Raw genomic sequence first — 57,671 nt, forward strand, 5'->3', positions numbered from 1 at the left:
CAGGGAGGTTTTCGGGGGTTATTGGTTGGGTGGGGGCGGGTTTTTGAGATTGTTTGTTGGTGACAGAATTAATGGCGAACCCGCCCCTACGAATTTGGGTTATTGCGACATTGCAAATTGACCGATAATTCATCTCCAAATCCATTACTATTTCCTTTGTTCTCTCCTCTGCACATCTTGCAACTGCTTCCCTATTTTTTCTACCATCTGCACATCTCCCAAAGTTTGATATCCCTCTTTTGCCAACTTCAAATACTGCATCGCTTCCAGATTCTCCCTCATAGATGAATAAACTTCTCCCAAACCGTAACGCGCCTCAGTTAGCTCTTCGATATCGTCCGGTTTTGCTCTACTAATCGCCTTTAAATAGTAGAATTTAGCCTGCGGCATTAGTTGCGATCGCCCTTGATACATTTCTCCCAACGTGCGGTAGATGGGCGGTGTCTCAACTCCCGCTGCTGGTAAGCTTTCTAGGATTTCTATTGCTTCGGCAATCAAGTTGGCGCTACGATATATCTGTGCGATCGCCAATTTCTGACTCGCTGCATTCGGTACTTGTTGCTCGATCGCCCGTACAGCCTCCTTAACCCCTTCAACCTCCTTCTCATCCAGCAATCGAAACTCCGTATCCCCCTCCCCGAGAGGATTTTCCGAAGAAACTCCCGTATTCGCCTCCACAATCAACCTGTACTTAACACCCGGTTTCAGCGCCGGTTCCCCCGGATACACCGCCTCTGTACCGTTAACCGTCTTTTCCCAATTTAACTTCGCTTTATTTTCGAGAATGCTCAACTTATAGCTAGTCGCACCCGCAACCGGATTCCAGCGCAAAATTGGCTTATTTCCCAACAATTTCGTCCGCCTTGGACTGATTATATAAGGAATTGGCGCATTGTTCCAAACAATTTGATCGTCACCGCGATCGGGACAATGAATTAAATTTTTATTGCAGTCATCCTTCGACTTTTCGCTAGCCAATAAACAGCTATTTAATTGATTTTCACCCGCTTTAATTGACTTAATTTCTGAATCTGCACATTGAATCGTAATTTGTCCGTTTTGTGCAGTTTGCAGTTTGTCGCCCGGATAAATTGGCGTACCCGCGCTGGGGCGAACATTTCTGCCATCTTGACGCTGTAGCTGCACTTCCCCGCTAATATTCAGGATTTGTCCGTTGGGTATTCTTGTCGTTGCTGCAATTGCTGGGGAAATTATCAGGTTGTTGGCGGATATTTTGGATAAATTGGCGCCAATACCGAAGTGGAGATGAGGCAAAATATCGATCGCAATCAACGTAAATGCGATCGCGCTTGCACCCATAACAACAGTCGTCTGTTTTTTCATTGACTTTTTCCTATTATTGGTAAACGTTCCTTTGCCATTTGGATACATTCATCTTGTTCTGGTATGCTGGGATTGGCAGATTTCAGTGTTTCTTGCCAATGTGTGAGTGCTTCTTGTGGTTTCCCTTTAGCTTCCAGTACCTTCGCTAAAAGACATTGAGCTTCTGGAGTCTTATTGCTGAGAGATATTGCTTTTCTTAAGTCGGTTTCCGCTGCGTCGTATCGCTTTTGATTCAATCGCACCCAGCCGCGATTCTTAAAACAAGCTGATTTTACTCCATCAAATTGAGTTTGTTCTAAACACATTCCGATTACTTTTAAAGCGGATTCAGGTTTGTTTTTGATAATTAGCGATCGAGATATTTGAGCATAAGCTTCTGGAAGTCCTCGCCAGACTGCTTGTTTCATTGCTTCTCGCGCACACTCGTCTTCATTTAATTGATCGCACAGCAAAGATAAGTTATAGGAAGACTCGCCGTTAGTAGGATTGATTGATGCAGCTAGATTGTATGAAGCTTTCGCGATTAAAAATTGATTGTTGCGGTGGTTTTTCATGCCAAATGTGTTGATCGCAGATGCCAGATGCGGGCCGATGAGTGGATAGCCGATCGCCAAACCAGCTAAACTGATGCTGGTACGCTGCATAAATTTAGTTGGAATCGTAAATTGCGGGTGGTTTGGGCGATTCCCTACGGGATAGCTTCGCTTCACCGGGGCTACATCATCTGTCGGTGCAGCGAAAGGGCGATCGCACTTTAATTCTAATAATTTTAATCCCTCAAAAGTTGGATGCTGGCAAAGCATTGGTATGCCACTCGCGCCAGGAAATTGATTTTCATAGCGCAGTAAATCATTCTTAGCTTTTCGTACTGCTAAAAATAAAGGTTCTTTGAGGGCTAAATATCTAAACAAAGACTTCACAAATTCCTGAGCAATAAAATCCGGTATAGGCGCCCGCATCACAATCACTGATGGCAAAGAAATACCTTCTGTGACTAAATCTGCTGCTATACCCATGCTCGAACAAGAATTAAAAATTAGTAATTCCAATCCTTTGACAATAGCTCGTTTGAGACCTTCTTTAAAGTCTTGTACGGTGACAGTATTGTCTGCAACTTCTTGATTTATATATAGCAATCCGTTGGCACCATTGATATCGCTATCGCTGTGCCCCGCATAAAATAAAACTTGCCAGCCTTTGTCATCAAATAACTGGTTGCGTAACTCTTGGGAATTTGGTTCTTGAAGAAATTGTAAGTCGCAGCTATCGCCCAGATATTTTGTGATTTCCGTTGCATCTTTGCTGACATCAATTCCCTGGCTGTTGCCTAAAACACATAAAATTCTGCCTCGCGAACCTAGAGGTATTCCCCCTATCATTGCCTCTTGGGGAGTTTTTTTGTATTCAGGGGAACTGCCGATAATTTCACAGTTATTGTAGTCTTCGCGAAACTGCCACACATCCCAAGGCAACTGCCAAATCTCAGAGTTATTGCATTCTAAAAATATTTCAACTAATTCGTCTCGGTTGCTAATTTCTGTTCTGAGTTTTACCTCTATTTTTCTGTAAAACTCATCAGCACTCAACCACTTGTTCATCTCTTTTTTCAAACCTTCATATATAATATTAGGCTTGTCTTCAGAGATATTTGTTTTGCCCGCAGGCTTGATTTTGATTCGAGAACTGCTTCTGTGATGTTGGGTGGCGCGACAACTAACTTTCCACCTTTTGTGCAACTCGTCAACCTCAGGTGCTGGCAGCAAGCTTCCTAAATATTGAGCGACAGTTTCTCCTTGTTTTTTAAACTCCGCTGTCACGCAAGAAAAACCTTTTTGAAAATCCCCCGATCCCAAAGCCAAGATGACTGTACTGCTCATAAATTGGATGTCATTGCAGTTAATCAAAATATCATACCACAAAATTTTCTGTTATGGTAAAATCATCTAAAGCTACTCGAATAGTAAAGCTTTCTTCTGGGTCTACGTAAAAATCGTTGAGCAAAATGCACTTATTCTGAACAGTTGATTTTACTTCATGTAAATTTTCTCCTACATCAGAGATTAAGGACAATTTAATATTGGTTGGCAAGTAACGATCGCCGATCGCCGGATGCAACTGAACGTGAACTCTGACAGCGCGATCGCTATCTTCGGCAATCCCCACCAACAACGCAACAGTTGTCCTACCCAAACGCATTCCCAAATCAATCAACTTTGCCCGCACGATATCAGCTTCGGGAAACATATCGATACTGCTTTGATGTCCGCGTGAAGTATCTTGCGATCTGGAATTTCCACCACCTCGGAATACAAAAGCTGGGTTTTCATCAGGAAAAATGAGCTCTTCTAAATTTTGTTTGCCTTCCTCAAATTTCTGCCAGTTGGTTTCTGCAACATTCTTTAACCAATTGCGTAAATTAGATTTGACCGGATTTTCAATCTCAGTCGGTTCAGTCTCGGGCTGCGGATCGAATATCGATTCAACAGATTCCCAATCCGATGTAAATATATTCTCCAACCACTGACGCAGATCGACTTTAGATTCATAGATTCTTTCAAGGTGAAGCAAGAAGTCATCCAGAGGATGTAAATCTCTCAATACTAATTCACCTGAATCCGCCGTCGGAGCAAATCCCAGCAATCTTGCTTCCTTGTCATCCTCATCAATTTCTACTACAATATAACCAATACGTTCCTCCCTAGCTTCGGTAGGAAAGCGGCAGATTTCAGGTAAATTTATAGCGGAATTTTGATTGCCATTTTCTCCTTGTTTGTGTTCAGCCCTAATTGGACGACACTCAATTTTGCCCAAGCCTTTAACATATAAATCTGCCACATTTTCAAACAGGCGAATTACTGGATTCCAGCTATCGCATTGAGTTAAATCAGTTTCAATATCTAATATTTTTAAATAATCGGCAACTACCAACACAGCCAAAGTGTTGAGATAAATCTGTTCAACTTTTTGCGGGTGTTGGTGTTCGCAAGCAAATTGCCATGCTAGATGAATTGCCTTTTGGGTAATTGGCATTGGCAATGATTGGGTTGTAGTAGTATTGTTCTTCATTTCCCGATTTTAACTCCTTGTATGATTAATAGCCACTGTCTTCTCGAAATTGTTGCAAATGAGGCCGACATTTCTTTCGGTAAAAGCTATATATTGTAGGATAAGCACAGCCAAACTCCGTTGCTATTGTGGTAAAATCTTTACCAGATGCTCTGCTTCTCAATATAACTTGACAAGTCAGATCTTTCCGCCCTCGAATATACTCGTTTAATATCCCATCAGGATTAGTTTCGATCCAGTTTTTGACGTGTTCAAACAATTGAATACATTCGACTGTATGACTGTCATCCTCAGCAGGTAAAGTCTCTATTCGATCGATCGATCGCAGTTCCGTCTTCTAAAACAAGTTTTCGATCGTCTCTCCTGCTATTTTCTCGATCTACCTTGACAGCCAAATTTTGCAGCCGTCGCCTCAAATAATAATTGAACCAAGTTATGACATTACTCCGATCGCGATCGTACTGAGTGCCGGTGCGGGATTCGCACAAATTGCTATAGAAAAACTCCCACTGTTCTTGCAAAGCATCTTCATAGTAAGGTACCTTGTCTTTCCAGATCAGACCCGAGTTTTTCATTTTAGTCACAAGCTGATTCAACAAACGTTTTAGCTTCCAAGAATTCGAGGCTTCCTCCCTAATTAGAGTGACAAGGCTGTCTAACTCTTGATAGAGAAGTTTGCGATCGCAATTTCGAGATTTTCCTGAGTCCCCAACAGGATCGGAGTCGTCGGATGAGTGGTCTTCCCCCTCGGAGGGGTGGGATTGATCGTTCATAGTGAAGTGCGGCCGCAACTTTGTTCCTACACTTATTTATCAGGGTGAGTTCGATCGTTTTATGCGAAATTGTGAAAGTTTTTTGGGGCGGATGGTTGAAAGTCTTGCGGTGCGGTAGGTTTTGCTGTGAAATTAAATGTGAATTTTTGTTGAAACTTATGAACTCTCACCAAATAAACCCGGTTTTTGGGGTTAGCGCGTCAGAATTGAGAAACCGGGTTTCTGCGTAAAATCCGGTGGGGAGGCGAAAAATATCAGAGAAACCCGGTTTCTGGGCCTGGGCGCGAGAGGATTTACGCACTTTAACCAAAGAAACCGGGTTTTTAGGGAATTTTTCGACTACGGCGAAGTTTCCGCAAAAAAACCCGGTTTCTGGGCCCATGCGTGAGTCCTCAATCGATCGCCCCTAAAACCCCGCAAACACCCATCCTTCCGTACTTTTACCCAGTGTTTGCCAAAGTTTACAAAAAAAACTTGAGATTTTTGCATAAAACCACCGAGCTCACCCTGATAAGTAAACAGGAACAACAAAAAGGCAACGAGGTCAAACCTCAAACCCCCAAAACACCCGTTGTTCCGTACTTTCACCCAGTTTTCGCAAAACTTTCAAAAAAAACTTGAGATTTTTGCATAAAACCACTGAGTTCACCCTGATAAATAAACAGAAGGGAAATTACGAACTGCGTAGGCGTAAGCCGGGGCGTAGCCATCGCACTTGTTGAGATTTATTCAAAAGTCGAATCGCCCGTAAATTCCCGATCGCAATCCGAACCAAATTCCCAAGCGATATGGGAAATGGGTTCATCCAATGTTGGCTTAGTCTATTTCCACGTTTGCATTTATTGTGATACGTATGTACGGCGTGTCGGCGGAGTTTATTTGTCAATTTTTAGCACACTTTGGATCTATTAGAAGACAACAATCATGGCTATTTCTCACATTGAATTAGATCCTATATTCCTAATAAAGCGAAAATTCAATTCCTCGAACAAAATGTCAACGCCAGTAAATATTTTATGGCGAGTGACTATTCTAATGACTCTGCAATTAGCTATTTTGTTTTTAGGTGAGCAAGCACAAGCTGGAGGTGGAGACCCAGTTGATTTAGACTCAGAGACTAGACCAAAAACAATCAATGCTACTGCCAACATTAAATGGGATAAATGGAGTCAGCCTTATTGGTTGAATACCCAAGTTTGTCGGGAAAAAAGTGGCGATCTTGCCTGTTTTAGCTCTGATACTGCTAGAAAAATGGGCTGGAATATTCCCGCCCGCAATTGATTAAATCACTCATCATTAAAGGAGTCAGATCATGAATTTCCAAAAAGTTCAAAAAATTACTGCGATCGCCATTGCTAGTGTTTCTATAGCTTTTACGGCACAAGCAGCTCAAGCAGCGGAAACTTTTCAGGTAAATGGCGGATATGCACTGAATACAAATAAGTCTTTTCGCTTGATTGACGGTAATCCTCGGATGTCTCTTTATCAACATAACATCAACGACCCTGACCAACAATTTGATCGTTTGTCGGGTAGCAGTAGCAATAGTATACTGTTGCGTCACGGTTCAACAGGCAAGTGCTTAAATGCTCATTATCTTTCCAATAATGCGGAAATTAATGTGTGGAATTGCAACGCTTCCGACCCCGATCAAAACTGGAATTTAGTGAATATTCCTAGTGGAGAGTTTTTAATCCGCCGCAATGGAACTAATCTATGTGTTGACTCTCCAACTCGTACTAATACTGGCAGGGTTCATCTAATTACGTGCGATTCTAATAATGCGAACCAGCGCTGGAAAAGTAGTGGTAGTAGTGTAAGTGGTAACATTGATTTACCTTTTGGTCGAGGTCAAAGTTGGTATGTTTGTCAAGGGTATCAAGGTAATCCTACACACACCAATTCCTATGCGTTAGATTTAACAGTCAGCAATCAAGATTTTGGTGCTACAGCTTGCTACCCTAGTGATGGAAGAAGTTTCAGTAAATCGGCTAACTATGATGTTCTTGCTCCAGCATCTGGCACTATTTCTTATGTAAATAGTGATTTAGTTTGTCTTTCAATTGACAATAGTCATAGTCTCTTAATTGGTCATTTCAATCGCACAGTTGCTAATGGTCAAAGAGTAAATGCAGGTCAAGTTTTAGGAAAAACTTCCATTGCTAATTCTAATAATGGTGGTTTTTCGCATATTCATTTAGAGGCTAGAAACACTGCTGGATGCCGGGTTGGAACATCAGTTCCTTTAACTTCTCAATATGGATTCCAATTACGAGGGGTAGGAGATTTACCTAATCTTCCTGGTGGTAACGATTATTTTAAACGTGGTTTAACCAGACCATAGTTTATTGGGAAAAAAGTGCGATCGCCCTTTATTTAAAATTAATTCGTAATCCCTCAATCCTAGGGACACTCCAAGAGCCCATTGGTGTCAACTTAATCAGTTGACACCCAAAATTGATTGAGAGCGATCGCGCCACCAATTTCTTAAGTTGACACCAATGAGCAGTGCTGTGTCCTTACAAGAGTGAAAAATCTTACGATCGCGAATAAAATCTCCTCTTTCATAAAATAAATATTCCAATGCTTGGTTCAGGATTTTGCTGACATCGTAGTCTTCGCTATCGCGAGCATTGCTGAGCAAGTTTTCTAAACGGTTCCAGCGGAATTCGCGGCGAAACAGGAAAAGACTTACTCTACGGTGGCGCTGGCGATGATTTTATCTACGGTGGCGCAGACAAACATATCATCTACGGCGAAGGCGAAAACGATACTCTCTACGGCTTCGGTGGCGATGACATCCTCGAAGGCAACTCAGGAACAGACCGACTTTTTGGCGAACTCGGCAACGATACTCTGAATGGCGGTACTGAAAATGACACCCTCGAAGGCGGCGACGGTAACGACATCCTGGATGGTGGTGATAATAACGACAGTCTGTTCGGACAAGTCGGTGATGATACGGTTATCGGCAATCGCGGCGATGACATTGTTGATGGCGGTTCCGGCAATGATTTGCTTCAGGGGAACGAAGGGCGCGATCGCATTTACGGTCAAGCAGGCCTCGATACCCTGTTCGGTGGCGACGATAGCGACACCCTGTGGGGAGGCGATGACGCTGACATCTTGCAGGGAGAATCGGGCACTGATACCCTGTTCGGCGGTAACGGCGACGACACCCTGGACGGCGGCGAAGATAACGACAGCCTGTTAGGAGAAGCCGGCCGCGATATTCTAGCTGGCAACAGCGGCGACGATTTCGTTGACGGCGGTACTGAAAACGATACTCTCTCCGGCAACGACGGCAGTGACAAATTATACGGCCGCCAAGGCAATGATTTGTTAGAAGGCAATGCCGATAATGACCAACTGTGGGGTGGCGATAACGACGATACGCTGCTAGGACAAACCGGAGATGACCAACTGTGGGGTGAATCGGGCAATGACAGCCTCGATGGTGGCGATGGGTCCGATCGACTTTTCGGTCAAATCGGCAAAGATACCCTCTCCGGTAACAATGGAGACGACTACTTAGAAGGTGGTGCAGACGACGATAGCATGACTGGAGGTGAAGGGCGCGATCGCATTTACGGAAATGACGGCAACGACTTCGCCGACGGCAACAGCGGCGACGACTACATCGACGGTGGCGCTAACAATGATACTTTGGCTGGTGGTGAAGGGGACGATCGCATTTTCGGTCAAGCCGGCAACGACAGCCTAGAAGGTAACGACGACAACGACTTCCTCGATGCAGGTACCGGAAATGACACCCTGTGGGGCAACGACGGCGACGACGAACTCTACGGCCGCGAAGACCGAGATTTGATCGACGGCGGCCGTGGCAACGACCAAATCTACGGCGGAGACGCAGCCGACACCCTCCTCGGACAAGTTGGAGACGACAACATCGACGGCGGTTCCGGCGCAGACTCAATTCTCGGCGGTGACGGCAGCGATAACATCTGGGCCCAAGCAGGCAATGACTCGGTTTACGGCGGCGCTGGCAACGACAACATTTGGGGCAACGAAGACGATGACCTGATTTTTGGAGAAGCAGGCCAAGACAAAATCGACGGCGGTTCCGGCTACGACACCATCGATGGCGGCGCTGGCAACGACGAACTGTTCGGCGGTACGGGCAACGACCAATTATTAGGAGGTGCCGGCAACGACAAAATTGACGGCAGCATCGACGACGACAAACTGTTCGGAGGTGCCGGCAACGACTTGATATTTGGCAGTCAAGGGCAAGACACGATATTAGGCGAAGTCGGAGAAGACACTCTCTACGGTGGCGACGAAACCGACATGATGGACGGCGGCGCCAGTAACGACATGGTTTTCGGCGACTCCGGCGACGACACGCTGACAGGCGACTCCGGCGACGACACCCTCACAGGTGGTGGTGGCAACGACATGATGGGCGGAGGCAACGGCGACGACTTGATGTTCGGTGAATGCGACAACGACACCATGCTGGGAGGTGCCGGAAAAGATACCCTCGACGGCGGTTGCGGCAACGACTTGCTAACCGGGGAAGCCGGCAGCGACAACCTCTTGGGTAACGAAGGCGACGACAGTCTCGATGGTGGCAGCAGCAATGACACCCTCGATGGCGGTAATGGCAACGACTTCTTAAACGGCAACAGCGGTAACGACAGCCTCAACGGTAACGATGGCGATGACAGTCTCTACGGCGGCGAAGGAAACAACGTGCTCAAGGGCGCAAATGGTCAAGATACGTTGATTGGAGGCAGTAGTTCCGACATATTTGTGCTAGCACCAAGTTCGGGACTAGATCATATATTCTACTTCCAGGGCGATCGCGATTACCTCGGACTCACACAAGACCTCACCTTTGAGCAATTGCAAATCGTTCAAGGCGGCGAGAATTACACTAACGATGCCTTGATCAGCATCGCAGGCACCGGCGAACATTTAGCTTGGTTGAAAGATACTCAAGCCAAAACAGTTGACAGTTCTCGCTTTGTCTCCATCACTCCCGGCGGCGCGCTTCCCGCAGCTTTCAATACTCCCTCACCTGTGGATATTTTGACAGGCGAAACACTGGATAGCGACAATGTTATGAGTGCGGTCAATACGAGTTCTAGCACTGGCTTATTAAGCACGACTGCTGCACCAATTAGTCAGCCAAAAAGCACGACTACTGCACCAATTACTCTGCCAACCGGTACAACTACCGCACCAATTACTCTGTCAACTGCCACGACTACTGCACCAGCAAGTCTGCAACCATTGACAACAGGTACTAATTCAGCTACTGCAACAGCAACGTCTGCGAAAACTACCACGAATGACATCTTGTTAAATGGCGGTTCAATCCCAACCATGAAGACCTTTAGCGAAACCGACGATGACATCCTCGTCTACGACACAAAGAGCTTGTTGACTTCTCTCACCAGCGCTCAAACTCAGCCAATTCTGCCTTTGACTGGCACGATTGCTAGTAGTTCGATTATTCCAACTGCGAATACTGCTGGTAAGGACAACAGCCTATTAATTACTCCGGCTGCAAGTCCAATCAATCTACTAGGGAATAGCAGTTTGACTGGCACTTCTACCGTGAAGTAATTGTAGGTTTAGTTGAGGGCGATCGAATAGAGAAAAACCCGGTTTCTTGAAGAAACCGGGTTTTTTGCATGCAGTCCGCTCCAAGCGATTTGTTAGGTAGCTGGCAACGTATCATCAGAGCTTTCTTCATTGCCTTGAATTGCTACCCAAGGAAGTTTTGAATACCGATCTTTGATCATTTCTAACTCATCTAGTGCGTGCAGGAAAAATCTTTTGATAGCTACCACATGGTCTTCTTCAGAAAGAAAGTCCTGTAAACTTTTGTCTCGAACTATTCCTGCCCAGTCTTTTGAGCTATCTAAGTTATAACCCTTCCAACCGTACTGTTCGCAAATATCTTTCATCGCTTCAATAATTTCTGCTCGACGCGGTGAATTAGGATTTACTTCAAGTACGAGACGTACTATTGGGTAATCAGTTAAATGTGATGTCTTTAGAATAAAGCCTAGACCACACCACCATCTTCCACTTGACATTTCGGCAGTCATTAAATATCGCCCATGCCTTTGCATCTGGGTAAGAGCTGTAGACCTTTGCCCAATTGCTCCCAGAACTTTCTTAAAGCGCTGACTGACTTCTTCCCACATTGTCTCTTCCATAAGTTTTAGTGATTTTGTGAAATTTGCTAACGCAATCACGTCAATAGAAGAGAACTGATTGTTATGTGCCATGCGATACTCACCCATAAATGTCATAATTTCTTGAACAAGCATCGTATCTGCCTGAGATTTCAAAAATCGATAGAACTGATGCCATCTCAATTGCCTGAACTGAACGGTAGATTGAGAAATATTCTTGAAAATATATTTTTGATCTTTTGGATCGAAATCACGAGTAATGTACAAAAGAAATTTGTGCTGGAACCCGGAAATTCCATGCAAAATCTCGGCATACCTTGAAAGCTGCTCGTAGCCTTCCTGAGAGCCAATCTTACTTTCGACAAAGATGATGCTACGACTTTTAGTATCTACTAGCTCAATTAAGATATCTGGGCGGCTAGCTAAACGATGACCATCAAGAGGCTCAAACTCCCTCTGTGTTGAAACATAGGCATCCAAATAAATGTTTGTATCTAATAAGTTTAAATTATTGAGCCAAGAATAGAGAATTTCCTTGTCTGTACTGAAGAGGTAAGCGACCAACTCAGTGAAGAAATCTTCTAGCGGAATACTACCTGTATTGAGACTTAGGAGCCGACTGAAAAGCGCCACTAACATTCACCTATTATGTTTTACTCTCAACAAGTGAGTTTACCGTACTGCTCTAGCCAGATGATCAAGCTACCTAACTTATAATTGTGTCGCAGATGCGGTACAAGACTATTCCTAGTTGGTTTATCTCGCATATCTGCGGTTTAAACTCCGAACATTCTCAACAGCTTGTTGTCTGCTTTAACTCAAAAAATAAACCACCCCGATCGCCCTGTCGGCAAGAAAAAGTGACACGATCTTGTAAACTCACGTAAATTACCTCGATCGATTTGAGATTTGAGGTTGACGATCCTTATGCTCGGAGTTAGGAATTTTTTTAGATATTTTTCTGCTAGAGCTGGTTTAAGAGTTCTGTGGGGGAGTAAATGGGGAGGTTGCTACCAATGAAGTCTTTCCGATCGCGCGTGACGATCGCATCAAGTCGATCGATCGTCGCGCAGGCAAGTTGGATACTATCTTCAAAGTCTTTCAAGCCAAGGCTGAGAGCGGTTTCGACGGTTTGGCGATCGACAGCACAAAATCGGAGTCCAGTTAGTAGTCGATGAATGGCAGCAAGGGCGACTTCACGACCTTCGGTTTTACCAGAAAACTGGGTCTAAAGCCCCGTCCTTTTAGGACGGTTTTAATTATCCAGATTTGTGCTTCGAGGTTTTCAGGAATCAGTTCTTGTTATGCTATATTAAAGTAATACTACAGGTAGCATAACCGCCGATACACATGAGACACGCCTGCTCAAACGACTGGTCGGAAAATAATAATGGTTAGTGGGTGGCGAAAACCACGAATAAACATAGCTAGGGTAACTAACGTAACCCAGACCAGAAAACTAAAATCTTAAATACTAAACGTACCGTGGGGCACACGGAAACAAGGAGAGAAATCTCCGAAAGCTTGGGGAGATGCGCCCTCTGGGGCTATTTAAGTTAGACTTGATGCTTGGTTCTATCGAACGGGTATTTGGTTTAAATATTGCCGAAAGGATAGGTAGTTTTAAGGTATGTCTGCGAACCAAGAATCCCCGTACTTTTAAGTCGGGGAGTGTCAAGGATGATGTAGAAAATATTGGTGATGGTGGTTCCGGCGATATAGCCTTCCAAGTTGCCCCGTTCAATTTGCTCGAAAAGGGCGATCGCACTCTCGACAAAGGATTCCCGTTCCAGGATTAGGTCTAGGACGATGTTGGTATCAATAAGAATTTTCACGGGATGGCTTACTGGTATTTTTGGGTGAGATAGTCGGTATATTCTGTTTGCAAGTCATCATCGTTTGGGGCTGCTCCAGACCGTTTGGCAATGCCCCGAAGTCCGGTGAGAGTGCCGGGGGGGATAGCTTGTTGAGGAGTGGTGAGTTGTTTTTGCTGGAGAAATTCAGCGAAGTGGAGGACTTCGTTGATTTGGCTTTCTGGGAAAGTTTGGATCAGTTGATAGAGTCTTTCGGTGGCTGTCATGGCTTTTAGGGGGTGGGTGGGCTTTATCGTCTCCTAACACAACTTTGAAATCTTACTTCGATCGCCCTGCCAGTGATAAAAAGTGACACGATCTTGTAAACTTACGCAATTTTAATAGCTTCGATCGCGCGTACTTGCAACCTTGAGAACAACTACAATTCATCGATCGTCACCAACCCACCTTCTGTAAACTGAATAACAAGTTCTTGCTCATCCAGCAAGGCAGTTCCAACCAATGGTCGCCTTCCTGTCGCAATGACAAGGACTTCTCGCTCTTCACCATCCCAAAGGACGATCGCTTCGTGAATTGGTAGCAAGACTTCACTATTATCTGCCAAATTTGCGGGAATGTCGTGTCTAAAGGTCAAGCCCATCAATAAAACAGCCTCTAGAGGAAGACATAATTCCCCAGTGAAGCCTGTATCTATCACAAACTCAATAGGGATGCTTGAGCCATTCGATAGCAAGAAAGTCAGCGTTACTGTTGCGTGTCTATTTGTCACAATCCCTGAAATCACTTGTATACACGCTCCATGACACCACCAAATGAGACAGCAACGTTATATCCAATACGAATACCAAATAGTCTAGCGTTTGGGTGCTTCTTGCTAAGGTTACGGGAGGCTTGCAATCCAGTTTTATCGACTTCATAATCACCTGTCTCAATGTCGATGATTACCATCTTGCCGATGTTCTTTTCCACTTCTACCTTTTCGCGGATGGTGCTTTCATACAATTGCTTGGCACGTTTCGCAACTTCTTCACGGCTTAAAAGGATTGCTTGCATAGGTTGACTCCCAGGCTTTTCTGTGAATCCTTCCATGATAGCGCACGCACAAGCAGGGCGATCGTTGCAGTTAATTCAATAAATTTGTTTATTTTCTGAAAAAAATAGTTCGGACAGTTTTTTAACGGCCCTGTAAGCCGATGGCGAGGAAGCCCTGCCATTTTTAACGCATTTTAAGCAACGAGTGCGATCGACTTAAACCTTAAAAAAATAGTCCACTACATAGCCAGTAATGGTTTCGGACACTATATCAAAACTAAAACTGTCCGAACTCTTGTATATAAGATAAGAGCGCTTAAGCGCAACTACGTACCTTTTTTATCTGATTGTTGCGCCTGGACTTTCATAGATAGAACAGATCTTAAGCGCAACTACGTACCTTTTTTATCTGATTGTTGCGCCTGGACTTTCATAGATAGAACAGCGCTTAAGCGCAACTACGTACCTTTTTTTATCTGATTGTTGCGCCTGGACTTTCTTTTTTTTACGATCGCACTATGAGCTGATATCGTTTCCGGTTGCATCGGTATTGTTTAAACCGTCAACAGTTAACAGTCTACAGTCTACAGTCAACATCACCTGACGGTGCAGCCGGAATTGATATCATTTCATCTGCGTTCATCCGTATTCATCCGCTAACATCTGCGGTTCCCAACTCCCGATCTAACTACTTCGCCGCCGGCAAAGACAATTGAGGCGAAGTATGAGGATAGCTGCCATTTTCAGGAATAGCTGCCGGTTTCTCGGAAAGTAAAAACTCGCGAATTAATCTAGCAACTGCTCTTTGAGCTAAACCGCCGACGACTTGCTGGCCCATATTCTGCACTTCTGGTTTCACTAATAATTGCGGCAGTAGTTGCAATACTTTCATGCCGTCAAAACCCGGAGTTGATTGCAAAATATCCCAAATCCGCTTGATGTGTTCGAGGTTTTTTTGTTCGGTTTGTGAAACTACAGGTTGATTTGCTTTGACTCCAAACCATTCGCCGACGACTGCTTTGGCGTTAGCAACAGCATTGCTCGAAAGTGTGTCGAGACTTTTCACCAATTCAGCAACAATCCGATCGCGAATATAATCTCCTCTTTGAGAAAATAAATACTCTAACGCTTGGTTGAGGATTTTGCTCACATCGTAATCGTCGCTTTCGCGGGCATTGTTCAGCAAGTTTTCTAAGCGATTCCAGCGGAATTCGCCTTGTTTGAACAATAAATCTTGCAGGGATGCTCTCAATTCCGGTGCAGGGTCGCTCAACAGCCGTTTTGCTACGTAAGGATAAGCTTTACTCAGCACTTTGAATTCTGGATCGACATTAATGGCAATCCCTTCTAGCGTAACGAGCGATCGAATAATCAAAGCATAGTAAGCGGGAACTCGGAAAGGATACTCGTACATCACCGCCGAAAGTTCGTCAGTAATGCTTTTGAAATTGAGTTCGGCAACGCTAGCACCCAAAGCATTGTTAAACACCCCAGCCAAAGCCGGAATAATTGGCGTCAAATCCGTGTCTGGCGTTAAAAACTCCAACTTCACGTAATCTCTGGCCAAACCTTCAAAGTCGCGGTTTACCAAATGCACCACAGCTTCCAACAAGCCGTACCGCTGATAAGGTTTGACTTCGCTCATCATCCCGAAATCGAGATAAGCTAATTGACCATCAGGAGTTGCCAAAAGATTGCCGGGATGCGGGTCAGCGTGAAAGAAACCGTGTTCGAGAAGCTGTCTGAGAGAACACTGCACCCCCACTTCAATTAAGTAAGGAGCGTCAATTCCTTGAGCCTTGACGGCTTCTAAATTAGTGAGTTTGATGCCGGTAATCCACTCCATGGTCAAGACGCGGCGGCGGGTATATTCCCAGTAGATTTTGGGAACGTAAATATCCTTCAGATTCCCGTAGAGTTCGGCGAAGCGTTCGGCATTGTGTCCTTCGTGGGTGTAGTCCATTTCTTCGTAAATGCGCTCGCCCAACTCGTCCATAATTCCGGCGAGGTCGCTGCGAATGATTTTGAAGTTGTTTTGCGCCCAAACTGCGACGCGCCGCAGGATGTAAATATCTAAGCCGATGTTTTCGGCTAAACCAGGTCGCTGCACTTTGATGGCGACGGTTTCGCCGGTTTTGAGTTTGCCTTTATAGACTTGTCCGAGGGATGCTGCTGCGATCGGATCTGCGGTGATTTCGGCGTAAATATCCTTGGGGTGTGCGCCCAATTCTTCTTGTATAAATTGATATGCTACTTCGTTGGGAAACGCTGGTAATTGGTCTTGCAGCGTGGTTAGTTCTTCTAAATATACCGGCGGTACTAAGTCGGGGCGAGTTGAAAGTGCTTGTCCGATTTTGATGAAAGCTGGGCCGAGTTGGGCGAGAATGTCTCTGAGTCGGGCGGCGCGACGTTTTTGGTTCTTGGCGACGCGGCCTGTTTTGCCGTCAAACCACAAACTGAAGGCGAAGCTAAAAAATGTCCAAACAACGCTCAACAGCCTTTTCCAGACTTGCAGGGGGCGATTTTTGTATTGGGCTGCGATCGCAACTGGATCGTAGCGCACAGCTTCTCCGGCCAACTCATAAGCGATATCTTTGGCTGATTTGAGCGGTTCGGGAGTCGCTGCGGGACTTTCTATTTCTACTTGTACTGCTTGCAGGGGAATGGTTTCTACCTCTTTGAGATTGCCGATTGCAGTGTGAGTCCCTGAATTTGAGTAAGTTGGCGGGGAGGCTGGCGATACCGTCTTGACATCCATAAACTCAGACCTAGTGTGAAGCATTGTAAAGACATTGTAACAATTTGTGGCCTTCTCGCCACTATTGTGAGATAGAGAAAACCGAATTGGTTAGTCAGTTGACAGTTGACAGTTGACAGTTGACAGTTGGCAGTTGACAGTTGTCAGTTGGCAAAGGACTAAAGAAACCGGGTTTTTTAGTGGAGTATCTAAGGTTGTAACGCTTGTTTTGGCGAAAAACCCCATTTCTGGCCACCCCCTCTCCGATTCCCCTCCTATCGCGATTTTCACTCCCTGCCGGTTCTGAGGAGTCGATCGCGAATGCTTGAAAGTTGCGATTTGGTGCTGACGGGCGATCGGGGTCGGGGCATTTCGGTATCGGGCCAGTTGGCTAAGTCGTTACAGGGACACAACTCCGGCGGCATTCCAGCATCGCGCAACGGTACGGGCATGGCGCAGCGCGCACAGGGACTGATTTCCCATGCTGGTGTCAGCAGTTGGGCAATTGTTTCGTTGGTGCCTTGCAGGTAGGAGTCTCCGCTGTCGGAGGAGATGATTTTTTGCCAGCATTCTTCAAATTCCCTGCTGTAGCGATCGCCCGCAATTACCGATTTTGGTAGCAGCGCTTCGGAACCGTTGCGAATAAATACTTTTTTGCCTAACTGAAACCAGTAAGCAATATATTTTCTGACTTCACTTTCTGATGCCATAGCTTTTACTCAATCCTGCAATTCATTGGTAATTTTAGACTTTAAACTTTAAATTTGATCTCTATCTCAAGAGACATTTGATATTTGACATTCTTTCAAAAGCCGACTATTTTAGGTGTCAAATTGTTGTGCTGGTTGCCCGATGGAGTATTTTTTTGGAGTGATTGATGTGATTTTTGAGTTTTCGAGCTTAATTATAATTATAGCTGATTTTTAGTTAAAATTGTCTGCGGGCAAACCGAGCTTTTTGCTCTAAAAGTCGATCGCGCTTCCGTCTGTTAATTCTTGGCGGGCGGTAGTGGCGTACCCAAAGCGGACAGGTTCAAGGCGTAACCTCCGGTGGCGAGATAAACAGTATCGGCGATCGCCCCGATTTGACGGACGAGTGTGCCGAGGCGATCGCGAAACAGCCGCCCCGCCGGATAAGCAGGCACAACACCCCATCCTGTTTCCTCTCCTACAAAAATTGCATCGGCCGCAGTTGACTTCAAACTCGCTAGCAAATCTTGCTGTGCAGCAGTCCACAGTGTGGCTTCTTGTTCTAAAAGATTCGCCGTCCAAGTTCCGAGGGAATCAATTAACAAGCAATCCGATGGTTTACCAGTGCGGACAAATGTCGGTAAGTCGATCGGCACTTCTAGAGTTTTCCAATGAACCGGGCGGCGATTTCGGTGTTGTTCGAGGCGGCGCAGCCACTCCAAATCTGTTTCATCAACCATGCCAGTAGCCACATAGATTACTTGTTTTCCCGAAGCAGCAGCCAGAGTTTCGGCCCATTCACTTTTACCACTTCGAGCCGGCCCAGTTACTAAGATTATTTTAGTCATTGGTTATTGGTTATTTGTTATTGGTTATTTGTTATTTGCGGTTCCCTGAGCGTAGTCGAAGGGTCGAAGGGTTATTGGTTATTTGCGGTTCCCTGAGCGTAGTCGAAGGGTCGAAGGGTTATTGGTTACTGGTTATTGGTTACTGGTTACTGGTTATTGGTTATTGGTTACTGGTTACTGGTTATTGGTTGCTGGTTATTGGTTGCTGGTTATTAGTTATTTGTTTGATTACCAATGATTTTTAGGCGATAATAGCATTGATAGGACAATATCAGAATAACTACATCAAATTTCCCAACATAGCCGTTTTCCAGCAAGTGAGTTACGCCCTTACCAATTTGCAGAGAGAAGAAAAGAAGCAAAAAATAGAGACTATCCCCAATGCCCAATGCCCTGCGCGGGCCTTCTTCCCAATGCCCAATGCCCCATGCCCCATGCCCAAACCTCAGATATCAGCCATAATTTGCACTCACAATCGCGCCAGCTATTTAGCTGGGGCGATCGACAGCTTGCTGGTACAAGATTTTCCCGATAACTTTGAAGTAGTAGTAGTGGATAACGGTTCTAACGATTATGCCAGCCCCAAAAGTACCACGACAAGCACTCGCGAGGTGGTAGAAGCAAGACTCTCCGACTGCCGCCTCAAGTATGTCTGGGAACCCAAAATCGGTCTGTCAGTAGCGCGGAACACCGGCGCCAAGGAAGCTCGCAGCGAAATATTAGCTTATCTCGACGACGACGCTATTGCTGAGCCGAATTGGCTCAGGGTGCTGCACGCCGCCTATCAAAGCAATCAAAAACTAGCCGTAGCCGGCGGCAAAGTTAACTTGCTGTGGCCTTGTGGAGTCTGTGCACCCAAATGGCTATCGCCCGGATTGGCCCAAAACTTGGGAGTTTACGATTTAGGGGATACTTGCCAGTACGTAACTGCTGCCGGTTTGACTCCCAGGGGTGTAAACTACTCGATCCGGCGTGCTTTTCTCGAACAAATTGGTGGCTTCGATGTCAAACTCGGTAGAGTCGGCACAAAGTTGCTGTCAAATGAAGAATTGCGCGCGACAGAATTAGCATTAGAGTTAGGCTGGCAAGTGGTTTATCTGCCCGAGGCCCTGGTTCTGCACAATGTGGCTGTAGAAAGGCTCAAGCAAGCTTGGTTTCTCGATCGCGGTTGGTGGCAAGGCATCAGCGAGTGTTATCGGGAACAATTGTCCGATCGAGCAGGTATTGCTCAGCTTGGACGGGGCGGTGAAAGAATACTGAGGGGTGTATACAAGTCTTTTAAATACATTAGAGATCCAGGGCTGCGCTTTGAAAATTTCGTTTTTGCTTGGGGTCAAATCGGTTATTTAAGTGCAGCCCTTCAGGGCCTGATCTTTCCACCGAAATCGACCAGCAGGCATTAGGCTATAGGCAATATCCCTCGCTGTTAAAGTCGTCGGCGCTATAAAAGGCCGATCGCACTTCATCCACAATAACTCGACCGCATTCAGGTTCAAGCACTCGATTATGACATCTAGTTCATCAAAGATTCCGGTTTCAGTTCTCATTCCGGCAAAAGACGAAGAACTTAATCTACCTGCGTGTCTGGCCAGCATTGCCAGGGCAGATGAAGTTTTCATGGTTGATTCCCAAAGCAGCGATCGCACGGTAGAAATTGCCATCAGTAGCGGTGCCAAAGTAGTACAATTCTACTTCGACAACCGCTGGCCGAAAAAGAAAAATTGGTCTTTGGACAACCTGCCCTTTCGCAACGAATGGGTATTAATTGTCGATTGCGACGAGCGCATCCCCCCGGAACTTTGGGACGAAATCGCGCGGGCGATCGCCGATCCGAATTTTGACGGCTACTACCTCAACCGCAAAGTCTTCTTTTTAGGTCAATGGCTGCGTTACGGCGGCCGATATCCCGACTGGAATTTGCGTTTGTTCAAGCATCAAAAAGGCCGTTACGAAAATCTCGGCACTGAATCCGTCCCCAACACAGGTGACAACGAAGTTCACGAACACGTCATTTTAGCAGGTCAAGTCGGCTACTTAAAACATGATATGATCCACGAGGATTATCGCGATTTATTTCATTGGATAGAACGGCACAACAGATATTCAAATTGGGAAGCCCGCGTTTATTACAATATTATTGAAGGGCGCGATGACAGCGGCACTATTGGCGCTCACTTATTTGGAGATGCAGTGCAGCGGAAGCGATTTCTCAAAAAAGTTTGGGTGCGGCTGCCTTTGAAACCACTCCTCAGATTTATTTTATTTTACTTTATTCAGCTCGGCTTTTTGGATGGAAAAGCTGGCTATATTTATGCAAGGTTATTGAGTCAGTATGAGTATCAAATTAATGCAAAACTTTACGAGTTGCGCTCTTGCGGCGGCCAGTTGAATGTGGCAGAATCTGAGCCTACTTTGTCGCCGCCGGTAGTTAGTGATTCGGCGGTTGAAACTAAGAAATAAACAGGATATTTCAGCCGAATTTTGTATTAGTCCGCGGAGGCGGACATTGTTTGTGTAGACGCGGTTTCTAACCGCCGGATTTCTTCATTTGTATCAATGCTATTTCAACCGCCGGGTTTCTGCACAAAATAAGTATGATAATTATGGCAAAATAAGAATTATTCATTTAATCGATCGCCATTATCCCAATGACTACCATTACCCAATCAGAAATTGAACAGTATCGCTCCCAATTACAAGAATATCCCGATGCTCTAAAAGCCCTTGATGTACTTCAAGAGTGTGAAGGCGATTTAGAATATGCAGCCGAAACCTTAGCAATTGAGTCAGGAGAATTAGACAACGATCTAGGTGCAAAAGACCCGAATGAACCTAGCAGGTTAGAAAAATCAGCAGATAAATTGCGTCCTCATATTTGTACGCAAGCCTTTAAAGACGTATTGAGTCAAGGTTTTGCTGTTGTATTGGGTTCGCTAATAACTGCTGGCGTTTACGCAGGAGTACCATTAATACTGGTACTTATTTACATAAGCACGAAAAATTTGGACAAGTTTTGTCAGGATTGCTAAACGCCGATCGCAGCGAAGCCAGCCCAGTAATGAGGTTCAACAAAAGGAAACGGCTTGCGGTTACTTGCAGCCTTCAGAGGTGCATTAACATAGCGTGTGCGTTCCTTTAGAGGCAGTTGTTCAAATATTTGGTCGATTTGGGGTTTGAGGTCTTCTAATAAGACTTCTAGCCCTTCTGAGGTCAAATTACGCAGCCATTGCTGCGCCTCATTGAGAGCAGTAACCGTTGATAGAGTTTCTAGGTTTTCATAGAACCGAATCAGTAACAAAGTGCTGGCGAGTTCATCCACTTTCCAAAGGGTACTGACCATACTAGGGCTACCTGCTAAGAGAAATCCGAAAGGTAAGCCGATATATTCATCGCTGGTTTTGGATTCTGTCAATCCAGTTTCGCAGGCGGAGAGAGTGACAAGATGACATTGATTTAGGTCAAGATTCAAGATTTCCAAGAGTGTCAAACGTTCTTTATTTGCGAATACCAGGGATGATTCCAAAGGCGAGTCAGGCTCAAATTCGCCGTGACAACCGAAATGGGCGCAGTTGGCAAAGCTGAGTTTCGCGTTTATAATTGCGTTCTTATTAGCATCATCTTTTGCCAAGAAATCATTAGATTTGAATTTGTGACGGATGTTAGCGGCTTGCAGTTCAAGTAAGTAGCGGTCTTTGGTAGGATTGGCAATAGCAAATAGGTGAGAGAAATTAGGGCGTTGTCGCTGTTTCGCCTGTTGCAGTAGTTGGCAACTGGGGGCATAGCTGACTCCACCAGGGAATAAGTCGAGAAGGCACGATTCTGATTTAGATAGGGATACAGTGATAGAAGAATCGATTTCATCGGTGTATCCGCTTTCAAAATCCCTTTCGTGGGAGATTGGCAACGCATGAAGGGGGAAAAGATGCAGGAAGCGATGGGGAATTAAAATCAGTCGATCGCACGGTTTCGGAATACTCTTTAAAATCTGATCAAGATGCAAAATCTCAGCTAGGTTTTGGAGGCGGGAGGCTAGTTTTTGCTTCCATTGGGGTTTTATCTCTTTGTAGTCTTTCCGATACTCGTTATCCCAATTTATTAAGGCTTCAAAGTCTTCTGTTGAAGATTGCCAGACTATAGGAGTTGGTGATTGAGAGGTGATGATGAATGTGAGGAATTTGTCGCCCAGGATGTACCACTGAAGGATAGCAGTATTTTCTGCTGTGAGGGCTTGAATATCGCTGTAGGGAATCGGTTCAACTTTTTGGGTGAGGCTGAAGTTAGGATCGATGGGTTTGATATCGTGGGTAATCAATTCATCGAGTTGTTGCTGTAATTGATTGATATGAGTGCGCTTGCCCAGAAACTGGGTTTCTTCAAGAAGCCGGGTTTCTGATATCATGCCACCTTTGCTGTTACGGTTTATTTGTTCGATTTCCAGTCGGCGCTTTTGGGCCTCAATTTCTCGACTGAGGCGCGACAATTCGTTTAGAACAGTTTCTGGGATATTGCCTTTAGGTTTGATGTCACGGTTGGCAAAGAGTTCTACAAGGTTGCGGGCTTTGCTGCGTTCGACGTATTCGATCGCTTCGGTGTAGTGTTCGAGTTCTATGCAAACTTCCACCATGCCCAGATAAAGTTGATTCCATTCTTCGGCTAATTTCTGTTTGCTTTCATCGCCAGATTGAATCTCGCCCCGTAAAAATTCTACTGTTTCAATCGCTGCGGCATAGGTATCATAAGCGAGTTGCCATTGCTGGTTACTTCGGTAAAAATTACCTAAATTAGATAAAGTCTCTGTATGTTCTTGTGGGAAAGCCTCGCGAGTGCTAATAGTTAAAGCCTTGTGATAAAGTGCGATCGCCAGTTCGATATTCTCTGCTTTCTCTCCCCTGATTCTGTTACAGTAGGCAGCCGCCAGATTATTTTGCGTCGTTGCCCAATTTTGGGGAAAGGCATCGCGGGTGCGTACTTCTAATGCCTTGTTGTAAGATGTGATCGCCAGTTCGATATTCTGAGCTTTCTCTCCCCTGATTCTGTAAGTGTAGGCTACTGCCAGATTATTTTGCGTCATAGCCCATTTTTCGGGAAAGGCATCGCGGGTGTAGACGGTTAATGCAGCAGTGAAAGATGCGATCGCCAGTTCGATATTCTCTGCTTTCTCTCCCCTGATTCTGTTACTGTAGGCAATTGCCAGATTATTTTGCGTCCTTGCCCAATCTTCGGGAAAGGCATCGCGGGTGTAGACGGATAATGCAGCAGTGAAAGATGCGATCGCCAGTTCGATATTCTCTGCTTTCTCTCCCCTGATTCTGTCACTGTAGGCAATTGCCAGATTATTTTGCGTCGCCGCCCAATCTTCGGGAAAGGCATCGGGGGTGCGGATAGTTAATGCAGCAGTGAAATATGCGATCGCACTTTCGATATTCTCTGATTTCTCTCCCCTGATTCTGTAAGTGTAGGCAAGTGCCAGATTATTTTGCGTCGTTGCCCAATTTTCGCTTCCCGGTTCCCAATTATTTAAAAGTATTTGATAACCAGTAATGGCAATTTCAAGATTATTCGCTCTTTTTCCCAGCGCAAAGTTACTAATATGATTACTCAAGTTTCCAATGAGGCCGAGAATAGATTCAATTGCTTCGGGATGTTCGGCAATTAAATTCCGGGCCACTTGCTGTAAAATCTCGGCAAAACGGTCATTGAGGAGATGTTGCCGCCCGGCCAGCATGGGGTAAATTACTTTAATATCGCTGTTGCTCTCTTCTTCTGCTTGCAATAAGTCTAGGATAAAGTTTGCATACTCTGGTGAATTTTCACCTTCAGAGTTATCGCTATCTCCCTCATCATTCATCCCAATAATTCCCCTAGCTGACTGGCAAGATTTCGTAAATAATTAGCCTGATTTTCCTGTCCTTCCTCTGCCCAGTTTTCTGCTACTACCTCGCAAAATTGCAGAAACCCCGAATCTACCAATTCTAAGTTAGCCTGTAAAATTTGCTGTTTCTCACCGTTGGGGCAAGTCAGGAGTGTTTGAATTAGTTGCAGATAGGCTTGGGCGCGGGTTTCGTCCATTGTGGGGAGTTGTCAATAACACCGATGTTTATTTTATCATGATTTTACGATATTTTGTAGGGCGGGTTCACCAACAATACATAACAATTACCAACCATCTATATAAACCCGCCCCCACACCACCGATAACCCACATCAACCTGAAATTTGCATCGCATCGCAAAAATGTACATGATGATTGTTGGTTGGGTGGGGGCGGGTTTTTGAAATTGTTTGTTTCAGGCGATTATGGTTGGCGAACCCGCCCCTACAGGATGTATGAAAGATTTCGGAAAAAACCCGGTTTCTTAGATTGCACTGTCAATTCCACCCATACTCACCAAATTGTCTGAATAGTGGTTAACGCTTGAATTTTTGCGTCGCGGGTGACTAACGGAAGACTTAAAGATAAAGCAGTGGCGGCAATAATCCTGTCTGGCATATCTGGTACCACATCGCGGGGAATCTGACGCAGAGTTTGTGCTGTGATTAAATCCAAAGGGGCGATGGCTAACCCAGTCCCCCGATCGAATAAGGCATTGATTAACTGCTCAAATGCCTCTTCGGGCAATCGATACCTTTCCACTAAATAACCTAATTCTACCACAGAAATTGCGGACACATAAATCGAATTCCCTCCTGCTAATGCTGTATCCAAAGCAGTCATTGCTGCTTGCGATAATCGAGCATTCTCCCGCAAATACCAGATAATTGTATGAGTGTCGGCGACAACGGCTGTCATTAAATATCGCCTCTCGGAAAATTTCCCCACATTTCTTTTCTAGCTTGGGCAATATCTTCTTCGGTGATATCCATATCTAAATGAGCCCACATTCCTTTGACGCTTTTCAGAGGTCGCTTGAGAATGTTTTTTTGATGAAGAAATTCAGCAAAGTCTAAAACTTCTTGCTGGTGATTCGGGGGTAATTCCCGCAATTTATCTAAAACTGCTTGCTCTAAATCCATTGTCTTTTTTCCTCCGTTTTTGGTGTAGTTGACATAACTTTGATTTTGCTCTGTTCTATTTTCATTATATACCTATCTTTTATACTTTGGATATTAACCGCAGATGGTGGCGGATGTACGCTGATGAACGCAGATGAGGAGACATCATTTAATTAGTTCTTCGAGAGATGGAAACAGCAATTTTTCGGCGCTCACTTTTTCGCAATCGCAAGGTTCTTGAATTGCGGATATTGCTGATACATTTCCTAGCAGCAACTGGATGCTTTCAATTAGCAATGGTAGGGTTAGTAAAATGATTGATACCGATACTAGCAAGCTAATTAATCCGTCAGCCCAATTCCAGTGCAGCCACGCCACGGCGATCGCAGCTAAAATTACTCCAACCGACGAAAAAATATCGGCAACGGCGTGCAAAAAGGCGCTTTTGAGGTTCAAGTCGCCGTGACAGCAGGAATGCAAGCAGCAAGCGTTGATTGAGTTGATGCTTAAACCGACAATTGCGGTAATTAACATCGGGAGTCCTTCTACTTCCGGGGTTGGGGACTGCAAACGGGCGATCGACTCTGCTGCAATCCAAAGCGCGATCGCTACTAAACTGATACTATTAACTAAGGCTGCTATGATTTCTCCCCGTGCAGGAATTGCCGATCGCGCGATCGCACAATCCACCGATTTACTGCTTTTTAGTGACGAATACCAAGTCGCAGTTAATGTGATCGCTAAAGCTGCTACATCAGACAAAACATGACCAGCATCTGCCAATAGGGATAAACTGTGAGAGTTGATGGCGGCGATTAACTCTGCTACAAAAAAGCTACTAAGCAGTACCAAAGCTGTTTGTAAAAGTCGCACTTTGGCAATTCTGGGATTGGGATTGTCGCATTGTGCGAGATTCTTGGTGTTTTCAGAGTTAAAATTGTCCCCAACTGGAAATATCATGCAGCAATCCTTACAGCTAAACTCGATTTTCAATCAAACATTAGATGACTCATTATACGCCAAGTCCCGACCCGGAACCGCCGCATCCGATCGCAAATTCCCCAAATCCTGAAATCAACGATCGTCCAATTGGCGACAACCAACCAAATATTTTAACAGGCGAATCTTTAATTGATTTGCGGCTGTACAACCAATCAAATTTCGATCGCGGCAGACCTGGTTGGCTAATTTTGGTTTGGTGGTTCGTGCAGGCGATCGCATTTCCCCTCACTCCACACCCTTTTAATGGCATCAGAAGCGGCTTGTTGCGGTTATTTGGAGCGAAAATAGGTTCTGGCGTGATTATCCGCCCCACAGCTCGTTTTACCTATCCCTGGAAAATTGAAATCGGCGATTATAGTTGGATCGGAGATGATGTTGTATTGTACAGTTTGGAGCGAATTGCGATCGGCAAACACTGCGTCATTTCTCAAAAAAGCTACCTCTGCACCGGCACTCATGACCCTCAAGACCCAGCCTTTGGGTTAATAACAGCATCTGTTATCATTAATAACGGCGTTTGGATTGCCGCCGACTGTTTCATTGGCCCTGGTGTTGCGATCGGTGCAAATGCCTTAATTGGAGCTCGTAGCAGTGTGTTTGAAAATATGCCCGCCAGCTTTGTTTGTATGGGCAGTCCATGTCGTCCGCGCCATCGGCGAGAAATTAATAAAAGTTTGTAGTCAGGACTTCATTCCTTTTTTGTCTAACTTGGGACTAAGGACTTGAGTCCTTACTACAAGCTGGTTTAATGCTGGTTATACAAATATTTTTCTGAAATAAGAATGAATACAGTACCCCAAGAACTACTGACTAATCTTTTCCAGCTCTTTACAGCAACCTTATTTAAGATAGGGGAAAATTCTGTATCGCTGCGATCGCTTCTGGAACTGATAATATCATTCATGATTGTGCTGATCGTATCGCGAACTTTTACTGATTTTCTGAAAGAGCGCTTGCTCGTAAAACTAGGAATTGATGAGGGGAATCAGGAAGCCATAGCAGTTATTTTGCGCTATTTAATCATAGCACTGGGAGTGATAATTGCGATCCAAGGAATAGGATTTAACCTTGCTTCTTTTGCAGTAATTGCGGGCGGATTGGGAGTAGGAATTGGTTTCGGAATACAAGATTTAACCACCAATTTTGTCAGCGGACTAACGCTGCTTTTAGATCGACCTGTCAAAGTGGGAGACTTCGTGGAATTAGAAGGATTGATGGGAGTAGTCAAAAAAATCTCGATTCGATCGACTATTATCAAAACCAACGACGACTCCAGCGTCATAGTTCCCAACAGTAACATGATTAGCAACAAAATTGTTAATAGGAGTTACGAAAATTCGACACTTTGCCTGCGACTTTCGATAAAAGTAGACGGAAATAGTGACCCGCTGTTAGTAACAGAAACTCTTTTAAACATTGCTTATACAGAAGCAGGAGTATTGTACGAACCAAATCCGAAAGTATTATTTGCCGAGTTTGGCAATGATTGCTTTAAATTTGAACTTTTAGTGTGGACCGATCGACCAACGGATCGAGAAGTTATTAAAAGTTCTTTGAATTTTGCGATCGAGTATCATTTTCGCCAGGAGGAAATCAATTTTCCATTCAATGTCAAAACATCTAATAAACTCGCAAAAAGAATGCTTTTTGTTGGAGAGGAAAGCAAACAGTTATCTTCCCTCAGTAGTTTGTTGCGACAGGTAAAATACTTTGAAACTTTGAACGATATAGAATTGCGACAACTCATGGAAGTTGGCTATCGGCAACGGCTGCAATCGCAAGAATTTTTGTTCCGAGAAAACGACCCAGGAGATGCTTTTTATATGATTCTTTCTGGTTCAGTAGAAGTGTTTATCGCAGCAACTGATAAGGAACTGACTCATCTGGGTAGGGGCAAGTTTTTTGGCACACTTTCTTTGATACTGGGAATTCCTAGAACTACTTCGGTGAAAGCTTTGGAAGAAACTATTGTGTTTGCTATCAATAAAGAAGGATTACAAAAGATTTTAGAACGGCCAGATTTATCCGAACGGATTATTCAAGAAATAGTCAAACATGAAGAACTAAAGGAGAAACAGCAGCAACTGCGAGAAATGGAATTGGTAGATGTACAAGAAGAAGATGAGGTAAATCCTGTAGATTGGGTGAGAAAAAGACTCAAGAATTTATTTAGTGTTTCAAGTTGAAATTCGCTTAATAAATATCTTGGAAATATGCTAAAATCAACTCATAAAAAATTGTCTTAATTATATGACGCGATTTATTCACGATCGCTTTGCTAAAGAATTTCTGGAAGAATTGCTGTCGCCGATCGGTACGGTGAATGTCGGTCGCGATGTGACAAGCGAAGTCCGAGAAATCGATGTTTACTTCACTCCTGGTACCCCAATTCCCGAATACTCCGAAAATCTAGGATTGTTGGGGAAAATGGCTGGTACAACTGCTATTTTTGAACCGTTTCGCAATCCAGTAAATGTGGTCGAGGCGATTAGCTGTATCATTAAGCTGTGGAATTTGCGAGGTGAATTGCAGCGGGGGGCTAAAAGAAAAAATACTCCCTCTGATGATGCTGAGTTGCCCAGACTGTGGATTTTAACACCTACAGCATCGAAAGCATTGGTAGAGGGTTTTGGTGCGATACCGAACTCGCAAAATTGGGTTGAAGGAATTTATTTTTTGCCGGGGCATTGGGAATCGGTAATTGTGGTGATTCACCAGTTGCCAGAAACTCCCGAAACTCTGTGGTTGAGGATTTTGGGCAAAGGGAAAGTGCAGGAAAGGGCGATCGCCCAAATGAGCGTTTTAGCAACGGACGATCCGTTGCGGATTACTGCGCTAGAATTATTGTATCGGTTACAGTCAAATTTAGTAGCTGATATCCCACAGAAATTAGAGCCAGAAGAGCGGGAGTTAATTATGGCAATTGCACCACTTTTTCGAGAACAAATACAAGCTGCACAGCAACAAGCTAGGGAAGAAGGATTAGAACAAGGGCTAGAACGAGGGCTAGAACGAGGACTGGAACAAGGGCTAGAACGAGGGCTAGAACGAGGCAGACAAGAACAACAGCGGTTAATCTTGGAAAATTTTCTGCGAGTTCGCTTTGGAGAATTAAGCCCGAAAATGACTGTTTTTCTATCTCCAATATCCAAGTTGTTTGCTGCGGATTTTACGGTTTTGTTGCTGGCAATATCGATGCTGACAGTCGATGAATCGGGGCGGCAAGAAGCGGTCAAGTTGTTAGCTGAAAGTGTATTGAAAATGTTTGTTACTAACTTGGAGGAGATTCGGCCCCAGGCTGTGACTAATTTATTGGCTTTGCCGATCGCAGAATTGACATTGTTTGTAGAACAACTGCCACAGTTATCGGATGCTGAATTGAGGGAAAGGTTGGTTGACAGTTGACAGTTAATAGTTTGTAGGGGCGGTGCCAAGAGTGCCCGCCCTCTCCGTTGACAGTTGACAGCAAAGTTTTAAAGCTCAAATGATGGGGGAAAGAGAGAGGGAAAGCGACTACTCAAAACCTCAAAAATTAACCCCATCACCCATCTTCCCATCAACATTCGATCGCACTAGGAATGTAACTCCGCAGGCAAAATCAAGTGCAGCAGAGCGTCGATCGCTCGATCGCGCTCCATGGGCATAATATCTTTACCGTGCATCATCTCCTGCGTTAACTGGAAATATACCAGAGAGCCAATAAAAATCCGCGCCGTCGCCTCCGGATCGGACAATTTTAACTCTGGATGCAATGTTAAATATTCAGTCAGCCGATCGATACCCGGTTTAGCTAAGTTTCTCACAAAAGTCTGCGCTAGCTGGGGAAAACGCCCCGACTCCGCAATCACTAGCCTGACGAAATTGAGAAATTCGGGTTCGTGCGTCGCCTGATCCAATATAGTTGTGGCAATGAATCGCAGCGCTACGGCGGGTTCTTCATCCAGAATTGTAAAATGGACTTTTTTTCGCGCCAGCCACTGCACCAAGGCTGCAAACAATCCCTCCTTATCTTGAAAGTAGCTGTAAACCGTGGCTTTGGAAACTCCCCCCGTCTTGGCTACCTTGTCCATACTCGTACCCGCGTAGCCGTGGGTTAAAAATTCTTGCATCGCACCTTGCAGGATTTGCTCGCTTTTGTCACCTAATGTTCCGTCGGGTTCGATTGGTTTTGTCCTAGCCATCTCTGGTTTCTGTAATTTTTGCTTCGGGTATTGACATCATTATACTGAACGGTTTAGTATTCAAACATGAACTAAACCGTTTAGTTTTTACCTACCCAAATCATGAGGTGTGTCATGGTACACCGATTAACCGCAGAAAGCTTATCTTCTAATTCACCCTTAGTTAAAAAACTCGTAGTTGTAGCAGCGTTAGCAACTCTGGCGGCTGGGGGAACTACTGGTTACACGATCTGGCGATCGCGCCTTCCCGATCCCAACGCAGCAACCGCAGCAGCAGCCGTCGCAGCATCCCAATTAACCACAGTGACAGCTTTGGGGCGATTGGAACCGAGGGGAGAAGTGATTAAAGTTTCGGGATCTGGGGCGGCGGATGGAAGCAGGATCGATCGACTCCTGGTAAAAGAAGGAGACAGAGTGAAAACAGGTGAGACGATCGCAATTCTCGACAATCGCGATCGCCAGCAAGCAGCCTTTGACCAAGCTCAACAACAAGTACGCGTTTCCCAGGCAAATCTCGCAAAAGTGAAAGCAGGAGCCAAAAATGGCGAAATTCAAGCCCAGAAAGCCACTATTGGCCGCTTAGAAGCCGATCGCAGTAACGAGATCGCAGCGCAACAGGCGATCGTTGCTCGCTTAGAAGTCGATCGCAGCACCGAAATTACAGCCCAACAAGCCACCATTGCGCGCCTAAAAGCCGAACAGCAAGGGGAAATTCAAACCCAACAAGCAGCAATTGCTCGCATAGAAGCCGAACTCCGCAACGCTACAAACGAACAGCGACGCTACTCGCAACTGTACCAACAAGGAGCAATTTCTGCCTCAACTAGCGACAGCAAAACCCTCGCCACCGAAACAGCCCAACAGCAACTCAACGAAGGAAAAGCCAAACTGAATCAAATTCAGCAATCTCGCCAACAACAAATTAACGAAGCGCAAGCCAAACTGAATCAAATTCAGCAATCTCGCCAACAACAAATTAATGAAGCGCAAGCGAAACTCAGCCAAATTCAGGAATCTCGACAGCAGCAAATCGGCGAAGCGGAAGCAAATCTCGATCGCATCGCCGAAGTGCGCCCCGTTGACATAGAAGCAGCCGCCGCCGAAGTCGGTTCCGCCCAAGCCGCCGCCAAACAAGCCAAAGCCAATTTAGCTCTAGCTTACATCCACGCTCCCAGAGATGCTCAAGTCCTGAAAATTCACACGTATCCTGGGGAAAAAGTGGGAAACGATGGCATTGTCGAACTTGGACAAACTCGCGAAATGCTGGCGGTGGCTGAAATCTACCAAAGCGATGTGGACAAAGTACGGATTGGACAGCCAGCCAAAATTACTAGCGATTCTTTCCAGGGCGAATTGCAGGGAAAAGTAGAATATATCGGTTTGCAGGTGCAGCGGCAAAACATTGTTAACACCGATCCTTCTGCGAATATTGATGCTCGAATTGTGGAAGTGAAAGTGCGTTTGGATGCCGCTTCCAGTCAGAAAGTAGCGGGATTGACCAATTTGCAAGTCAAAGTTGCGATCGGCGGGAATTAAGAATTAAGATTTTTTTAACCGCAGAGAGCGCAGAGGACACAGAGAAAACAGAGGAAGAGAAGAGAGATATGATTGGACTAATTAAACCTTTACAACAGTTAAGAAACAGAACTCCTCTCGGATGGTTGCAACTGAGTCACGACAAAGGACGAATGGCGGTTGCAGTAGCAGGAATTGCTTTTGCTGACGTTTTGATGTTCATGCAGTTGGGATTTCAAAATGCGCTTTACAGTAGCAATACGCGCCTGCACCAAACTTTGCAAACAGACTTAGTTTTGATGAATCCCCAAGGCCGGAATTTGCTGAATTTATCTTCTTTCCCAAGACGCAGATTATATCAGGCGATGAATGTACCTGGTGTGAAATCAGCCGATCCACTTTACGTGAAAATTGCCAACTGGAAAAATCCCGAAACTAGGCAGGAAACGTCGATTATGGTGTTGGGATTTAATCCCGATCGCCCTGCATTTGACCTGCCAGAAGTCAACAAAAATTTGAACTTGATTAAATTGCCGGATACTGTGTTATTTGACCGAGCTTCAAGGGGAGATTATCAAGGGTCTATCGCCCAAATTAATCAGGGACAATCTGTTAAAACTGAGATCGATCGGCGCACAATTGCGATCGGCGGTTTATTTACAGTTGGAGCATCTTTTGCCGCTGACGGAGCTTTAATCACCAGCGATCAAAATTATCTACGCCTGTTTCCCCGACAGGATTCTGCAAGCGTAAATGCCGGATTAATTCAACTGCAACCCGGTGCTGACTCGCTGCAAGTCCAACAAGTTTTAAAAGCATATTTGCCGTCGGATGTCAAGGTTTTGACCAAACAAGAATTTATCGAGTTCGAGAAAAATTATTGGGCTAAAAATACTGCGATCGGCTTTGTCTTTAACTTGGGTGTAGCGATGGGTTTCGTAGTAGGAGTAATTATCGTTTATCAAGTTCTGTCAACCGATGTCAGCGACCATATGGCAGAATACGCTACTTTCAAAGCAATGGGCTACCGCAATATTTACTTGCTCGGCATTGTTTTTGAAGAAGCTATTATTCTTTCTGTCCTCGGTTTTTTACCTGGAGTAGGAGTCTCTGTAGCACTATATCATGTGACTCGTCAAGCTACAAATTTACCCTTATACATGACCATAGGTCGAGCATTAGCAGTATTAATTTTGAACATGGTTATGTGCAGTATTTCAGGAGCTATTGCCACTCGTAAACTGCAAGCAGCCGACCCCGCCGACATTTTTTAATCCCAATTATTCATCTCTCTCTGATCTTTCTCTGTGTTCTCTGCGCCCTCTGTGGTTAAAAAAATCCGAATCCTTAACTTATGAAATCCACTCTTGTTAACCCCACAACCACCAACCTACAGATTTCCGAGCCTGTAATTTCCATGCACAAACTCGACCACTACTTTGGTCAAGGTCAACTGCAAAAACAGGTACTTTTTGATATCAACCTAGAAATATATGCAGGTGAAATTGTCCTGATGACCGGGCCTTCCGGTTCGGGAAAAACCACGCTTTTGACATTGATTGGCGGATTGCGATCGGGTCAATCTGGCAGTCTGAAAATTCTCGGTCAAGAGATGTGCAATGCCAGCCAAGATAAATTAGTAAAGACGCGGCGTAACATTGGCTATATTTTCCAAGCCCACAACTTGCACCGCAGTTTGACGGCGCTGCAAAATGTCCAAATGGGTTTGGAAGTTCACGGCAATTTGTCCCGTGTCGAAATGCGCGATCGCTCTGGGCAAATGCTAGAATTAGTAGGACTAGAAGATAGGCTGAACTATTATCCCGATGACTTGTCGGGCGGACAAAAACAAAGAATTGCGATCGCCCGTGCCTTAGTTAGTCGCCCGCAAATTGTCTTAGCTGATGAACCGACAGCCGCCCTGGACAGCAAATCCGGGCGCGAAGTGGTCAATTTGATGCAGAAACTTGCTAAAGAGCAAGGTTGTACTATTTTGTTAGTGACCCACGATAACCGAATTTTGGATATTGCCGATCGCATCGTTAACATGGAAGATGGAAAATTAGCTTAAACAGTTGACAGTTGACAGTTGACAGTTGACAGTTGACAGATAAATTATATTGATAATAGGTAATGGGAATTGCTCATTCTTCCCTCTAGTTTCCCCAAAAATAGACATCACCCATAACTCCCCAAATTTGAATTTTGGAACTCAAAATTTTATCCAAAATCGCAAATTCCAACTCGTCCTCGGACTGTCAACTAATTGCTAACAACCAATTCTGGGCGATAAATCCCTAAATTGTGCAGGTACATTTTTTCGAGTTTGGGCAGCGACGAGTCCACGGAACCGCCAAAACGCCGAAAAGAAGGCCAGATGTAAGCGAGTTTTCTGACTGCTGGCTCCAATCGACCCGCTTTTATATCTTCTAATGCACCTCGTTCTCGAATTAACTCTATAGCCATTAGGTCTTGATTTTCTGGACTGAAATCCTTGACACCGAATTTTTTGGCGAATCTGTCCCAAGTTGTGCTGAGAAACTGATACCGCCCCGCAGCGTCGGAACAGAGTTTTTTGCCGTAGCGGCGGCCGCATCTCATTTCCCTGGGATGGTCGCTGAAACTGGCAAATTTGGTTCCTGTGTACTGGGTGTGGTAGCCATCGGCAGCAGCGGTGCCTTCGGCGCTGGCGATGGTGTCGAGAAATGCTTTTACCCGATCGCGCTCAATATTATCCTCGTTATCGTCGTTCCGATCTCCTTTGTCTGGTGGCTCGTCAGTTGCAACTTTCGGCAACGCTTCTGATGCTGAAGCCGGCGAGCTTTCTGCCGAGGCAGTCAGGCGTTTTGGAGGTGGCGACATTTCTGCCGAGACTGTTTGCCCCCAAAGTTTTGGGGTCATTCTACCCAAAAAAAAGCACAAACAAATGCACAAACCCCACCCCAGCCTCAAACGGAGTCGTTTGGACTGCTGGCTGTGCTCTCGCACCGGCCACGCGTAGAGGGGGATAGCTGCGGGCAAGATTCCGGTTTGCTGGCCGAAGGCGAACAGCGATTTTAGAGCTAGCAAGGTTTGCTTGTAGAAACGGGGTGGAACTTTGCGAGCCCTCATCGCTGCGGCGAAAGTCTGGATATCTGTCAGAGTCACTTCTGCCAAAGGTTTTTCTACAAACAGTTGAAAACCGTTGGCGGCCTGCCAGCTAAAGCGCTTGCTGGGGGTAGATTTGCGGTTTACCCACAGACGAATTAGCTCTTGGTCGGACATACGAAGCAGATGTCTTCCCAGATGTTCTGATGCGTACAAGAGTACCTCCTCATATCACTTCTAGTTGAAGGTTCCCAGTTTATAGATGAGATGGATAGGGATCGAGGGAAACAGGCTTCAACCATACTAAGTGATACTACTAAGCGCTCACGGGGTCAAGTTTCATCGCCGCTTTTTCGAGCAGTTGAGTGTAAAGTTGACCGAGTTGGGAGGCCACACCGTCCCAACTGAAATTGGCTTGGACGCGCATTCTGCCTGCTTGTCCGAGTTGCTGGCGCCATACTGAGTCAACTAACAGCCGATCGATCGCACTTGCAAAGGCTGCTTCATTTTTCGGCGGCGCCAGCAAACCGGTTTCTCGCGGCACTACGGTATATTTCAGCCCTCCCACGTCGGAGGCGACTACGGGCGTGCGGCAGGCCATCGCTTCAATGGCGACTAAACCGAAGGGTTCGTAGTGGCTGGGAACGACGCAGACATCGGCGGCTGCGTAGTAGGCGGGGAGAATGTCTCGGCTCAAGCCGCCCGGAAAGCTGGTAATGTCGCTTAAGCCTAATTCTTCAACGATGCTGCCGATACGATCGCGCTCTTTTCCGTCGCATTCCCCCTCGCGCCAGCCACCGCCAACGATCAGTTTTAAATCCCCTTTGCCTCGCAGTGCTGACAGACTGACGGCGCGGACTAAGGTTTCGATGCCCTTGCGGAGGTCGAAACGGCCGACGTACAACACCACTTTGGTTTCTGGCGCTATTCCCAACTGGCGGCGGGCCTCCGATCGCGCGATCGACCCAAACTGCTGAGTGTCGGTACCGCAGGGAATGATGTCTATATTGCCTTTTGAGGACACCAGAGACCTCATGTGCTCTTTTTCTTGGGGACTGGTAGCCACCACGCGATCGGCTGTTTCCAGAAGAGTTTTTTCCACGTGCAGCCTGGTTTTGGCAATCATCGGAATTGTCGAAACCGACTTATATTTTACTGCTGCCAAAGAATGGTAAGTATGAACTTGTCGCAGGGGTTGCGATTTTTTCAACGCCATTCCCACCCAAGAAGACAGCCAGTAATTCGTGTGAACTAAGGGATATTGAAAGCCTGACTCTAACTGAAACTTCTGAAATTCGCGAACAAAAATTGGCAAATATCCGTAAAGTGCATCGCGGGGAATAAATTCTTGCGGCCCTGCTACGAGGCGAATTGTCCGGCAATTGGGGCTGTGCTGGACAATACTTGCTTGTTCGCGATCGGATGAGCGGGTGAACATATCAACTTGCCATCCTTGTTTCGCCAAAGATTCTCCTACTTGACGCACGTAAACGTTTTGCCCGCCCGCTTCTTCTTTGCCAATTTCCACAGCCGGATCGCCGTGTACCGAGATCAGGGCGATGCGTTTTTTTGTTAATGAAATCATGATTGTTTACCAAAATTTAAAAAAACTTACCAGAAAGAATTGGTTGAAAGCCGGAACACGAGTGAGGGAGAAATTAAAATCAGACTATTCATTACTCCAATCCTTTTCCTTTTAGGTAGACGTTGCTCTCTTGGGGTCAACTGTCAACTGTCAACTGTCAACTGTCAACTGTTGAAAGCCGATTAATGTGCGATTTTGGCTACTGCGCGGGGAATGAAATGTAGCTGCTAATTGTTATTAAAGTCAAAATAGGCGATCGATAAATCATCCCTCAGGGATAATTTCACTGGAAAAATTGACAAACGACTTCCTTCTGCTGACAGAGACCAGCAGCAGCTAAAACTCTAGATAATCTAAATGGAAATGAACGAGGGTGAAGATAATTTCCCGGATTTGAGCAGTTGTCAAACTCGAACCAGCTTTCAGCTTGCTGTTCGAGCCGATCCAGTCAGTCGGAGGTAAAATTTTCACCTGTCGCGATAAATAATTTGAACTGTGGAGAAAGCAGAAGTAAATCTTCCCAAAGACAGAATTTGACATGGCGCTCGAAGAGAAAGATAAATTATTGCCTTCAAAATTTTTATTTCCTTCCGCCTTCCGCTTTCTGGCTGCTTCGCTCTTGCTTTTATCAAAGCCGGGGATAGACTTTAACCTCAAATTTCCCAATTGTCAAATGTTAAGAATTTTTTCGATGTTTGCGTGTGGAGGATTCCCCCTTTTCGCTGTGCAGGGTATTATTTCGCGAACCTCGCATTCGAGAGCCGTATCGGTTAGCCCAAACTTGGGTAAACTCGGCACCTAAGAACAGAATTTGAGCGGAATAATTAATCCAAAGCAGGATAATTACGAACGATCCCGCAGCACCGTAGGTAGAGGCAATACCGCTACCTCCCAGGTAAACTCCTATTAGGGATTTGCCGATCGTAAACAGCATTGAGGTGATGGCGGCGCCGATCCAAACATCATTCCAGGCAAGATCGACATCGGGCAAAAGTTTGTAAATTAAGGCAAAAAGCAGCGTAACTACGCCAAACGAGATAGCAAAGTCCACAATCTGCCAAATACCAACAGGTAACTGCAACCAGCCGTTCAACCAATAGCTGACGGCAGCTAAAATGGCGCTAAGGACTAAAGATACTAGCAGTAAAAAACCGATGCCTAAAATCATCGCAAAAGACAATACGCGGTCTTGCAAAAATCCCCAAATGCCGCGTCCCGGAGGCGGTGAAACATTCCAAATAGTATTGAGAGCTTCTTTGAGGTTAGTAAATACATTGGAAGCGCCCCACAAAAGTGTAGCGAGACCAACTATAGTAGCAATCATTCCCGACTTGGGTTCGGAAGCTTTAAGGATTAGTTCTTGGACAGTTTGAGCGCCATCTTTGCCGATTAAACTTTGGAGTTGGGCGACGATTTGACCTTGGGCTGCGTCTGCACCAAAGACTAAACCGACGATCGCAATTACGATAATTAGCAGCGGGGCGAGGGAAAAAACTGTGTAATAGGCTAGGGCGGCGGCTAGGGTTGGTGCTTTATCTTCTTGCCATTCAGTAAAAGTTTGTTTTAGCAGCGATATGACTGTTTTTAAGTTCACTACCTTTGGTTTCCTTATACTTATGCTTCACAAAGGCATTGTAATATGTTATGAGTTTTTTCTCGTCGGCCAGAAGATAGATTTATGGATGGCAAATTGCTTTTTTTATCTATTTGTAGGGTGTGCAATGCACACCTTACGAAGACCCGTAGTGCGGATATCCGATATGTGGAGCCGTCAATCTATCTGAATTGCAAGCTAAGATGAAATGATTAACCTAAACATCTATCAGATTAGATATCTATCTTGAATAACCTTACTTGTCTGGAAATAGAAGTCGCCGAAACACTGCTGAGATTAGCAATGTTGCTGGGCTTAACACTTTTAATCGCGTTTTTTGTGGCGTCAGAACTAGCATTAGTATCAGCCGATCGCCATCAAATCCGCCAACTCGCCCAGTTGCGCGATCGCCCAAACGCGAAAACCGCCGAACTCGTCCATCAAGCGCAGAACAACATACCGCATTACCTGTCGGTGACTCAAACAGGCACAACAGCCGGAAGTCTGCTGTTGGGATGGTTGGGCGAGGGTGCGACTGTACACTGGATCGAGCCCTGGATCGACAAATTGCCGATCGGTCATTTTCCCGCGATGCTGACGGCGCATTCGATCGCAGTTCCCGTAGCTTTCATCTTCGTTACATACATCGAGATAGTATTAGGAGAACTCATCCCCAAAGTATTAGCAACCCACGCCCCAGAACGCACAGCTTTGTTACTGATGCCCGCCCTCGAAATCTGCTCGAAAATACTCTGGCCGCTGCTAGCAATTCTCAACGGTACGGTGCGGCTGCTGACAGGTTGGATTACCAGTAAACAGTCAGAATCGCTGCTACCAGCTTCCGAAGCAACTCTCGTTCAAAAAGATGCTCATTCAGCCATAATTTCCGGCGTCTGGGAAGTAACAGCAGTTAACGAAAAACTCGGGTTAAACCTGCCAACCAACCAAGCGTACCAAACAATCGCCGGATTCGCGATCCACAATTTCGGTAAAATACCAAATAAAGGCGATCGATTTTTGTGGGGCGAATTAGAAATAGAAGCAGCAGATGTAGTAGAAGGTAGTTTAGAAACAGTGCTGCTGCGTCAGGTAACTCGCCCTTTGTTTGAGCCGCAACATCCAGAACTCGTCTTGAATTAATCCTAAATCAGGCTTAAATACTTCCTCGATCTATGTGTGTTAGGTTGTAATTAGTCGCTCAGTGCGACAACCTACCAGAAATCTGCAAATTGCATAAAGCACAGTTTATGAGGTGGATATGCTAAAAACACTTTGGGCTACTGTTCGACAAGGGAAAATTGAACTGCTGGAGTTATCAGAGTTACCCGAAGGGGCAAAAGTATTAGTAACAGTTTTACCTGATGAAGAAGCTGAGTTTTGGCTTCAAGCCAGTCAAACATCACTAGATACAGTTTGGGATAATACTGAGGATGATGTCTATGCCCAGCTACTCTAAAAATGACATAATTTTGGTTAGATATCCCTTTTCAGACTTGTCTAGTTCTAAGGTAAGACCAGCAATTGTTTTGAGTGCGCCACACGTATCTCAAGACATTATGATTGTGCCATTGACAAGCAAAACTGCATCCTTAATTGAGGGTGAGTTCGTACTCGCTGAATGGTCAATAGCAGGGTTAAATGTGGCTACAGCAGTCAAGCGAGGTTTGTATACAGTACATGAAAGCTTAGTTGTAAGAACGATTGGCAAATTAGCAGATTCTGATGCTGAGCGACTGGAGAAATCTCTCCGAGGTTGGTTAGGGTTTTAGTGCAGCAGCGACAGTTTGTCAACGAGTTTCGCAGGTGCTTAAGATTTAAATTGTACTCCATGCACCTGCAATCTGCTGTAGAGCCGTTTACTTCACAGCAAGCTCGATCGCACCCCCAACAAACTGCTCGTAATCCTCAAACAACCATTCAGGCAAACAACTATCCGCATCCTGAACTTGCAACTGTCCAGCGCGACAAAACAGCCTCGCCGCCAACAAATAATTCACAGCCTGAGGCATTCCAAACCCTTTACTCAACTCACCCACCAACGAATTCAAAACAGCACGTTCAGTATCAGTAAGCGGCTCGTTAATAAACCCGCTCCCGAGCATTGCCTTGTAACCTTTACCTAAATCGCTCCGGTACAAAAGTTCAAGTTGTTCGCCGGAAACCTTCAGCCACACATCAGCAATTTGCTTGCGAATTTCCCGCAAATCTGCTATTACCATTTCCGCCGTCGGGTCAATTTCATAAAGATTCACAGCAGCAGTTAATTGATTGAGAAACTGCGGGAGATAATCTTGGTTGACAATCGTTTGTTGATTGTCCGCGAATGGGATTTCAAAGATTTTTTCGTAATCGTCAATCAACCAGTGTGGCAAGCGGGTGCGAGCGTCGGAAACCCGCATTTTTCCTGGTACAAAGTACAGCATTCCACCCAGCAAAGCATTGATAGCTTGAGGATGCACTAACCCTTTGCTAATTTCGGTTACTTGCTGCAAAAAGTTGTGTTCGGCTTCAGTCATTGATTTGGCTTGCAAGCCGCAGCTAAGTATTGCTTGATATGCTTTGCGAACTTCCCCTCGGTAAACATTTTCTAGTTTTTCTGTGGGAACAATTAGCCAAAAATCAGCCAGTTGTTTGCGGATTTGGCGGAGTTCCAAAACTACCGATTCGTCTGACGGATCGATCCGGTAAAGATTGACGCATCCTAATAGTTGATTTGCAAATTGCGGGGATTGAATGTATTGAGCGAGTAAGTCAGAACTTGACTCATTCTCGACGGTATCTTCTGTTTCAAAAACTTGTTCGTAATCGCCGATTAACCAGTGCGGCAAGCGGTTGCGAGCGTCGGGAATCCGCATGGTTCCCGGCGGGAAATATAGCATTGCTGCGAGCAAGGCGTTGACAGCTTTAGGATGGACTAATCCTTTGCTAATCTGGGTTAGTTGCTGCAAAAATATTTGTTCGCCTTCCATCATCGCTTGATGTTGAAAGTAGCTATGCAGCAGCATTTGATAGCTTTTACCGTCAGCACTTTTATAGGTGGCTTCTAGGTTTTCGGTGGGAACATTTAGCCAGAAATCAGCGATTTGTTTGCGGATTTGGCGGAGTTCGGATATTGCTGAGATGTTTGATGAGTTTCTTTGGTAAAGCTGGACGTTATGCAAGAGTTTATCGCCCAAGTCTGGCTGTTTGGGAATGCTATCCTGTAAGCTGCGGGAGGCTTCTAGGTGGCTGGCTTGCCAGTTGCTAAAGAGTTCTTGGAATAGTTTCGCGATCGCCCCCGAGTATGCAACACTGTCAAAACAGGCGGGATTGCCCTGCATTTTTTCCTGAATTTCCTGGCGTTTTTGCTGCCGCAGTTGCGGGTTTGTGGCGAGATTGACGGCTAGCTGAATGTAGGATGCCTCGTCACTGGCGATTAAATCGGGCATCAAGAGCGATCGTACCACTGCTGCTCCCATGCGCGATCGTAAAGTATCACCATCCCGAACAACAGTCGGTAATCCCACCTCCAGAGGATCGACAAGAGAAGTAGTCCCCGCATAGGGGTAAGAATCCAAATAAACATTACCCAACTTCAAAACTTCCTTAACATCCGCACGGTTAGGAAAAGCCTTCAACACCCGCAAACGCTTACTATCAATCCCATACTTCGCAAAAATGCCTTGCATATTATTCACAAAAGCCGCCCCAGGATAATAATTAGTCCAGCTAGGGCCAAAAGGCATTAAAAACAGCAGAGAATTAGGAACAGCCGCCAGAATCTTCGCCCAAGTTTCCCTTAACTCCGGCACCAACTTATACAAATTAGCGCTGGAAATAAACACAACCGATTCCTCAGAAATCCCCAGGCTATTTCTAGTCAGTTGAACATTAGGAGTATAGGGTTCGAGGGTATAGCTAAAACAGCAACCCAAGCCGTCAACAGTGGCTAATTCCTCGCGATAATGCGCGCATCCCTCAATGCCAGGTTCCATCAACTTGCCAGCAATATAATAGTCAACGTGGCGCATTCCCGTAGTCACAGGAGAATTAAAACAAGTAGTTTGTACCCGCGCCAATCGATGCTGCGCCAGTAAACTAATCGGATGAGTGACAGCAGTAATATTCGTAGCAACCAACAAAATATCTAAGTCATCAGCGCGGATAGCCTGAACTTGACTTGGCAAATCACTCGGCAATTGCACCAGCCTGTCAGCCCGACTCTGGCAATACTGTTCTAGTTTATTGCCATCCAGATTGATAGCATACAAAATAATTTCAAACTGATCTCGGTTGAGATATTCAAAAGCAGGCAAAGTCGCGAAAGTTTCCGTCATCGCCCCGAAATGCTTAGTCAGAACTCCGACGCGAATTTTCTGTCTGTTTGCAGGCCTTGCCGGAAAAATGCAATCAATGGCAGCCCCGCGATTTTTCATCGCAAATTCAATAATTTCTGCCCGTTTGGTGTAGACTTGCTTGAGATTTTCGCTATTGAAATACAAAGGAATAAAGTTAGCGGTTTGAGTGAAAAACCAGGCAATTTCCTGCCAAATTTGTGAATTTTGGTTTTGGAATATATTGCGGTGCACGTAACTAACCCATCCCTGAACGTAGCGGCAATAATTGTCAGCCTCTCCTAGTTCTTGAAAGAGCGTCGGCGCGGTAAACATAAACTTGAGATAGTCGTTAACAAACCAATTGGGTATAGCTGCATTTTCATACTTTAGCAATAACTGATCGGCACGACGGTAGAGAGAGGCTGCTAGTAAGTAGCCAACATCTTTCAGAGTTTTCATTCCCTGGGATAGATGTGTTTCTAGTTGACCGATTAAACTCTGTTCAGTATCTGTTGTCGCTTCATATTTGATAGTGCTGTTAACCAGCATTTGATGTGCCTTACCTGCCTCACCGGAGTAGGCCGTTTCTAGTTGCTCTGGGGGCAGATTCACAAAATAATCGGCAAGTTGTCGGCGGCTGTGGCGGATGTGAGCGAGAGCAACTTGATTCGTTTGGTCTTTTTGATACTCTCCCAGGTATTGAGGAAGGGAAGCTAAAAACTGTTCGGGTTTATTAAGCTGAGCTAATTCATCAGCAATTAAGTTACCGTGTTGTTGCAAAACTTTTTCTGACCAACGCACTTCTTCTGGTTTGTAAAGTTGAGAGTGCAGGCGAACAATTGTAGCCCTCATCAAGTCTAACTTTTCGCGTTCTCCCGCCATTTTTTGGGTTCTGCTAGAGCCGTCGCCGTGTTGCCTGTAGTAGAGGTAAGGCTGAGGTAAACGATCGCCTAACCAGCCTTTTTCATAGGCAGAAATCCAAAATTCCCAATCTTCGCATCCCAGCTTCATCACTTTTTTCAAGCCGCCTACTTGCTCGTAAATTTCTCTTCTAAATAAAGAAGTAGCGGGGGCTTGATTGTCTCTCAAAAATTTATTGGGGTCAAAGTCACCGTGGATAACTAAATCGCAGTTGGCGCCGAAGTGCTGCACATCTGTATAGACAAAACCCACCTCCGGTTTCGCTGATAAAACTTCAACGCACTCCTCCAGAAATTTGGGATGAATTTTATCATCAGCATCTAGGAATAAAATGAATTTTCCTGAGGAATTCTGAACGCCAACATTTCTGGAATCAGCGGGCCCCGTGTTGGGTTTGTCGATGAGGCGCAGCGCTTTTTGAGGATACAATTGAATTAAATAATTTGCGAAGTTGCTGGTATCATCGGTGCTACCGTCGTTGACAATGATGCACTCCCAATTTTGATAGGTTTGATTGGCAACACTTTCAACAGCTTCTCTGAGTAGATTGGCGTGGTTGTAGCAGGGGATGATGATGCTGACGAGTGCTGGTTCGGGGGTGCGGTAGGGCATGGCGTTTAGCTGTGACGGAGAGATTGCAACGGGGAGGGTAGTGGCGGGTTTAATACCTCGGCGGATGATGCCGTATTCATTCCATATCTTAAGCGTTTCTTGTTGCGATCGCCCTGAACCATGTTCTAAACCTTGCTCGTTGTGGTAGTAAAGCCCAATTATTTCCGGGATGCGGAACATATTTTCGGTTTTTCCCACCCGCAACCAAAATTCGTAATCGCCAGCCGCCGTCAATTCTGCTCGGAAATAGCCGTGTTTTTCGTGTAGCGATTTTCTCCACATTGGCGCAGAACCCATGATGCAGCGTCGTTCCAGTTCCCCATAGGAAAAGTCCGGCCAATTCCACCGCGTTTGAGCTTGCGTCGCAACCCAGGTATCATTAACAACATTCGTAATTAATTGATCGCCGTAAACCAGAGCAGTTTTTGGTTGCGAGTCCAAATAATTAGCCATGATTTCCAATGCGTCGGGGCGGTGTCTGTCGTCGGCGTTCGCATTAGTAATGTATCTGCCGCGCGACATCTCGATTCCTCGATTCCAAGCTGCATAAATTGTTTCTCGCTGTGGTATCCGGCAATAAATTATGTTGGGATATCTCGATTGAAACTCCCGTGCAATTTCTCCTTCGTTCTGTTCGGAGTTGCTGTTAATTACAATGATTTCCAGTTCGCCTTGTTTGTACAGCGTTTGATCTACCAAGTCTTGCAAGCAGCCGCGAATAAATTTTTCGGAATTGTAGGTAGAAACGATCGCAGATACTTTGAAAGCTGACGGGACAGGCTGCGATGTGTCATAATTCGATAATTCGCTCTGTAAGGCTGGATGGGCTTGCGGTTGAAGGGAACGCTCAGCTACTTGAACCAAAACTGAGCTAACAGTTGCAGCCATTTTCGACCAGGAAAACTTCTTAGCTTGCTCTAACCCCGCCGCAATTAATGAGTTGCGGACAGCAGGCTTCTGTATTTCCCGCAAAGCATTGACAAGCCCGCTGACATCATCGCCATCTACATAAACCGCTGCTTTTCCTGCTACTTCTGGAATCGAACCGTTTGGACAAGTGATGACTGGACAACCGCAAGCCATGGCTTCGACGACTGGCAATCCAAAGCCTTCATATTTCGACGGATAAACTAATACCGCAGCACCCGAATAAGCAACTCTCAATTCGCTATCGCTTAGTTGCAGCGTGCGGACAGTGATTCCAGAACAATACAATTGCAGATCGGGTTCTAATACAGGTTTGCCGCCTGTGCAGACTAGATCAAAGTCAAACTTATTGGCAAGTTGAGAAAAGGCTTTGAAGAATAATATCCCATTCTTGTAACCATGCCAGCCTACCCTCTCGCCTACCAAAAGAAAATAGGGTTTAGCAATGCCGTACTTTGACTTAAAACCTGCGATTTCTTCTCTATCGGCTGGCGAGAAATTGGCGTCTATTCCGCAGTGCGCTACAGCTACAGAAGCTGAGGATATCTGCGGAAAAACCTTAACTAAATCGCGGGCTGTATTTGCTGAAATAGCTATGTAGGCTGAGGCGTGGCGGATACCGGAATGCTTTTCTCTCCACTCGGAATGAGCAAGATTTTGTCCCATCAACTCGGGAATCATGTCATAGGCCATGAATACCGATCGCGTTGACAAAGGCGTTGTATAATAAGTAGAAATAAATAAATCGGCTTTTTCTTCATCGCAGATTTGCTGTAGCATTTGGCGGTCTGCATCGGTTTGGCTGTAGTCGTAGCGGGCTACATTCCGGTACTGGATGCCGGGAATTTTGGGGGCGGTTCCCGCTCTGTCAAGAACTAGAATTTGTTTAGCAAAACCATTTTCTGCCCAGTTTTCTAGCAGCGATGTCCAGACGCGACCAATGCCGGTGCTGTTAAGCTGATAAAATACGCCGTCAATCACAATCTTTTTTAAATTTTCAGGAGATACGGCTGCTGGATTTTTCATTAATTTGCGTTTCTCTGTGTCTGCAATTTTTCTCAAAGCTGCCTCGTAATCATGTTGGAGTAATGAGGCTTTTTTTAATTCCGGCTCTTGGCAATATGATAAGCTTTGAAAAAGTTGATGCGGGATTTCCTTTTCTGTCAAGAGGTGCAAAGAATCGCCGTTAGAGTAAAAAATTAAATTGAATTTTTCGGCAATTATAGACAGTGCCTTGGTGGTATAAATAGAAATGTGCTGACCTTCATCTAGGGCATAGTACCACCATTCGCTGGGCTGGGGATTGTTGGCTGGCAGCAATCTGGTACTGAATAAAATATTGCGAGAATATTTGAAGATTTTTTCGATCTCCGACAGCGGGTTAACAAAATGCTCAAATACTTCAAATGCTGTGACTAATTCGTAGGGGTAGCTGCTGTTTGCCTCGGCTTCAAAGCCTTGTGCAAATATATTTTTGCAATATTTATCATGCCATGAAAAATCAAATCCTAAATCTCTCATCATCCGAACAAATACACCGTAGCCGCCCCCGTAGTCTAAAAAATTAGCGCGGTGATTAAACAAATTAAAAATAATATTATTGGCTGCGGTGGAGAACATCGTGCTTCTCGATAACATTCCCACGTCGCTGCTAGCTATGGCTTCTGAATAAGCCTCCTCAAGCCAGTACGGTTCCTCGGTTTGAACAAATCCACAATTTGAGCATTGAAAATACTCAACGTTATATTTTTTTAGTACCGTTGCCGCAGCCAAGCTGTTTGTTGGAAAATCACAAATATTGCACTTCATTTTGATTATCTAAACTTACAAGGTTATTCAAGTGACTGTCTGTATTGGAATGCCGAATATCTCTAGCTCTTAACTCAATTTTTAATCTTGCAAAGTGATGGCAATGGGTAGGCTAGACTGTTTTAATCCTGAGGCTTGAAATCTTCGGACGGTTCCTCAACGGTCGATCGTTATATATGAAGAGTGAATAAACAGGAACATCCTACACCAATGCAGCCCTGACTCAGATATCTTTAGTCCTGGACGTATTCCTACCAAAGAAACCGGGTTTTTTGCCTAATCTCGCGACTCCAACGAAGGATTTTCGTAAAAAAACCCGGTTTCTGGCCACCCGTGCGTCCAGGACTGATCTTATCAGGAGTCCGCCCCCTCAAGATTACTTCGACTAAAGGCTTGACAAGTTTTAATTTATGCTATATGTGACTCTTTAGTAAAATACTCCCATCTCCTGACGCAGTGAAGGAACATTCGGTTTCCACGACCTCAGACGAGCGATCGCCCTTGCCGGGATTCCTGACAACACAAAAACAAGTTACAAATACGTTAAGATTGATGAACATAAATAAAAATTCCCAAATCACAGGGACTAAATAATTAGGAGGATCGACCTCGGTGAATAAACGCTGGAGAAACGCTGGACTGTACGCACTGCTGGCTATTGTAGTCATTGCCCTAGCCACTGCATTTTTTGACAAACAGCCCCCAAGTAGGGAAGTTTGGAAGTACAGTCAATTCATTCAGGAAGTCGAAGGCAACAGAGTAGACAAAATAAATATCAGTTCCGATCGCAGTAAAGCTCTCGTAACGGCTCAGGACGGCAGCAAGGTAATTGTCAACCTGCCTAACGACCCCGAACTGATTAACATCCTGACCAAAAATAAGGTAGATATTTCAGTTCTGCCCCAAAACGACGAAGGCTTCTGGGTAAAAGCCCTCAGCAGCCTGTTCTTCCCGATTTTGCTCTTGGTGGGACTGTTTTTCCTGGTGCGGCGCGCCCAAAACGGGCCCGGCAATCAAGCCATGAACTTCGGCAAATCGAAAGCTAGAGTCCAAATGGAGCCTCAAACTCAGGTGACTTTCGGCGACGTAGCCGGCATCGAACAAGCCAAGCTAGAACTCGCTGAAGTCGTGGACTTCCTGAAAAATGCCGATCGCTTCACCGCAGTCGGAGCTAAAATCCCCAAAGGCGTGCTGTTAGTCGGCCCTCCCGGAACAGGCAAAACCTTGCTCGCCAAAGCAGTCGCCGGAGAAGCAGGTGTTCCTTTCTTCAGCATTTCCGGTTCGGAATTTGTCGAAATGTTCGTCGGTGTCGGTGCTTCCCGCGTCCGCGACTTGTTTGAACAAGCTAAAACAAACGCTCCTTGTATCGTATTTATTGATGAAATTGACGCCGTAGGCCGCCAGCGCGGAGCTGGTTTGGGCGGTGGTAACGATGAACGGGAACAAACCCTGAACCAGTTACTGACCGAAATGGACGGTTTTGAAGGCAATACTGGCATCATTTTGATTGCTGCTACTAACCGCCCCGACGTGCTGGATGCTGCGCTGCTACGTCCAGGTCGCTTCGATCGCCAAGTTGTGGTCGATCGCCCCGATTTCTCCGGCCGCCTCGAAATTCTTAACGTTCACGCCCGCGGCAAAACCTTGTCAAAAGATGTGGATTTGGAAAAAATCGCCCGCCGGACACCCGGTTTCACAGGTGCGGATTTGGCTAACTTGCTCAACGAATCAGCAATTTTGGCAGCCCGTCGCAATTTGACCGAAGTCTCGATGGATGAAGTCAACGATGCGATCGATCGCGTCCTCGCCGGCCCCGAAAAGAAAGACCGCGTGATGAGCGAAAAACGCAAAACCTTAGTAGCTTACCACGAAGCCGGTCACGCTTTAGTCGGTGCGCTGATGCCCGACTACGATCCCGTACAGAAAATCAGCATTATCCCCCGCGGCCGCGCTGGTGGTTTGACTTGGTTCACACCTAGCGAAGATCGCATGGATTCTGGCTTGTATTCTCGCTCTTACTTGCAAAATCAAATGGCGGTAGCCTTGGGCGGCCGCATTGCTGAAGAGATTGTCTTCGGTGAAGAAGAAGTCACAACTGGCGCTTCCAATGACTTGCAACAAGTGGCAAGAGTAGCACGCCAAATGGTAACTCGCTTCGGAATGAGCGATCGGCTAGGCCCTGTAGCTCTCGGTCGCCAACAAGGGAATATGTTCATGGGTCGCGATATCATGGCCGAACGGGACTTTTCTGAAGAAACCGCAGCTACGATCGATGATGAAGTCCGCTTGTTGGTAGAGCAAGCTTACCTGCGCGCTAAAGACGTGCTCGTCGGCAACCGCCACGTGCTGAACGCCTTGGCAGATATGCTAGTTGACAAGGAAACTGTCGATGCTGATGAATTGCAAAATTTGTTAGCTAATAGCGATGTCAAGATGGCGACAATTGCCTAATTGATTTTAGATTTTGGATTTTAGATTTTAGATTTAATCTAAAGCTTAAAATCGATAATTGGGGTGCTTCTGGTATTGTCTGGAATCGCCCCGATTTTTTTGTGGTGCGATCGGCTGTTTAATTTCATTGTGCAATGCTATTCACCAAACAGTGGACAAGACTCAACAGCTAGTTCATACACTGGACAAATAGCCAGCCTAAGTATCTTGAATACTACGTTTTGAGGGTGATGACACCTACGGGTGCTTTCCAGCTTGTAGCTCTGTCGTTAGAGATTAAACAGATGTATTTGGTTAAGTCAGTGTCTCTAACCCAACAAGCCATCAAAACATTGGCGAGGAAAACATAACCTGAGCAATCAGAGGACTTTCATGTCTAACTTTGTATTCGTTTTAGATACCAACAAACAACCACTTGAGCTAGTAGCACCAGGACAAGCAAGACGATTGTTAAAACTAGCCCAAGCTGCTGTGTATCTCCGTTACCCGTTCACAATTATTCTGAAATATGCGGTTTCTCACCCAAAAACGCAACCGACTCAATTAAAAATTGATCCAGGTTCTAAAACTACTGGGCTGGCGATCGTTAGCGGTAATAAAGTTCTCTGGGGGGCTCATTTGAGCCATCGCGGGCAACAAATTAAAAATGACTTAGAGTCACGTCGCAACCTTCGTCGCAATCGTCGCAACCGCAAAACTCGTTACCGCAAACCACGTTTTCTGAACCGCACAAGAGCACCTGGATGGTTGCCACCAAGCTTAGAATCTAGGGTGAAAAACATCGTGACTTGGGTCAACCGCATCCGTCGATACGTCGCAATTACAGGCATATCCCAAGAGTTAGTTAAATTTGACTTACTTGCAATGCAGAATCCCGAAATATCCGGCAAAGAGTATCAGCAAGGGGAACTTGCGGGCTATGAAGTCAAAGAATACTTGTTAGCGAAGTGGGGGAGAAAGTGCGCCTATTGCGGTGTTGAAAACGTACCTTTTGAGGTAGAACATATCCACCCCAAATCAAAAGGGGGAAGCGATCGCGTTTCCAATCTTACCCTAGCCTGCCGTGGGTGCAACCAAGCCAAAGGCAATCAAGATATTCGGGATTTCTTGTTCAAAAAGCCTGACATCCTGTCCCGTATTTTGAAACAGGCCTCACAACCTTTGAAAGATGCAACTGCTGTGAATTCAACCGGCTGGGCATTGTTCCAACAACTTAAACAAACAGGATTGCCCATAGAAGTTTCAACTGGAGGTAGAACAAAGTACAATCGGACTCGTTTAGGACTAGCTAAAACTCATTGGCTGGATGCAGCTTGTGTAGGAAATGTAGAAGTGCTGCAAGTTTTAACGGATCAACCGTTGTTAATTGCAGCTAAAGGATGGGGCAGCCGTCAAATGTGTACAACCAATAAATACGGATTTCCTGTCAAGCACAGAACGCGGTGCAAAACGTTTTTTGGGTTTGGGACTGGCGACATGGTAAGTGCGATTCTCCCCTCTGGGAGGTTTGCAGGCACTCACGTCGGCAGGCTGACGGTCAGAGAAAGCGGAGTTTTTGAAATGAGAACGCCACTCGGCAAGGTTAGTCCAGTACGTCATAAATACTGTAAATCAATCCACCGCAACGATGGATATATGTATGCTTTTTCCACAAATGTCCAATGAATCAGCGATTAGAGGGGTAGCGATCGGGCGATCGCACTGCATCATTTCGATATAACCGGACTTGATATCACCCTTGGTAAACTTCTCGCCGGTGACGCACTTTACTGATATCGATCGTGCGGCTGTCGTCATCTATGGTGTATATTACCCTGTAATCGCCCACCCGAATTCGCCAGCCGTTTTTCTCCCCCTTTAACTTGAGACAGCCTGGGGGACGGGGCACACTGGCTAAAGCATTTATCTGGGGATAAATGCGACTGCTGATTTCAACGGGCAGAGCGTCCAGGTCTTTTTGAGCCGAACGTGCAGTAATGACCAAGTAATCAGACATTCAACATACCCTTTTCCTCAAGCTGGCGCTTAACTTCTTCCCAGGGAACTCTTGGTTCATCTTGTCTAGATTCAATAGTCAAAGAGTCATAAACATCCTCCCAGAGTTCGCCGTGCTTCTCGAAGTCAAGCAGCACCGCAATTTTTTCGCCTTGGCCGTCAACTAAAAACTGAAAGTCTGTCGGTTCGCCACATTCAGCCAACACGTCAACCCAAAATTCGCTGTGTTCTTTGAGGTCAACAATTGCAGCGGTTTTGTTGCCTTCATTGTCTATTAAAAATTGAACGCCGCGCATATTGTAGTTTGGCATATATCGAATTTTGTAATGTGTACTAAAATTATATCCTAGTCAGAATGAGTTAGCATGAATCATCAATCTTGGTTGACACTACTAAAAAAACACCGAGCGATCGCCGTGATCCGTTCATCCGAACAGGAAGTCGCTTGGCAGATGGCAAAATCTGTAGCAGCAGGAGGAATCCAATTTATTGAAATTACCTGGAATACCCACAAAGCCGCTGAATTAATTTCGCAACTCCGCTCAGAATTGCCAGATTTTAGTATTGGTACTGGCACTTTATTACACTTAGAACAGTTGCAGCAAGCCATAGATTGCGGGGCTCAATTCCTGTTTACTCCGCACACCGATGTAGGCATGATTCAAGCAGCAGTTGATGCGAGAGTGCCGATCGTCCCTGGTGCTTTTTCTCCCACAGAAATTATGACGGCGTGGCAAGCAGGTGCTACCTGCGTGAAAGTTTTTCCGATCGCAGGCTTGGGAGGCCCTGCTTACCTGAAAAGCCTGCAAGGCCCTCTGGGCGACATTCCTTTGATTCCCACGGGCGGGGTGACGCTGGAAAATGCCAAGGTATTTATTGACGCTGGGGCGATCGCCGTTGGTTTAGCCGGAGACTTATTTCCCAAACACTTAGTGCAAAATCGAGATTGGCGGGCGATCGTCGAAATTGCCAAAACTCTCACCCAAAACTTAACAACTTGTTAAGCCCTCTTTCCCAATTTAAAATCTATAATCTACAATTTAAAATAGTACCAGGTGTGAAAGTTTCCCAATTCTTCAATTTTTCAATCTAAAACTATCAAATCGTCTTGGGTGTGAGGAATAAACATGATTATCAACTCAACTTACTTGCGTCGCGCAGGAACTTTATGTGTTGCCTGCGCCCTAACAGTTGCTGCATTTTGTGGCGGACAAATTCCTGCATTTGCAGGCGAACAGCGCAACATAATTGCCAATAGAATCATGCAGTTGCAGCAATCCAGTCAGCGCTGGATTGAAATTGATTTGTCAAGACAAAAACTCATAGCTTGGGAAGGAAATACACCCGTTTATGCGGTGACTATTTCCAGCGGCAAATCATCGACTCCCACCCGCACGGGAACCTTTGCCATCCAAACCAAATATCGCGTTACTAGAATGACTGGGGAAGACTACGACGTGCCCGACGTTCCCTATACAATGTATTACGATGGCGGTAATGCAATTCACGGCGCTTACTGGCACAATTTGTTTGGAAATCCCGTCACTCACGGCTGCACAAATGTAGCTGTAAATCACGCTAAATGGCTGTTCAATTGGGCCTCGGTGGGGACGCCTGTAGTGGTGCACAAATCTGAAATTTAACTAATAGGTTCGTAGATCAAACGGCGGTTGAAACCGCGTCTATACAGACAAAACCTGCCTCCGCAGGTTGAAGAGTGAGCGGTTAAAATTACATTTATGGAGACAAAATTCACTTCAAGGGCGTGGGAATTTTTGATTTCATTCAGTCCGCGGAGGCGGACTTCCTTTGTCTAGACGCGGTTTCAACCGTACGTCCTATATTTAACTTAACTGCACCACTGGTTTATCCTCTAACAAAGTTTCATTGGTTAGCAAATCTTCCACAGTAATCCGCAAAAAGCGCTGTTCGTCAACGCGGAAAAAGATTTTTATGCGATCGCTCCCCGGATACCCAGGCGGCGTCAATTGCGCGATACTGCGAGCTCCGTCTTTGTCATTTAGCGGCTGTACGGATCTTTCGCCCGCGAGTTGGCGAGTAATTAGCCTGTCGCCGTCAAAATAGATCTCCGTCCCACCAGTTTCCGCTCCCAATTCGCCGATAATTAATTCTATGCTGGGCTGATTTTCCAAAGAAGCTCCCAAGACTAATTCTACCGGTTCGGTCATCGGATAAGACTGACCGGATTTGATTAAACTGTGCCAACTGTGGCAATTGTCGCGGCGGTTCCAGTAGCGAATGCCGTAACTGTGATAGAGAAAATCTTTGATTTCTATGCCTTGACTTAATTGTAGAGCACCTTGGGCGATCGCCTCAAAGGGTTTGTCGCACCGAATTTTTGCCGGATCGAAATATTGCTGCACCCAACGCTGCACCGCAGGAATTTGGACAGTACCGCCAACGAGCAAAACTGCATTGATATCGCCAATTTCTAAGCCTTGGCGCCGCGCTTGCTGCAATACTTGATTCATGCACTCGTCGAGGTTCTCAAAAAACTGATGTTCGGCAAGGATAGATTCAAAGCCCGATCGGTCTAATTCTAATTCGTAACTCTCAAAATTTTCATCATCAAAATAAACCTCAACCGCATTATTTAGCAAAGATAACTGAATCTTTAACCTTTCTGCCAACCTCGTCGTAATCGGAGATTTTGCCAACTTTTTCGTTTTAACAAAATAGTCAACCAACCAATTATCAATATCAGAACCGCCTAAATTTTGTCCGGCTTTAGCCAAAACCCTGGCAACTTTTGTCTTTTGTGCAGAAGATTCAGCTAACAACTTTTCGCCCCATTTCAGCAAAAACCCCAAAGGCTTTTTGTTGGCATTAACATCGAGGCGTACCAATGAAATATCGAGAGTGCCGCCGCCGAAATCAATCACTAATAGAATTTCGCGATCGGCCAAACCGTAACCCAAAGCAGCCGCCGTAGGCTCATCCAACATCCGCACCTGTTCCACTTGCAGAGATTCAGAAACTTTACCCAACCAATGGCGGTAAGCTTCAAAACTATCTACCGGCACAGTAAAAACCAAAGAATCTACCGACAAAGGCAATTCGCGAATTGAGTTCACAATTTGGCTCAAATACCACTCACCGACTCGTTCAAAATCAACAATTTGCCCGTCAAGTTCCGGCACAAAACCCTGCACAAAAGTGCCAATTCCCCGCTTAAAATTGCGAAAAAACCGAGAATCTCCACTCAGATCGAGGCCTTTGTCGCGGACTTGCTGACCGAGGATGACTTTATTTTGAGCAGCGTCCTCAACGTAGAGTAAACTGGGAATTAGGGGTGGATTTTGAACCGAGATTGCCGACAATCCCGGCAATTTCAAGGTTTCGGGCTGCTGGAGAGCTTGATTCCAGCGAGCGACGACGGTGTTGCTAGTTCCAAAGTCAATTGCGATCGTCATTGGGCCAAAATACACAGCTACTAAAGATTATCTTATAATATTATGGTATTTAGAGCTGACAATGCAAACATAATATTATGACTCAATCCACTTCCTTTGCAACACAGAACAAAGAGCCTGTATCGGGAATTAGTGAAATTGCAGTATGCGGGTACAAGTCTATTTATGAAGAGTGCCAAATTGAAGTGCGATCGCTGACAATTTTAGCCGGTGCCAACAGTTCTGGTAAGTCTAGCATTATGCAGCCGCTATTGCTGATGAAGCAAACGCTAGAAGCCCCTTACGATCCGGGTGGTTTGAAACTTGACGGGCCGAATGTTAAGTTTACATCCGCAGAACAGATATTGTCTAAACTGTCACCTGAAAAATACAACGATGAGTTTTATGTCAGGGTTAATCTAGAGAGAGATAATTTTTTGAAAAACGTTTTCAGCAAGCAGCCAAAACCTGGCATTAGAATTGTCAAGGCAATTTACTGTTTTCCTGACAATGATAAAATTATTACTATTTATCCGGGAATGCGACATCAAGAAGTGATTGAGGTTCTTCCAGAAAACTTTGCGGAAAATTACTATATTTTATTAGACAATATTGACGAAGAACCGCCACTATGGAGCGTAAGTAATGTTCGAGGTTTTTTAGACTTACGACTTGGTGAAAGTCATTTTGATTCATCCCATTTGGCAATCAACTTTCAAAAATATATTCGCCAGATAATTCATGTTCCCGGATCGAGAGGCAATCCAGAACGCACCTATAATATCGCAGCATTTGGCAGTGAATTTACTGGAATTTTTGAAAATTATGTTGCTAGTATAGTTAATTCCTGGCAAGAAACCAAGGACGATCGACTGATAAAATTGGGTCAAGCCTTAGAGTTCCTGGGACTCAACTGGAAAGTTGAAGCCAGACAGATTAATGACGTACAAATTGAACTGCTGGTAGGTCGTTTATCCCGCAGCGGGAGTGCAATCGATACGGTTAGTATTGCTGATGTTGGCTTTGGGGTATCGCAAACTTTGCCTATTTTAGTTGCCTTGCTTGTAGCAGAACCAGGACAATTAGTTTACCTAGAACAGCCGGAAATTCACTTGCATCCTCGCGCTCAAGCTGCTTTAGCAGAGATATTAGTTGATGCTGCAAATCGAGGTGTGCGAGTAGTTCTAGAAACTCACTGTGAATTGCTGCTTTTAGCAGTTCAATCGTTAGTTGCCGAGGGTAAACTACTACCTAATTTAGTCAAACTTCACTGGTTTAAACGGCGCGACGATGGTGTCACAGAAGTCAGTAGTGCCGATTTAGACGAGACGGGAGCTTTTGGAGATTGGCCTGAAGATTTGGGCGATGTTTCTTTGCATCTAGAAAACCGCTATTTGGATGCAGCCGAAGCTGTTTTGTGGAAGCATTAACATGGCAGACAAAGTTTCTAAACGCCTGGTAATTGATGCTTCTGTGGCGCGTGCTGCTGGGGGAGAAGATGCAACCTATCCCATATCTGTTTACTGTCGCGATTTTCTCGAAGCTGTGTTGGATATTTCTCACAGAGTTGTGATGACTCCAGATATTAGAGATGAGTGGAACAAGCATCAATCAAAATCCGCTCGTATATGGCTGCGCCGGATGGTGGCAAAGAAGAAACTATGCCCCTGCGATATCGCGGTAGATGATAATTTGTGGTCTCAAGTTGAATCGATTGCCGAAAGCGATAAAGAGCGGGAAATAATGGTTAAAGATTTGCGGTTGGTGGAAGCTGCGATCGCTACCGATCGCACAGTAATTTCACTTGATAACAAAGTCAGACAATGTTTTGCTAAAGTAGCAGTAGAGGTTGATGAGCTTAAAGATATTATATGGGTAAATCCAGCCTAAATAGCAGAAAAACCTCTTGATTGGCTGCAAAATGGTGCTGAACCCGAAATAGAAAGATCGCTCGGATTTCAAAAAGCCGACAACTGAGTTAATTTAGAGTAATTCCTGATTAGGATCGGAAGTGCGATCGCCATTATACCAATTTTCCGATGCCACAAAGACGCACCACTTTGATAAGTGGCACAAAAATCATACTATTTTATATTTTATATTTTATATTGGGCATGACTGACGGCATCAGAATTTCAGGTTTGGCTAAAGTTAAATTTTTGTAAAACTGGTATCACCTCTGGGAACCGGCCAAGCTTTTACCTTTGATGTCAATCCAAATTTTCAAAGGTGGCGTAAAAAATGCTGGAAATTGGCGATCGCAAAACAGCACTCTTAGCTCTCACACTGCTCGTCCCCGCTGCGAGTATTGGTATAATAGCAGGCTTGTATATTGCCCCCGGAAGCTGGGGACAAACAGTATCAGCCTTGTGTCAACTTTGGTTGCTCCTTTTCCCGATCGCCTGGTGTGTTTTAGTCGATCGGCAAAAACTGCATTTATCCCTCCCCAAGCGGCGAGAATTGCGGGCTGGAGCCATTTGGGGAATAGCCATGTTTGCGGTAATTGTGGGTATCTACAGCCTTTTCGGCCAGCACTGGATCGATCCTGTAGCGGCCAAAGAAAAAGCTCGCCAATTGGGAACCAACAGCCAAAATATTTACTTAATTGTTGAAGCATATTTCGTGCTAGTTAACTCGCTGATTGAAGAATTTACTTGGCGGTGGTTTGTCTGCAACAAATGCCAGATTCTGATACCAGGAAAACCAGCCATATTTCTCAGTTCACTATTTTTCACCCTCCACCACATTTTTGTAATCGCAGCCTACAGCGACTGGCGCGCTGTGATTTTAGGCT

49 protein-coding genes and 2 pseudogenes (1 of these 51 running past the window's edge) are annotated in these 57,671 nt (G+C 45.3%); 23 read left to right on the forward strand and 28 right to left on the reverse strand.

From position 1 onward, the window contains the following. Window positions 1-147 precede the first annotated feature (147 nt). From JGK14_RS03865 to JGK14_RS03880, 4 genes are all read right to left on the reverse strand, one after another. Window positions 148-1,344 (reverse strand): hypothetical protein, encoded by a 1,197-nt coding sequence (locus tag JGK14_RS03865; protein ID WP_325314778.1) that lies wholly within the window; start codon window positions 1,342-1,344, stop codon window positions 148-150. Next, a complete protein-coding gene (locus tag JGK14_RS03870) occupies window positions 1,341-3,221 on the reverse strand; it encodes a CHAT domain-containing protein (protein ID WP_325314779.1) in 1,881 nt (626 codons plus the stop codon). The genes JGK14_RS03865 and JGK14_RS03870 overlap by 4 nt, the downstream gene beginning before the upstream one ends. A gap of 31 nt (window positions 3,222-3,252) precedes the next feature. After that, a complete protein-coding gene (locus JGK14_RS03875) occupies window positions 3,253-4,374 on the reverse strand; it encodes a DUF1822 family protein (RefSeq protein WP_325314780.1) in 1,122 nt (373 codons plus the stop codon). A 326-nt stretch (window positions 4,375-4,700) separates the two neighbouring features. Beyond that, a complete protein-coding gene (locus JGK14_RS03880) occupies window positions 4,701-5,183 on the reverse strand; it encodes a hypothetical protein (RefSeq protein WP_325314781.1) in 483 nt (160 codons plus the stop codon). A gap of 993 nt (window positions 5,184-6,176) precedes the next feature. On the opposite strand from JGK14_RS03880, the gene JGK14_RS03885 reads away from it, so the two are divergent. Both JGK14_RS03885 and JGK14_RS03890 read left to right on the forward strand, forming a co-directional pair. Further along, a complete protein-coding gene (locus tag JGK14_RS03885) occupies window positions 6,177-6,464 on the forward strand; it encodes a hypothetical protein (protein ID WP_293202886.1) in 288 nt (95 codons plus the stop codon). Between the two features lie 31 nt (window positions 6,465-6,495). Beyond that, complete coding sequence (locus JGK14_RS03890) at window positions 6,496-7,527, forward strand: ricin-type beta-trefoil lectin domain protein (protein ID WP_293189986.1); 1,032 nt, start codon at window positions 6,496-6,498, stop codon at window positions 7,525-7,527. 96 nt (window positions 7,528-7,623) lie between these two features. Here the strand turns inward: JGK14_RS03890 and JGK14_RS03895 are convergent, their stop codons facing one another. Then, a complete protein-coding gene (locus tag JGK14_RS03895) occupies window positions 7,624-7,827 on the reverse strand; it encodes a hypothetical protein (RefSeq protein ID WP_293189984.1) in 204 nt (67 codons plus the stop codon). A 23-nt stretch (window positions 7,828-7,850) separates the two neighbouring features. Between JGK14_RS03895 and JGK14_RS33965 the strand changes: the two are divergent. Together JGK14_RS33965 and JGK14_RS03905 are read left to right on the forward strand one after the other, a co-directional pair. Continuing rightward, window positions 7,851-8,153, forward strand: a pseudogene (locus JGK14_RS33965) (calcium-binding protein); the annotation flags it as partial. A gap of 45 nt (window positions 8,154-8,198) precedes the next feature. After that, the gene (locus tag JGK14_RS03905) at window positions 8,199-10,778 is read left to right on the forward strand and encodes a hypothetical protein (RefSeq protein WP_325314783.1); all 2,580 of its coding nucleotides are present in this window, start codon (window positions 8,199-8,201) and stop codon (window positions 10,776-10,778) included. A gap of 92 nt (window positions 10,779-10,870) precedes the next feature. Here the strand turns inward: JGK14_RS03905 and JGK14_RS03910 are convergent, their stop codons facing one another. The 9 genes and pseudogenes from JGK14_RS03910 to cobU form a co-directional block, all read right to left on the reverse strand. Then, entirely contained in the window at window positions 10,871-11,995 is a 1,125-nt protein-coding gene (locus JGK14_RS03910) for a hypothetical protein (protein ID WP_293207375.1), read from the reverse strand. 325 nt (window positions 11,996-12,320) lie between these two features. Then, window positions 12,321-12,551, reverse strand: a pseudogene (locus JGK14_RS03915) (PIN domain-containing protein); the annotation flags it as partial. Between the two features lie 400 nt (window positions 12,552-12,951). Beyond that, entirely contained in the window at window positions 12,952-13,191 is a 240-nt protein-coding gene (locus JGK14_RS03920) for a type II toxin-antitoxin system VapC family toxin (RefSeq protein ID WP_325314784.1), read from the reverse strand. Window positions 13,192-13,199: 8 nt separating this feature from the next. Next, window positions 13,200-13,436, reverse strand: a complete 237-nt coding sequence (locus tag JGK14_RS03925) for a DUF2281 domain-containing protein (protein ID WP_293276751.1) — start codon at window positions 13,434-13,436, stop codon at window positions 13,200-13,202. Window positions 13,437-13,588: 152 nt separating this feature from the next. After that, window positions 13,589-13,939, reverse strand: coding sequence for a clan AA aspartic protease (locus JGK14_RS03930; RefSeq protein WP_325314785.1), 351 nt, complete (start codon window positions 13,937-13,939; stop codon window positions 13,589-13,591). 11 nt (window positions 13,940-13,950) lie between these two features. Further along, a complete protein-coding gene (locus tag JGK14_RS03935) occupies window positions 13,951-14,223 on the reverse strand; it encodes a hypothetical protein (RefSeq protein WP_293178736.1) in 273 nt (90 codons plus the stop codon). Between the two features lie 667 nt (window positions 14,224-14,890). Beyond that, window positions 14,891-16,960: an ABC1 kinase family protein gene (locus tag JGK14_RS03940; protein WP_293219643.1), complete on the reverse strand. Its 2,070-nt coding sequence runs from the start codon at window positions 16,958-16,960 to the stop codon at window positions 14,891-14,893. Window positions 16,961-17,226: 266 nt separating this feature from the next. Next, window positions 17,227-17,649 (reverse strand): hypothetical protein, encoded by a 423-nt coding sequence (locus JGK14_RS03945; RefSeq protein WP_293196174.1) that lies wholly within the window; start codon window positions 17,647-17,649, stop codon window positions 17,227-17,229. Window positions 17,650-17,927: 278 nt separating this feature from the next. Next, window positions 17,928-18,476 (reverse strand): bifunctional adenosylcobinamide kinase/adenosylcobinamide-phosphate guanylyltransferase, encoded by a 549-nt coding sequence (gene cobU, locus JGK14_RS03950; protein ID WP_293178740.1) that lies wholly within the window; start codon window positions 18,474-18,476, stop codon window positions 17,928-17,930. 434 nt (window positions 18,477-18,910) lie between these two features. Here cobU and JGK14_RS03955 point away from each other — a divergent pair, with 434 nt between their 5' ends. The 3 genes from JGK14_RS03955 (at window position 18,911) to JGK14_RS03965 (ending at window position 21,505) form a co-directional block, all read left to right on the forward strand. Then, window positions 18,911-19,879, forward strand: coding sequence for a glycosyltransferase family 2 protein (locus tag JGK14_RS03955; RefSeq protein ID WP_293178833.1), 969 nt, complete (start codon window positions 18,911-18,913; stop codon window positions 19,877-19,879). 103 nt (window positions 19,880-19,982) lie between these two features. Further along, the gene (locus JGK14_RS03960) at window positions 19,983-20,936 is read left to right on the forward strand and encodes a glycosyltransferase family 2 protein (RefSeq protein ID WP_293189972.1); all 954 of its coding nucleotides are present in this window, start codon (window positions 19,983-19,985) and stop codon (window positions 20,934-20,936) included. 188 nt (window positions 20,937-21,124) lie between these two features. Further along, the gene (locus tag JGK14_RS03965; RefSeq protein WP_293178742.1) at window positions 21,125-21,505 is read left to right on the forward strand and encodes a hypothetical protein; all 381 of its coding nucleotides are present in this window, start codon (window positions 21,125-21,127) and stop codon (window positions 21,503-21,505) included. Here JGK14_RS03965 and JGK14_RS03970 read toward each other — a convergent pair. The 5 genes from JGK14_RS03970 to JGK14_RS03990 form a co-directional block, all read right to left on the reverse strand. Next, complete coding sequence (locus tag JGK14_RS03970; RefSeq protein WP_325314786.1) at window positions 21,502-24,324, reverse strand: CHAT domain-containing protein; 2,823 nt, start codon at window positions 24,322-24,324, stop codon at window positions 21,502-21,504. The genes JGK14_RS03965 and JGK14_RS03970 overlap by 4 nt on opposite strands. Then, a complete protein-coding gene (locus JGK14_RS03975) occupies window positions 24,321-24,545 on the reverse strand; it encodes a hypothetical protein (protein ID WP_293178746.1) in 225 nt (74 codons plus the stop codon). The genes JGK14_RS03970 and JGK14_RS03975 overlap by 4 nt, the downstream gene beginning before the upstream one ends. A 316-nt stretch (window positions 24,546-24,861) precedes the next feature. Further along, window positions 24,862-25,266, reverse strand: coding sequence for a type II toxin-antitoxin system VapC family toxin (locus JGK14_RS03980; RefSeq protein WP_293178748.1), 405 nt, complete (start codon window positions 25,264-25,266; stop codon window positions 24,862-24,864). Then, entirely contained in the window at window positions 25,266-25,490 is a 225-nt protein-coding gene (locus JGK14_RS03985; protein ID WP_293178750.1) for a DUF2281 domain-containing protein, read from the reverse strand. The genes JGK14_RS03980 and JGK14_RS03985 overlap by 1 nt, the downstream gene beginning before the upstream one ends. 144 nt (window positions 25,491-25,634) lie before the next feature. After that, window positions 25,635-26,429, reverse strand: coding sequence for a cation diffusion facilitator family transporter (locus JGK14_RS03990; RefSeq protein ID WP_293323986.1), 795 nt, complete (start codon window positions 26,427-26,429; stop codon window positions 25,635-25,637). A gap of 44 nt (window positions 26,430-26,473) precedes the next feature. Between JGK14_RS03990 and hpsU the strand changes: the two genes are divergently transcribed. The 3 genes from hpsU (at window position 26,474) to JGK14_RS04005 (ending at window position 29,876) form a co-directional block, all read left to right on the forward strand. Continuing rightward, complete coding sequence (gene hpsU / locus JGK14_RS03995; RefSeq protein ID WP_325314787.1) at window positions 26,474-27,151, forward strand: hormogonium polysaccharide biosynthesis acetyltransferase HpsU; 678 nt, start codon at window positions 26,474-26,476, stop codon at window positions 27,149-27,151. 102 nt (window positions 27,152-27,253) lie between these two features. Beyond that, on the forward strand, window positions 27,254-28,657 hold the full coding sequence (locus JGK14_RS04000) for a mechanosensitive ion channel domain-containing protein (protein WP_293178758.1): 1,404 nt from the start codon (window positions 27,254-27,256) through the stop codon (window positions 28,655-28,657). Between the two features lie 64 nt (window positions 28,658-28,721). Next, window positions 28,722-29,876, forward strand: coding sequence for a flagellar assembly protein H (locus JGK14_RS04005; RefSeq protein ID WP_325314788.1), 1,155 nt, complete (start codon window positions 28,722-28,724; stop codon window positions 29,874-29,876). Window positions 29,877-30,043: 167 nt separating this feature from the next. Here the strand turns inward: JGK14_RS04005 and JGK14_RS04010 are convergent, their stop codons facing one another. After that, complete coding sequence (locus JGK14_RS04010) at window positions 30,044-30,652, reverse strand: TetR/AcrR family transcriptional regulator (protein WP_325314789.1); 609 nt, start codon at window positions 30,650-30,652, stop codon at window positions 30,044-30,046. A 114-nt stretch (window positions 30,653-30,766) separates the two neighbouring features. Here JGK14_RS04010 and JGK14_RS04015 point away from each other — a divergent pair, with 114 nt between their 5' ends. The 3 genes from JGK14_RS04015 (at window position 30,767) to JGK14_RS04025 (ending at window position 34,238) form a co-directional block, all read left to right on the forward strand. Next, window positions 30,767-32,188, forward strand: a complete 1,422-nt coding sequence (locus JGK14_RS04015; protein WP_325314790.1) for a biotin/lipoyl-binding protein — start codon at window positions 30,767-30,769, stop codon at window positions 32,186-32,188. A 68-nt stretch (window positions 32,189-32,256) separates the two neighbouring features. Beyond that, window positions 32,257-33,441: an ABC transporter permease DevC gene (gene devC / locus JGK14_RS04020; RefSeq protein ID WP_293178770.1), complete on the forward strand. Its 1,185-nt coding sequence runs from the start codon at window positions 32,257-32,259 to the stop codon at window positions 33,439-33,441. A gap of 80 nt (window positions 33,442-33,521) precedes the next feature. Continuing rightward, window positions 33,522-34,238 (forward strand): DevA family ABC transporter ATP-binding protein, encoded by a 717-nt coding sequence (locus JGK14_RS04025; RefSeq protein WP_293178773.1) that lies wholly within the window; start codon window positions 33,522-33,524, stop codon window positions 34,236-34,238. A gap of 191 nt (window positions 34,239-34,429) precedes the next feature. Here JGK14_RS04025 and JGK14_RS04030 read toward each other — a convergent pair whose 3' ends face one another. The 4 genes from JGK14_RS04030 to JGK14_RS04045 all read right to left on the reverse strand — a co-directional run bounded on the left by JGK14_RS04030 (window position 34,430) and on the right by JGK14_RS04045 (window position 38,433). Beyond that, window positions 34,430-35,470, reverse strand: a complete 1,041-nt coding sequence (locus JGK14_RS04030) for a glycoside hydrolase family 24 protein (protein ID WP_325314791.1) — start codon at window positions 35,468-35,470, stop codon at window positions 34,430-34,432. Window positions 35,471-35,570: 100 nt separating this feature from the next. Then, window positions 35,571-36,839 carry a glycosyltransferase family 4 protein gene (locus JGK14_RS04035; protein ID WP_325314792.1) on the reverse strand — a complete coding sequence of 423 codons (1,269 nt, stop codon included), beginning with the start codon at window positions 36,837-36,839 and terminating at the stop codon, window positions 35,571-35,573. Window positions 36,840-37,175: 336 nt separating this feature from the next. Continuing rightward, a complete protein-coding gene (locus JGK14_RS04040; RefSeq protein WP_293281398.1) occupies window positions 37,176-37,505 on the reverse strand; it encodes a hypothetical protein in 330 nt (109 codons plus the stop codon). Window positions 37,506-37,515: 10 nt separating this feature from the next. Beyond that, window positions 37,516-38,433: a YihY/virulence factor BrkB family protein gene (locus JGK14_RS04045; RefSeq protein WP_293178785.1), complete on the reverse strand. Its 918-nt coding sequence runs from the start codon at window positions 38,431-38,433 to the stop codon at window positions 37,516-37,518. Window positions 38,434-38,679: 246 nt separating this feature from the next. On the opposite strand from JGK14_RS04045, the gene JGK14_RS04050 reads away from it, so the two are divergent. From JGK14_RS04050 to JGK14_RS04060, 3 genes are all read left to right on the forward strand, one after another. After that, a complete protein-coding gene (locus JGK14_RS04050; protein ID WP_293189960.1) occupies window positions 38,680-39,573 on the forward strand; it encodes a CNNM domain-containing protein in 894 nt (297 codons plus the stop codon). Between the two features lie 118 nt (window positions 39,574-39,691). Beyond that, window positions 39,692-39,889 (forward strand): hypothetical protein, encoded by a 198-nt coding sequence (locus tag JGK14_RS04055; RefSeq protein ID WP_006633633.1) that lies wholly within the window; start codon window positions 39,692-39,694, stop codon window positions 39,887-39,889. After that, entirely contained in the window at window positions 39,873-40,202 is a 330-nt protein-coding gene (locus JGK14_RS04060) for a type II toxin-antitoxin system PemK/MazF family toxin (protein ID WP_293189957.1), read from the forward strand. Before JGK14_RS04055 ends, JGK14_RS04060 begins: the two co-directional genes overlap by 17 nt. Window positions 40,203-40,289: 87 nt before the next feature. On the opposite strand, the gene JGK14_RS04065 is transcribed toward JGK14_RS04060, so the two are convergent. Beyond that, window positions 40,290-47,018: a glycosyltransferase gene (locus JGK14_RS04065; RefSeq protein WP_325314793.1), complete on the reverse strand. Its 6,729-nt coding sequence runs from the start codon at window positions 47,016-47,018 to the stop codon at window positions 40,290-40,292. Between the two features lie 612 nt (window positions 47,019-47,630). Here JGK14_RS04065 and ftsH3 point away from each other — a divergent pair. Together ftsH3 and iscB are read left to right on the forward strand one after the other, a co-directional pair. Beyond that, the gene (gene ftsH3, locus JGK14_RS04070; protein WP_293178800.1) at window positions 47,631-49,469 is read left to right on the forward strand and encodes an ATP-dependent zinc metalloprotease FtsH3; all 1,839 of its coding nucleotides are present in this window, start codon (window positions 47,631-47,633) and stop codon (window positions 49,467-49,469) included. A gap of 372 nt (window positions 49,470-49,841) precedes the next feature. Then, on the forward strand, window positions 49,842-51,134 hold the full coding sequence (gene iscB / locus JGK14_RS04075) for an RNA-guided endonuclease IscB (protein WP_293178803.1): 1,293 nt from the start codon (window positions 49,842-49,844) through the stop codon (window positions 51,132-51,134). A gap of 67 nt (window positions 51,135-51,201) precedes the next feature. Here the strand turns inward: iscB and JGK14_RS04080 are convergent, their stop codons facing one another. Next, on the reverse strand, window positions 51,202-51,465 hold the full coding sequence (locus JGK14_RS04080) for a type II toxin-antitoxin system RelE family toxin (protein ID WP_293207117.1): 264 nt from the start codon (window positions 51,463-51,465) through the stop codon (window positions 51,202-51,204). Then, entirely contained in the window at window positions 51,458-51,775 is a 318-nt protein-coding gene (locus JGK14_RS04085) for a hypothetical protein (RefSeq protein ID WP_293207120.1), read from the reverse strand. The genes JGK14_RS04080 and JGK14_RS04085 overlap by 8 nt, the downstream gene beginning before the upstream one ends. Before the next feature lie 54 nt (window positions 51,776-51,829). Here JGK14_RS04085 and JGK14_RS04090 point away from each other — a divergent pair, with 54 nt between their 5' ends. Together JGK14_RS04090 and JGK14_RS04095 are read left to right on the forward strand one after the other, a co-directional pair. Continuing rightward, the gene (locus JGK14_RS04090; RefSeq protein WP_325314794.1) at window positions 51,830-52,468 is read left to right on the forward strand and encodes a bifunctional 4-hydroxy-2-oxoglutarate aldolase/2-dehydro-3-deoxy-phosphogluconate aldolase; all 639 of its coding nucleotides are present in this window, start codon (window positions 51,830-51,832) and stop codon (window positions 52,466-52,468) included. Window positions 52,469-52,585: 117 nt separating this feature from the next. Beyond that, the gene (locus JGK14_RS04095) at window positions 52,586-53,107 is read left to right on the forward strand and encodes a L,D-transpeptidase (protein ID WP_293178839.1); all 522 of its coding nucleotides are present in this window, start codon (window positions 52,586-52,588) and stop codon (window positions 53,105-53,107) included. Window positions 53,108-53,308: 201 nt separating this feature from the next. On the opposite strand, the gene JGK14_RS04100 is transcribed toward JGK14_RS04095, so the two are convergent. Then, the gene (locus JGK14_RS04100; protein WP_293323977.1) at window positions 53,309-54,898 is read right to left on the reverse strand and encodes an Hsp70 family protein; all 1,590 of its coding nucleotides are present in this window, start codon (window positions 54,896-54,898) and stop codon (window positions 53,309-53,311) included. Between the two features lie 77 nt (window positions 54,899-54,975). On the opposite strand from JGK14_RS04100, the gene JGK14_RS04105 reads away from it, so the two are divergent. The 3 genes from JGK14_RS04105 to JGK14_RS04115 form a co-directional block, all read left to right on the forward strand. Continuing rightward, entirely contained in the window at window positions 54,976-56,307 is a 1,332-nt protein-coding gene (locus JGK14_RS04105; protein WP_293178815.1) for an AAA family ATPase, read from the forward strand. A 1-nt stretch (window position 56,308) separates the two neighbouring features. Continuing rightward, on the forward strand, window positions 56,309-56,767 hold the full coding sequence (locus tag JGK14_RS04110; RefSeq protein WP_293207126.1) for a hypothetical protein: 459 nt from the start codon (window positions 56,309-56,311) through the stop codon (window positions 56,765-56,767). A gap of 351 nt (window positions 56,768-57,118) precedes the next feature. Continuing rightward, window positions 57,119-57,671, forward strand: partial view of a CPBP family intramembrane glutamic endopeptidase gene (locus JGK14_RS04115; protein WP_293178821.1) — the 5' portion only. Its footprint extends 137 nt past the window's final position; 553 of the gene's 690 nt are visible here — the first part of the coding sequence; the start codon lies at window positions 57,119-57,121; the stop codon falls past the right edge of the window.

Origin of the sequence: Microcoleus sp. PH2017_28_MFU_U_A (assembly GCF_020738035.1) — a bacterium.
Taxonomy (GTDB): Bacteria; Cyanobacteriota; Cyanobacteriia; order Cyanobacteriales; family Microcoleaceae; genus Microcoleus.

What these genes read in the sequence shown, in the direction of transcription:
- JGK14_RS03865 (WP_325314778.1), bottom strand. Translation starts at nt 1,344, where the DNA reads ATGAAAAAACAGACGACTGTTGTTATGGGTGCAAGCGCGATCGCATTT.
- JGK14_RS03870 (WP_325314779.1), bottom strand. Translation starts at nt 3,221, where the DNA reads ATGAGCAGTACAGTCATCTTGGCTTTGGGATCGGGGGATTTTCAAAAA.
- JGK14_RS03875 (WP_325314780.1), bottom strand. Translation starts at nt 4,374, where the DNA reads ATGCCAATTACCCAAAAGGCAATTCATCTAGCATGGCAATTTGCTTGC.
- JGK14_RS03880 (WP_325314781.1), bottom strand. Translation starts at nt 5,183, where the DNA reads ATGAACGATCAATCCCACCCCTCCGAGGGGGAAGACCACTCATCCGAC.
- JGK14_RS03885 (WP_293202886.1), top strand. Translation starts at nt 6,177, where the DNA reads ATGTCAACGCCAGTAAATATTTTATGGCGAGTGACTATTCTAATGACT.
- JGK14_RS03890 (WP_293189986.1), top strand. Translation starts at nt 6,496, where the DNA reads ATGAATTTCCAAAAAGTTCAAAAAATTACTGCGATCGCCATTGCTAGT.
- JGK14_RS03910 (WP_293207375.1), bottom strand. Translation starts at nt 11,995, where the DNA reads ATGTTAGTGGCGCTTTTCAGTCGGCTCCTAAGTCTCAATACAGGTAGT.
- JGK14_RS03925 (WP_293276751.1), bottom strand. Translation starts at nt 13,436, where the DNA reads ATGACAGCCACCGAAAGACTCTATCAACTGATCCAAACTTTCCCAGAA.
- JGK14_RS03935 (WP_293178736.1), bottom strand. Translation starts at nt 14,223, where the DNA reads ATGCAAGCAATCCTTTTAAGCCGTGAAGAAGTTGCGAAACGTGCCAAG.
- JGK14_RS03940 (WP_293219643.1), bottom strand. Translation starts at nt 16,960, where the DNA reads ATGGATGTCAAGACGGTATCGCCAGCCTCCCCGCCAACTTACTCAAAT.
- JGK14_RS03945 (WP_293196174.1), bottom strand. Translation starts at nt 17,649, where the DNA reads ATGGCATCAGAAAGTGAAGTCAGAAAATATATTGCTTACTGGTTTCAG.
- cobU (WP_293178740.1), bottom strand. Translation starts at nt 18,476, where the DNA reads ATGACTAAAATAATCTTAGTAACTGGGCCGGCTCGAAGTGGTAAAAGT.
- JGK14_RS03955 (WP_293178833.1), top strand. Translation starts at nt 18,911, where the DNA reads ATGCCCAAACCTCAGATATCAGCCATAATTTGCACTCACAATCGCGCC.
- JGK14_RS03960 (WP_293189972.1), top strand. Translation starts at nt 19,983, where the DNA reads ATGACATCTAGTTCATCAAAGATTCCGGTTTCAGTTCTCATTCCGGCA.
- JGK14_RS03965 (WP_293178742.1), top strand. Translation starts at nt 21,125, where the DNA reads ATGACTACCATTACCCAATCAGAAATTGAACAGTATCGCTCCCAATTA.
- JGK14_RS03970 (WP_325314786.1), bottom strand. Translation starts at nt 24,324, where the DNA reads ATGAATGATGAGGGAGATAGCGATAACTCTGAAGGTGAAAATTCACCA.
- JGK14_RS03975 (WP_293178746.1), bottom strand. Translation starts at nt 24,545, where the DNA reads ATGGACGAAACCCGCGCCCAAGCCTATCTGCAACTAATTCAAACACTC.
- JGK14_RS03980 (WP_293178748.1), bottom strand. Translation starts at nt 25,266, where the DNA reads ATGACAGCCGTTGTCGCCGACACTCATACAATTATCTGGTATTTGCGG.
- JGK14_RS03985 (WP_293178750.1), bottom strand. Translation starts at nt 25,490, where the DNA reads ATGGATTTAGAGCAAGCAGTTTTAGATAAATTGCGGGAATTACCCCCG.
- JGK14_RS03990 (WP_293323986.1), bottom strand. Translation starts at nt 26,429, where the DNA reads ATGATATTTCCAGTTGGGGACAATTTTAACTCTGAAAACACCAAGAAT.
- hpsU (WP_325314787.1), top strand. Translation starts at nt 26,474, where the DNA reads ATGACTCATTATACGCCAAGTCCCGACCCGGAACCGCCGCATCCGATC.
- JGK14_RS04000 (WP_293178758.1), top strand. Translation starts at nt 27,254, where the DNA reads ATGAATACAGTACCCCAAGAACTACTGACTAATCTTTTCCAGCTCTTT.
- JGK14_RS04005 (WP_325314788.1), top strand. Translation starts at nt 28,722, where the DNA reads ATGACGCGATTTATTCACGATCGCTTTGCTAAAGAATTTCTGGAAGAA.
- JGK14_RS04010 (WP_325314789.1), bottom strand. Translation starts at nt 30,652, where the DNA reads ATGGCTAGGACAAAACCAATCGAACCCGACGGAACATTAGGTGACAAA.
- JGK14_RS04015 (WP_325314790.1), top strand. Translation starts at nt 30,767, where the DNA reads ATGGTACACCGATTAACCGCAGAAAGCTTATCTTCTAATTCACCCTTA.
- devC (WP_293178770.1), top strand. Translation starts at nt 32,257, where the DNA reads ATGATTGGACTAATTAAACCTTTACAACAGTTAAGAAACAGAACTCCT.
- JGK14_RS04025 (WP_293178773.1), top strand. Translation starts at nt 33,522, where the DNA reads ATGAAATCCACTCTTGTTAACCCCACAACCACCAACCTACAGATTTCC.
- JGK14_RS04035 (WP_325314792.1), bottom strand. Translation starts at nt 36,839, where the DNA reads ATGATTTCATTAACAAAAAAACGCATCGCCCTGATCTCGGTACACGGC.
- JGK14_RS04055 (WP_006633633.1), top strand. Translation starts at nt 39,692, where the DNA reads ATGCTAAAAACACTTTGGGCTACTGTTCGACAAGGGAAAATTGAACTG.
- JGK14_RS04060 (WP_293189957.1), top strand. Translation starts at nt 39,873, where the DNA reads ATGCCCAGCTACTCTAAAAATGACATAATTTTGGTTAGATATCCCTTT.
- JGK14_RS04065 (WP_325314793.1), bottom strand. Translation starts at nt 47,018, where the DNA reads ATGAAGTGCAATATTTGTGATTTTCCAACAAACAGCTTGGCTGCGGCA.
- iscB (WP_293178803.1), top strand. Translation starts at nt 49,842, where the DNA reads ATGTCTAACTTTGTATTCGTTTTAGATACCAACAAACAACCACTTGAG.
- JGK14_RS04080 (WP_293207117.1), bottom strand. Translation starts at nt 51,465, where the DNA reads ATGTCTGATTACTTGGTCATTACTGCACGTTCGGCTCAAAAAGACCTG.
- JGK14_RS04085 (WP_293207120.1), bottom strand. Translation starts at nt 51,775, where the DNA reads ATGCCAAACTACAATATGCGCGGCGTTCAATTTTTAATAGACAATGAA.
- JGK14_RS04090 (WP_325314794.1), top strand. Translation starts at nt 51,830, where the DNA reads ATGAATCATCAATCTTGGTTGACACTACTAAAAAAACACCGAGCGATC.
- JGK14_RS04100 (WP_293323977.1), bottom strand. Translation starts at nt 54,898, where the DNA reads ATGACGATCGCAATTGACTTTGGAACTAGCAACACCGTCGTCGCTCGC.
- JGK14_RS04105 (WP_293178815.1), top strand. Translation starts at nt 54,976, where the DNA reads ATGACTCAATCCACTTCCTTTGCAACACAGAACAAAGAGCCTGTATCG.
- JGK14_RS04110 (WP_293207126.1), top strand. Translation starts at nt 56,309, where the DNA reads ATGGCAGACAAAGTTTCTAAACGCCTGGTAATTGATGCTTCTGTGGCG.